The sequence below is a fragment of the Acidimicrobiia bacterium genome, assembly GCA_035948415.1.
In the GTDB taxonomy this organism is placed as follows: domain Bacteria; phylum Actinomycetota; class Acidimicrobiia; order IMCC26256; family PALSA-555; genus PALSA-555.
Genome location: DASZJD010000080.1, coordinates 1 through 57671, shown reverse-complemented (window position 1 = coordinate 57671; position 57671 = coordinate 1). Strand labels below are relative to the sequence as shown.

General features: G+C 71.1%; 52 protein-coding genes, 1 tRNA gene and 1 pseudogene (1 of these 54 running past the window's edge). 17 read left to right on the top strand and 37 right to left on the bottom strand.

Annotated features, from left to right (window positions below; all coding sequences use genetic code 11):
- Window positions 1-1183, bottom strand: the 5' portion of a protein-coding gene (locus VG869_11250; GenBank protein HEV3451770.1) for a CoA transferase. It extends 32 nt beyond the left edge of the window; only the first 1183 of its 1215 coding nucleotides appear in the window; its start codon is at window positions 1181-1183; the stop codon falls past the left edge of the window.
- 498 nt (window positions 1184-1681) lie between these two features.
- On the opposite strand from VG869_11250, the gene VG869_11245 reads away from it, so the two are divergent.
- The 4 genes from VG869_11245 to VG869_11230 all read left to right on the top strand — a co-directional run bounded on the left by VG869_11245 (window position 1682) and on the right by VG869_11230 (window position 5953).
- Window positions 1682-2734 (top strand): dihydrodipicolinate reductase, encoded by a 1053-nt coding sequence (locus tag VG869_11245; GenBank protein HEV3451769.1) that lies wholly within the window; start codon window positions 1682-1684, stop codon window positions 2732-2734.
- Between the two features lie 313 nt (window positions 2735-3047).
- On the top strand, window positions 3048-3764 hold the full coding sequence (locus VG869_11240; protein HEV3451768.1) for a DUF899 domain-containing protein: 717 nt from the start codon (window positions 3048-3050) through the stop codon (window positions 3762-3764).
- 286 nt (window positions 3765-4050) lie between these two features.
- Window positions 4051-4728: a DUF899 domain-containing protein gene (locus VG869_11235; GenBank protein ID HEV3451767.1), complete on the top strand. Its 678-nt coding sequence runs from the start codon at window positions 4051-4053 to the stop codon at window positions 4726-4728.
- 265 nt (window positions 4729-4993) lie between these two features.
- The gene (locus tag VG869_11230; GenBank protein HEV3451766.1) at window positions 4994-5953 is read left to right on the top strand and encodes a sodium:calcium antiporter; all 960 of its coding nucleotides are present in this window, start codon (window positions 4994-4996) and stop codon (window positions 5951-5953) included.
- Between the two features lie 221 nt (window positions 5954-6174).
- Here VG869_11230 and VG869_11225 read toward each other — a convergent pair whose 3' ends face one another.
- Entirely contained in the window at window positions 6175-6453 is a 279-nt protein-coding gene (locus tag VG869_11225) for a DUF1905 domain-containing protein (protein HEV3451765.1), read from the bottom strand.
- Between the two features lie 35 nt (window positions 6454-6488).
- Window positions 6489-6875: a VOC family protein gene (locus tag VG869_11220; GenBank protein HEV3451764.1), complete on the bottom strand. Its 387-nt coding sequence runs from the start codon at window positions 6873-6875 to the stop codon at window positions 6489-6491.
- A gap of 483 nt (window positions 6876-7358) precedes the next feature.
- Between VG869_11220 and VG869_11215 the strand changes: the two genes are divergently transcribed.
- Window positions 7359-7868: a DUF4254 domain-containing protein gene (locus VG869_11215; GenBank protein HEV3451763.1), complete on the top strand. Its 510-nt coding sequence runs from the start codon at window positions 7359-7361 to the stop codon at window positions 7866-7868.
- A gap of 23 nt (window positions 7869-7891) precedes the next feature.
- Here VG869_11215 and VG869_11210 read toward each other — a convergent pair whose 3' ends face one another.
- The 4 genes from VG869_11210 to queD all read right to left on the bottom strand — a co-directional run bounded on the left by VG869_11210 (window position 7892) and on the right by queD (window position 10997).
- A complete protein-coding gene (locus VG869_11210) occupies window positions 7892-8893 on the bottom strand; it encodes a hypothetical protein (protein ID HEV3451762.1) in 1002 nt (333 codons plus the stop codon).
- A 131-nt stretch (window positions 8894-9024) separates the two neighbouring features.
- Window positions 9025-9819 (bottom strand): glycosyltransferase family 9 protein, encoded by a 795-nt coding sequence (locus VG869_11205; protein ID HEV3451761.1) that lies wholly within the window; start codon window positions 9817-9819, stop codon window positions 9025-9027.
- A gap of 135 nt (window positions 9820-9954) precedes the next feature.
- Entirely contained in the window at window positions 9955-10641 is a 687-nt protein-coding gene (locus VG869_11200; protein HEV3451760.1) for a 7-cyano-7-deazaguanine synthase, read from the bottom strand.
- A complete protein-coding gene (queD, locus tag VG869_11195; GenBank protein HEV3451759.1) occupies window positions 10638-10997 on the bottom strand; it encodes a 6-carboxytetrahydropterin synthase QueD in 360 nt (119 codons plus the stop codon). The genes VG869_11200 and queD overlap by 4 nt, the downstream gene beginning before the upstream one ends.
- A gap of 409 nt (window positions 10998-11406) precedes the next feature.
- Between queD and VG869_11190 the strand changes: the two genes are divergently transcribed.
- From VG869_11190 to VG869_11180, 3 genes are all read left to right on the top strand, one after another.
- The gene (locus VG869_11190; protein ID HEV3451758.1) at window positions 11407-11802 is read left to right on the top strand and encodes a nuclear transport factor 2 family protein; all 396 of its coding nucleotides are present in this window, start codon (window positions 11407-11409) and stop codon (window positions 11800-11802) included.
- Between the two features lie 110 nt (window positions 11803-11912).
- Complete coding sequence (locus tag VG869_11185; protein HEV3451757.1) at window positions 11913-12932, top strand: hypothetical protein; 1020 nt, start codon at window positions 11913-11915, stop codon at window positions 12930-12932.
- A complete protein-coding gene (locus VG869_11180; GenBank protein HEV3451756.1) occupies window positions 12929-13780 on the top strand; it encodes a class I SAM-dependent methyltransferase in 852 nt (283 codons plus the stop codon). Before VG869_11185 ends, VG869_11180 begins: the two co-directional genes overlap by 4 nt.
- Before the next feature lie 161 nt (window positions 13781-13941).
- Here VG869_11180 and VG869_11175 read toward each other — a convergent pair whose 3' ends face one another.
- The 4 genes from VG869_11175 to VG869_11160 form a co-directional block, all read right to left on the bottom strand.
- Window positions 13942-16182, bottom strand: a complete 2241-nt coding sequence (locus VG869_11175; GenBank protein ID HEV3451755.1) for an FdhF/YdeP family oxidoreductase — start codon at window positions 16180-16182, stop codon at window positions 13942-13944.
- Complete coding sequence (gene fdhD, locus VG869_11170; protein HEV3451754.1) at window positions 16183-16989, bottom strand: formate dehydrogenase accessory sulfurtransferase FdhD; 807 nt, start codon at window positions 16987-16989, stop codon at window positions 16183-16185. It abuts the gene before it with no gap.
- Window positions 16990-17129: 140 nt separating this feature from the next.
- Window positions 17130-18227 carry an S-(hydroxymethyl)mycothiol dehydrogenase gene (locus VG869_11165; GenBank protein HEV3451753.1) on the bottom strand — a complete coding sequence of 366 codons (1098 nt, stop codon included), beginning with the start codon at window positions 18225-18227 and terminating at the stop codon, window positions 17130-17132.
- 138 nt (window positions 18228-18365) lie between these two features.
- On the bottom strand, window positions 18366-18845 hold the full coding sequence (locus tag VG869_11160) for a MarR family transcriptional regulator (protein HEV3451752.1): 480 nt from the start codon (window positions 18843-18845) through the stop codon (window positions 18366-18368).
- A gap of 107 nt (window positions 18846-18952) precedes the next feature.
- Here VG869_11160 and VG869_11155 point away from each other — a divergent pair, with 107 nt between their 5' ends.
- Both VG869_11155 and VG869_11150 read left to right on the top strand, forming a co-directional pair.
- Window positions 18953-19921 (top strand): ATP-binding cassette domain-containing protein, encoded by a 969-nt coding sequence (locus VG869_11155; GenBank protein HEV3451751.1) that lies wholly within the window; start codon window positions 18953-18955, stop codon window positions 19919-19921.
- A complete protein-coding gene (locus tag VG869_11150) occupies window positions 19918-20727 on the top strand; it encodes an ABC transporter permease (protein ID HEV3451750.1) in 810 nt (269 codons plus the stop codon). Before VG869_11155 ends, VG869_11150 begins: the two co-directional genes overlap by 4 nt.
- Window positions 20728-20865: 138 nt before the next feature.
- Here the strand turns inward: VG869_11150 and VG869_11145 are convergent, their stop codons facing one another.
- Window positions 20866-21348 carry a cyclic nucleotide-binding domain-containing protein gene (locus VG869_11145; GenBank protein ID HEV3451749.1) on the bottom strand — a complete coding sequence of 161 codons (483 nt, stop codon included), beginning with the start codon at window positions 21346-21348 and terminating at the stop codon, window positions 20866-20868.
- A 238-nt stretch (window positions 21349-21586) separates the two neighbouring features.
- Between VG869_11145 and VG869_11140 the strand changes: the two genes are divergently transcribed.
- Window positions 21587-22045, top strand: coding sequence for a helix-turn-helix domain-containing protein (locus tag VG869_11140; protein HEV3451748.1), 459 nt, complete (start codon window positions 21587-21589; stop codon window positions 22043-22045).
- A gap of 39 nt (window positions 22046-22084) precedes the next feature.
- On the opposite strand, the gene VG869_11135 is transcribed toward VG869_11140, so the two are convergent.
- Both VG869_11135 and VG869_11130 read right to left on the bottom strand, forming a co-directional pair.
- Window positions 22085-22552 (bottom strand): peroxiredoxin family protein, encoded by a 468-nt coding sequence (locus VG869_11135; GenBank protein HEV3451747.1) that lies wholly within the window; start codon window positions 22550-22552, stop codon window positions 22085-22087.
- Window positions 22553-22602: 50 nt separating this feature from the next.
- Window positions 22603-23817, bottom strand: a complete 1215-nt coding sequence (locus VG869_11130) for a beta-ketoacyl-[acyl-carrier-protein] synthase family protein (protein HEV3451746.1) — start codon at window positions 23815-23817, stop codon at window positions 22603-22605.
- Window positions 23818-24204: 387 nt separating this feature from the next.
- Here VG869_11130 and VG869_11125 point away from each other — a divergent pair, with 387 nt between their 5' ends.
- From VG869_11125 to VG869_11115, 3 genes are all read left to right on the top strand, one after another.
- Window positions 24205-24930, top strand: coding sequence for a lysophospholipid acyltransferase family protein (locus VG869_11125; GenBank protein HEV3451745.1), 726 nt, complete (start codon window positions 24205-24207; stop codon window positions 24928-24930).
- Window positions 24931-25076: 146 nt separating this feature from the next.
- Window positions 25077-25319, top strand: a complete 243-nt coding sequence (locus tag VG869_11120; GenBank protein HEV3451744.1) for a hypothetical protein — start codon at window positions 25077-25079, stop codon at window positions 25317-25319.
- Between the two features lie 725 nt (window positions 25320-26044).
- A complete protein-coding gene (locus tag VG869_11115; protein ID HEV3451743.1) occupies window positions 26045-27532 on the top strand; it encodes a sugar transferase in 1488 nt (495 codons plus the stop codon).
- 1633 nt (window positions 27533-29165) lie between these two features.
- Here VG869_11115 and VG869_11110 read toward each other — a convergent pair.
- The 7 genes from VG869_11110 to VG869_11080 form a co-directional block, all read right to left on the bottom strand.
- The gene (locus tag VG869_11110; protein ID HEV3451742.1) at window positions 29166-29777 is read right to left on the bottom strand and encodes a TetR/AcrR family transcriptional regulator; all 612 of its coding nucleotides are present in this window, start codon (window positions 29775-29777) and stop codon (window positions 29166-29168) included.
- Complete coding sequence (locus VG869_11105; protein ID HEV3451741.1) at window positions 29774-31006, bottom strand: cytochrome P450; 1233 nt, start codon at window positions 31004-31006, stop codon at window positions 29774-29776. The genes VG869_11110 and VG869_11105 overlap by 4 nt, the downstream gene beginning before the upstream one ends.
- A gap of 130 nt (window positions 31007-31136) precedes the next feature.
- Window positions 31137-32798 (bottom strand): SpoIIE family protein phosphatase, encoded by a 1662-nt coding sequence (locus tag VG869_11100; protein HEV3451740.1) that lies wholly within the window; start codon window positions 32796-32798, stop codon window positions 31137-31139.
- A gap of 175 nt (window positions 32799-32973) precedes the next feature.
- Entirely contained in the window at window positions 32974-34671 is a 1698-nt protein-coding gene (locus VG869_11095) for a GMC family oxidoreductase (protein ID HEV3451739.1), read from the bottom strand.
- Between the two features lie 30 nt (window positions 34672-34701).
- Window positions 34702-35280: a gluconate 2-dehydrogenase subunit 3 family protein gene (locus VG869_11090; GenBank protein ID HEV3451738.1), complete on the bottom strand. Its 579-nt coding sequence runs from the start codon at window positions 35278-35280 to the stop codon at window positions 34702-34704.
- A gap of 1 nt (window position 35281) precedes the next feature.
- Window positions 35282-37342 carry a hydantoinase/oxoprolinase family protein gene (locus tag VG869_11085; GenBank protein ID HEV3451737.1) on the bottom strand — a complete coding sequence of 687 codons (2061 nt, stop codon included), beginning with the start codon at window positions 37340-37342 and terminating at the stop codon, window positions 35282-35284.
- Window positions 37343-37365: 23 nt separating this feature from the next.
- Window positions 37366-39177: a hydantoinase B/oxoprolinase family protein gene (locus VG869_11080; GenBank protein ID HEV3451736.1), complete on the bottom strand. Its 1812-nt coding sequence runs from the start codon at window positions 39175-39177 to the stop codon at window positions 37366-37368.
- Window positions 39178-39275: 98 nt separating this feature from the next.
- Between VG869_11080 and VG869_11075 the strand changes: the two genes are divergently transcribed.
- Window positions 39276-40052, top strand: coding sequence for an iron-containing redox enzyme family protein (locus VG869_11075; protein HEV3451735.1), 777 nt, complete (start codon window positions 39276-39278; stop codon window positions 40050-40052).
- A 172-nt stretch (window positions 40053-40224) separates the two neighbouring features.
- On the top strand, window positions 40225-41736 hold the full coding sequence (locus tag VG869_11070) for an AMP-binding protein (protein ID HEV3451734.1): 1512 nt from the start codon (window positions 40225-40227) through the stop codon (window positions 41734-41736).
- A 72-nt stretch (window positions 41737-41808) separates the two neighbouring features.
- Here the strand turns inward: VG869_11070 and VG869_11065 are convergent, their stop codons facing one another.
- The 8 genes from VG869_11065 to VG869_11030 form a co-directional block, all read right to left on the bottom strand.
- Window positions 41809-42810 (bottom strand): acyl-CoA dehydrogenase family protein, encoded by a 1002-nt coding sequence (locus VG869_11065; GenBank protein HEV3451733.1) that lies wholly within the window; start codon window positions 42808-42810, stop codon window positions 41809-41811.
- Between the two features lie 3 nt (window positions 42811-42813).
- On the bottom strand, window positions 42814-43995 hold the full coding sequence (locus VG869_11060; GenBank protein HEV3451732.1) for an acyl-CoA dehydrogenase family protein: 1182 nt from the start codon (window positions 43993-43995) through the stop codon (window positions 42814-42816).
- A gap of 7 nt (window positions 43996-44002) precedes the next feature.
- Window positions 44003-44920 carry an SDR family oxidoreductase gene (locus tag VG869_11055; GenBank protein HEV3451731.1) on the bottom strand — a complete coding sequence of 306 codons (918 nt, stop codon included), beginning with the start codon at window positions 44918-44920 and terminating at the stop codon, window positions 44003-44005.
- 188 nt (window positions 44921-45108) lie between these two features.
- A complete protein-coding gene (locus VG869_11050; GenBank protein HEV3451730.1) occupies window positions 45109-45903 on the bottom strand; it encodes an enoyl-CoA hydratase-related protein in 795 nt (264 codons plus the stop codon).
- Window positions 45900-47078 carry a hypothetical protein gene (locus tag VG869_11045; protein HEV3451729.1) on the bottom strand — a complete coding sequence of 393 codons (1179 nt, stop codon included), beginning with the start codon at window positions 47076-47078 and terminating at the stop codon, window positions 45900-45902. Before VG869_11045 ends, VG869_11050 begins: the two co-directional genes overlap by 4 nt.
- Window positions 47075-48481 carry an OB-fold domain-containing protein gene (locus VG869_11040; protein HEV3451728.1) on the bottom strand — a complete coding sequence of 469 codons (1407 nt, stop codon included), beginning with the start codon at window positions 48479-48481 and terminating at the stop codon, window positions 47075-47077. Before VG869_11040 ends, VG869_11045 begins: the two co-directional genes overlap by 4 nt.
- A gap of 107 nt (window positions 48482-48588) precedes the next feature.
- Entirely contained in the window at window positions 48589-49416 is an 828-nt protein-coding gene (locus tag VG869_11035; GenBank protein ID HEV3451727.1) for an ABC transporter permease subunit, read from the bottom strand.
- Window positions 49413-50330 (bottom strand): ABC transporter ATP-binding protein, encoded by a 918-nt coding sequence (locus VG869_11030; protein HEV3451726.1) that lies wholly within the window; start codon window positions 50328-50330, stop codon window positions 49413-49415. Before VG869_11030 ends, VG869_11035 begins: the two co-directional genes overlap by 4 nt.
- A 95-nt stretch (window positions 50331-50425) precedes the next feature.
- Between VG869_11030 and VG869_11025 the strand changes: the two genes are divergently transcribed.
- Window positions 50426-50500: transfer RNA gene (locus tag VG869_11025), tRNA-Cys, on the top strand.
- A 446-nt stretch (window positions 50501-50946) separates the two neighbouring features.
- Here the strand turns inward: VG869_11025 and VG869_11020 are convergent.
- The 8 genes and pseudogenes from VG869_11020 to VG869_10985 form a co-directional block, all read right to left on the bottom strand.
- On the bottom strand, window positions 50947-51384 hold the full coding sequence (locus VG869_11020; GenBank protein HEV3451725.1) for a nuclear transport factor 2 family protein: 438 nt from the start codon (window positions 51382-51384) through the stop codon (window positions 50947-50949).
- Window positions 51385-51564: 180 nt separating this feature from the next.
- Window positions 51565-51727 (bottom strand): annotated as a pseudogene (locus tag VG869_11015) (alpha/beta hydrolase).
- 127 nt (window positions 51728-51854) lie between these two features.
- A complete protein-coding gene (locus VG869_11010) occupies window positions 51855-53396 on the bottom strand; it encodes an MFS transporter (protein ID HEV3451724.1) in 1542 nt (513 codons plus the stop codon).
- Window positions 53393-53626 carry a hypothetical protein gene (locus tag VG869_11005; GenBank protein ID HEV3451723.1) on the bottom strand — a complete coding sequence of 78 codons (234 nt, stop codon included), beginning with the start codon at window positions 53624-53626 and terminating at the stop codon, window positions 53393-53395. The genes VG869_11010 and VG869_11005 overlap by 4 nt, the downstream gene beginning before the upstream one ends.
- Window positions 53627-53766: 140 nt before the next feature.
- On the bottom strand, window positions 53767-54207 hold the full coding sequence (locus VG869_11000) for an ester cyclase (protein HEV3451722.1): 441 nt from the start codon (window positions 54205-54207) through the stop codon (window positions 53767-53769).
- A gap of 117 nt (window positions 54208-54324) precedes the next feature.
- On the bottom strand, window positions 54325-54573 hold the full coding sequence (locus VG869_10995; GenBank protein HEV3451721.1) for an NAD-dependent epimerase/dehydratase family protein: 249 nt from the start codon (window positions 54571-54573) through the stop codon (window positions 54325-54327).
- Between the two features lie 21 nt (window positions 54574-54594).
- Complete coding sequence (locus VG869_10990) at window positions 54595-55212, bottom strand: hydrolase (protein HEV3451720.1); 618 nt, start codon at window positions 55210-55212, stop codon at window positions 54595-54597.
- Window positions 55213-55472: 260 nt separating this feature from the next.
- Window positions 55473-57671, bottom strand: a 2199-nt coding sequence (locus VG869_10985) for a LuxR C-terminal-related transcriptional regulator (protein ID HEV3451719.1), incomplete at its 5' end; no start/stop codon positions are given.

Here is a 57671-nt window from a genome sequence, read left to right as displayed (position 1 = left end):
GGATCTCGTCGTAGGTGAGCCCGAGCTCGAGCAGCACCTCGTCGGTGTGCTCGCCGTGCCCGGGGGCGGCGCGCACCGAGGGGGGTGTCTCGTCGAACTGCACCGGGTTGGCGGGCAGCACGAACTCCTGGCCGCTGCCGGCCGTGATCGGCTCGAGGTAGCCGTTGGCGCCGGCCTGCGGGTCGTCGTGCACCTCGAGCGGCGTCTGGAGGGGGGCCCAGACGCCCTCGAGGGTCTGCAGCCGCTCCCGCCACTCGTCGTAGGTACGAGTCCGGAACACGTCGCGCAGAACCTGGATGCACTCACGGCGGTGCTCGTAGCGGGCCGGCGCGTCTTTGAAGCGTGGGTCCTCGAGCAGGTCGGGACGCCCGAGGTGCTGGCAGAGGTCGGGCCAGTAGCGGTCGGCCTGGAGGAGCACGAGGATGAGGAACCGGCCGTCCTTCGTCGGGTACGTGCCGACGAGCGGGTTCGGCAGGGAGTCGCGGTCGAACGTCGGGATCTCGGTGTGCTCGTACAGCTTCGCCGACGTGATTTCGGGCGCGAGGTTCCACATCCCGAGGTTCAGGAGGGACACGTCGACGACCGATGGGACGCCCATCCGTTGGCGTCGCAGCAGCGCAGCGGCGATGCCGCCGGCGATCGTCAGCCCGCCCATCACATCCCCGAACGCAGGCCGTTGGTCTACTGGCCACTCGGACGCCGAGTCCTTGAACGCCATGGCCAGCCCGGCCCGAGCCCAGAACGACGCGCCGTCGAACCCACCCTTCTCGGCGTCCGGACCGCGCGTGCCCTGTCCCGTGCCGCGGACGTAGATGATGCTCGGGTTGCGCGCCCGAATGTCCTCGACGTCGATCCCGAGACGCGAACGGACGCCGGGGAGGCAGTTCGTGACGAAGACGTCGGCGCTCTCCACGAGCCGGTAGAGGAGCTCCCGTCCGTCGTCGGTCGAGAGGTCGAGGCCGACCGAGCGTTTGCCCCGGTTCGGGATCTCGAACATGAAGTTGACGCCCGCCGCGCCCGGGACCAGCCCCGACGACACCAGCCCGCGCTGGGGGTCGCCGCTGGCCGGGTGCTCGACCTTGATGACGTCGGCGCCCCACTCCGACAGCACCGCGCCGGAGATGGGCACGAATGTCCAGCTCGCCACCTCGACCACTCGAATCCCGGCAAGGACGTCGTCCATCGAACCCCCGACGCATGTCGACGATTACTCCGTTCACAATCTAGGAGAGCGAGGTTTCCGCCGCAACGAGGCGGCCAGGACGCGCTCCCCAATCACTGGAGCTCGCTCGGGCTGACGCGGCTGCTGTTTCAACGTCAGCCCGGAGCGAGAGAGCTCGGTAGAAATGGTGCGGGATCTGACGCTGAGCGACACAGGTGTTAAATGACCCGCGTGCCGCGGCTGCAGCGCGGCGCGCGCAGTATCGCCTGTCGGAACGGGAACCACGTGCGCCACGACCCGGCGGTAATCAGCCCCTATCTCGGCACCGACGAGGGGGTCATTGAACGAAGCGACGGCGTGCGGCTGCGGGCGCCCAGCCGGAGGTCGTCCCCGAATGGCTCAAGACTTGACTTATCAGCCGTGGTCGGGCTCCCCCTGAGCTGAGGCGATGACGACACAGCGCCGCGAGGTGCTCGCGCCGGAAGCCCTCGAGGCTCAACCCCTCAGGGGCCGGGGTCGGTGAGCCCTTCGCGCTACCGAGTCGTGCAATGGGCCACCGGCAACATCGGCCTGCGCGCCTTACGCGAGGTGATCCGACACCCATCCCTTGAGCTAGTCGGGGTGCTGGTCTACGACCCGGCCAAGGACGGTGTCGACGCGGGAGTCCTCTGCGGCGAGGACCCAAGCGGGATTGCAGCGACCACCGACCGGGGCGCTATCCACGCCCTCGGCGCCGACTGTGCGCTGTACATGCCAAGTGCCCTTGAGCTCGATGATGTCGTCGCGCTGCTCGAGGCCGGTACGAACGTCGTCACCACCCGCGGTGAGCTCTTCGCCCGGGGGGAGCGGCTGGGTGAGGGGCGGCGCGCGGCCATCGAGCGTGCATGCTCCCGGGGCAGCTCGTCTATCTACGCAACTGGAAGCAGTCCCGGGTTCATCACCGACGCGCTTCCCTTGGCGCTGCTCTCCCTGCAGCGCCGGGTCGAGGCGATCGAGATCGACGAGTTCGCGAACCTCTCGCGACGGGACTCGCCAAATCTGCTGTTCGAGCTCATGGGATTCGGTCGGCCGCTCGAATCCTTCGACCCGAACCGCTCATCCTTCTTGCTTGGGGAGTTCGGACCAGCGCTCGGCATCCTTGCCGAAGCCGCCGGCTGCGCCGTCGACGAGTGGATCTGTACCGGAGAAGTCGCCGCGGCCCGGCGCACCACCTCCATCGTCGCCGGTCAGATCTCGGCCGGCTCCGTGGCCGCGCAGCGCACTCGGATCATCGGGCGCAGCGGCGGCACCGACCGCATCCGCTTCACACCGACCTGGTACTGCACCACGGAGATCGAGCCGGCCTGGGAGTTGCGCCCAACTGGGTGGCGTGTGCAGGTGAAGGGCGACGCTCCACTCGACGTCGAGCTGGCCTTCCCAATCCCGCTCGACGAGATCGGGTCCTTCACACCTGCGTACACCGCGAACCGGCCAGTCAACGCCATCCCCTACGTCTGCGCAGCGCCACCAGGGATCCTCTCAACCACGGACCTCCCGCCGGTCACACCGGCCGGCCCAGCGATCGGTGGATGAGCACGTGAACAGACCTCGGTCCCCCGCTCTGACTCGCGGGTCTTCCACGTGGTCTTCGCGCGTGACCCGGTTCCAGGACTCGATCGTGACCGTGACCTTCCAACCGTCATCGACCTCGACGGTGGCCGAGATCCATCAGTCCGGGCATCCGGATGACGAAGCGCGGGCCTCGGATGAGGCGGGATGGTCGGACGCCCCACGTGAGTTGGGCGGTACGACCCAGTCCAAGATGGGGACTGATTCGTGAGGATGTTGGACGAGAGTGGTGTCGGCGTAGGTCGCACGACCGCCACCGGAAGGAGACGAAGCGCCGATGGCATCCCACACACTCGGCACGCGCGACGAATGGCTTGCAGCTCGCCTCGAGCTGCTCGAAGCTGAGAAGGAATTAACGCGCCGCAGCGACGAGCTTGCGCGACGGCGGCGTGACCTGCCCTGGGTGCCGGTTGAGAAGGATTACCGGTTCGCGACCGAAGACGGCGACGCGTCGCTGCGCGATCTGTTCGGGGGGCGTTCGCAGATGCTCGTCTATCACTTCATGTTGGGGCCGGACTGGGACGAAGGCTGTCCGAGCTGCTCGGCGGTCGCGGACGGATTCGCCGGCAGCGTCCCGCACCTCGAGCACCACGATGTGGCGTTCGCCGTGGTGTCGCGCGCGCCGCTCGCCAACCTCGTCGCGTACAAGCGACGCATGGGATGGAACTTCCGTTGGATCTCGTCGTTCGGGAGCAGCTTCAACTACGACTTCCATGTGACGATCGATCCCGCGGTGGCACCGGTTGAGTACAACTACAAGGACCAGGCGCAGCTCGAGGAGGAGAACGTCGCCTGGCGCGACTGGTCGGGCGAGCAACCCGGCATGAGCGCGTTCGCGCGTGACGGCGACGACGTCTTCCACACCTACTCCGCGTATGCCCGCGGCCTCGACGTGCTGTGGACGATGTGGCAATGGCTCGATCGGGCGCCGCTCGGCCGCAACGAGGGCGACCTGTCGTGGTTTCATCGGCATGACCAGTACGAGGCCAGCTAGCGATGACGATTGCGCACGTCGCTGGGGTGCCGTTCGAAGAGTGGCTCGCACCGCTCGTCGGACGGCAGCGGAATCGCCATCGCGCTTCGAGCCGCGATCGGTCGCCTGGGACGACTGCCGCTCGGCCTGTCCGAGGCCCGCGTCCTTCATTCCAAACACGATGCCCAATCCACAACGAAGCCGAGAGCTATGGGCGATCCCGATATTTGAGCAGCCGCGCCGCCCGCTCCGAGGCACGGGCCGGGTCGTGACGATGTTGGAGACGAACACCCGATAGGAGTCTGCGATGAACACACCCCCGATCGTGTCGCCCGACGGGTGGGAGGCGGCGCGCCGGCAATTGCTCGTGAAGGAGAAGGAGTTGACCCGCGCCCGTGACGCGCTCGCCGCCGAGCGTCGGCGGATGCCGTGGCTGGCTGTGGAGAAGGAGTACGAGTTCGACGGACCCAAGGGCAGAGCGAGCCTCCTCGACCTGTTCGAAGGCCGCCGTCAGCTGATCGTCTACCGCGCCTTCTTCGAACCCGATGTGTACGGCTGGCCCGACCATGCCTGCATCGGCTGCTCCCTCGTTGCCGACCAGGTCGCCCATGTCGCCCATTTGAACGCCCGCGACACAACTCTCGTCTTCGTCTCGCCCGCGGCGCAGGCAGACATCGAGCGCGTTAAGGCGCGGATGAGCTGGACGATGCCCTGGTACACGATGACGGACGACTTCGCCACCGACTTCGGCGTGGACGAATGGCACGGCACGAACGCGTTCATCCGCGACGGCGACCGCGTGTTCCGGACTTACTTCATCAACAACCGCGGCGACGAAGCGATGGGGAGCACTTGGAGCTACCTCGACATTACGGCGCTCGGACGCCAGGAGGACTGGGAGGACTCGCCCGAGGACTACCCCCAAACCGAACCGTACAAGTGGTGGAACTGGCACGACGAATATGCCGATGCCAAGCCGTCCTAGTGCTGGAGTGATTCCGGCTAGGCGACCAGCTGCGCCGCGCGGTTGACGCCGGGCCGAAAATCCGTTACGAACCCCGCTTCCTTTCTTCATTGCGGACCCCGGACGCCTCAACAGCCACCGTGGTCATCACACCCTGGAGGCGAGCCCGACACTCGAGATATGGGTCCGTCGAAGGAGCCTGTAGTCGGTTCGCACCGACGCGGCTCTGGTCGCTTGCCAGCCTTGGGTCCCCCTCACACGACGACCCTCCGGGCAGGCTGATTGAGTGACCGGCTTGATACTTCTGGCGCTCTCAGCCGCGCTGCTGACGGTCGGCGCCGAGTTGTTCGCCGAGCACGCTGCACGAGCGGGCCGCCGGATCGGCGTCACCGCGCTGGCGGTCGGTCTCGTCGTGGCGGGCGCCGAGCCGGAGGAGTTGGTCACCGCCGTGTTCGCCTCGGCTCGTCATCGCGGTGGGATCGCCGTCGGCGACGCCATCGGTGCCAACATCACGATGCTGACCCTCGTGCTGGGCCTGATTGCGGTACTGGTCGGCCTCCCGATAGGAAAGCGGGTGCGCGGCTATGCCTTCGCGGCCGCCGGGGCTGGGACGGTGGCGGCCGTGCTGTTGTCGGTGGGCCGCCTGACCCGGGCCGGCGGCGCAGTGCTCGTGGCGGCCTACGTCGGCGGGCTCTTTGTTGTTTGGCGGATCGAGCGTCGGCCGCCCGCCATCGGTGAACTGACGGAGGCGTTCGTCCACGGAAGCGCCAAGGCTGCGTCACCCGCATCCGAGGACCCCGTCGAGGCAGGTGGCGCGGTCGCGGTTTTGCTGTTGCTGGTCGGCGTCGGGATCATGGCCCTCGGCGGACGACTCGCGGTCAGCGGCGCCGAGCAGATCGTCGACAGCCTCGGGCTGGCCGACAGCGCCGTCGGGCTGACCTTCGTCGCGTTGGCGACCACCGCCGAGCTGTTCGCGTTGGCCTGGTCGGCCGCCCGTCGTGGCATCACTGAATTGGCGGTCGCCGGGGTGATCGGTTCCGCGGCCTACAACGCCACGGCAACCCTCGGCGTCGCCGCCCTCATACACCCGCTGCCCAACGGCGGAGTGACGGGAGCCGCCTGGCTCGCGGCCGGACTGCCGCTGCTCATCGTCGCTCTAGGCGGACCTCGTGGCGAGCTCCGACGCCTGGCCGGCTTCGCGGTTCTTACGATCTACAGCGTTTATCTCGTGCTCGTGCTCATCTAACGGCCAGCGATGGTCGCGATGAAGCTGATCCGCATCGAGCTAGTGCACTCGCGGTTTGACGGCTGTGTCGACGCGTTCGCGGCGCATCCGGCCAACTCGCGCACCCGCCGCCTCTGTGAGGGGCGGCGGGACACGGAGGCTCTCTCGTCGAGAGCCGTTCTCGAGGCGCTGAAGGTCCCGGTGTGGCTGTCTCCGGGAAATGCGGCGAGCCATCGGCCGGCTCAGGAGTTGAGCCGTTCCTGCAGCCGGATGGTGACGTTGTCGCCTCGTTCCTTCCCGATGGCTCTGCGTACGTCGGCCTTGATCGGGAGCTTGTGGGTGCCGTCGCCCATCGCCATGAAGGAGCTCCGGAAGGGATATCCGTCAACGGTTCCTCGCACCTTGACCAGCCCCCGAGTGCCGAAGAACTCGACCGAGTCGGGCATGACCACGAAGGTCCAGCCACCCTTGTTGGGACTCCTCTGCAACGGTGCGGTGAAGCGCTTCCTCAACACGCTCATCTGAACCTCCTCATGCAGAATGGCCTCAGCCGGTCTCAGGCACTCTGAACGATCTCGAGCCCGTTGCCATCCTGGTCGCGGAAGGCGAACATGGCCGGCACGCCCGGCCAACGCAACACATCGTCGCTGTCGACGCCCCTGGCCTGCAGGTCGGCGTGCTCGGCGTCGGCGTCGGCCGTCGTAAAACGGATGCCGGTCTCGACGCCCGCAGGTATCCCATCGCGCGCACGGACGAGGGCGATCGTCGTCGTAGCTCCGGGCGGCGCCAGCTCGATCCACCGGCCGCCGTCGCCAAGCGGGGCGTCGAGGCGGATCTCGAATCCGAGCTTGCCGACATAGAACTCCACCGCCCGGTCCTGGTCGGTGACGGGCACGCCTACGGTGCGCACGTCGGTGATCCGGACCTTGGTCTTGTCACTCATCTGGTCCTCCTGGGCTTGTGAACCTTCGGGGAGACAGACGGCCGGGGGACATGAGACTAATCGGTCACCTTTCGATCTTGCGGGGCCTCTGGTATCCGATCGGATACCATCAGGATGTGGATGCCGCCGGCGTGATTCGTCTGGCTCGGGGCCGGGCCGGCCTCTCCCTCCGGCAGCTCGGCCGGCTCGCGGGTACCTCTCACTCGACGCTGTCGGCGTACGAGGCGGGCGTCAAAGTTCCGACGGTCGCGACCCTCGACCGGGTCGTCCGCGCAGCAGGATTCGCGCTGGATTTCGACCTCTCACCGGTTCCCTCCACGATCGACGACCGCGGAGTTGGTCGAGTGCTTGAACTCGCTGACCGGTTCCCCGCACATGAGCGACGGCCGCTCTGCACCGAGCCGGCCGTCCCACCTCGCCTGTAGACCGCGCCGGTTGCTCATGGATCCGCTCTCTGACCCGAGTCGCTTGTCCGCAAGCAGCGTGTCGGCGGAGTTCCGCCGAATCCTTCGTGAGGGCGAGGGTCAGCCGGCGGGCGGTGGGCACGCCGCCGGGCTGCTCGGGGAGCTGCACAGCACGAACATCGCTCAGTGGCAATTCGAGGACGATGGCCGCACGGTCGGCGCGGACGACGCGACCGTTGCCAGCGCGAAGCGAGCGATCGACCGGCTCAACGCGACGCGACACCGCCTGATCGAAGCGATCGACGCTGGAATCGATGCCGCCGTTTCCCAGGTCGCCGCGGCCCCGCTCGCCACCGAGAGCCCGGCGATGGTCTTCGATCGTCTCTCCGTGCTGGTGATCCGCATCCATCACACCGAACGCGCGGTCGCCTCCCGCGGTTCGGACACCAACTCGCTCGCAGGGCGCCTGCCGGTCCTTCGTCGCCATCTCGCTGCGCTTGAGGAGGCGCTTGACGGCCTCCTCCAGGACGTGCGCAAGGGAAGCCGACGGTTCATGCCTTACCAGCAGCTGAAGCTGTACGCGCCGTAGCCACCGACCCTGGGGTCGCCTCGTCACCCCCGGGCACCGGCAAGACGCGCGATGCTCGAAACTGCGACGCGGCGGAGGCGGTAGCCGCCTCGGTTGAAGCCGTAGAGGACGTGCTCACCGACGGCGGCCGTGTGCGCGATCCCGAGGGAGCGGTGAGCGAAGGGAGCGGTGTGTCCGAGCGGCTCCCCGTCCCGGGCGCGGAACAGGTGCAATTCGCCGGTCTGGCCGATCCCGCACACCGCGCCGCCAGCGATCGCGACGGCCATGCCCCCGTTCCCCCATCCCAGGTCGTCGGAGAAGTGGCCGTGAACGACCATGTCCCCATCGACGGGGTCCAGGCCCGCGAATCCGCCGCCGCGCAGCTTCTCCCACTCGTAGTCGCCGATCGCCGCGGTGTCCGACTCGTGACCCGCCGCCCACACGAGCGTGCCGTCCCACAGCAGCCCCGCGGGCTGAAACCCAACTTCGACCTCCCAGCGAACGTCGTCGACGCGGCCGTCCCGAGCTGAGACGAGCGCGACTCGCCCCTCCCCTCCGACGGCTACACGGTCGTCGCCACCGGCGGGCAGCCCCACGAGTGCGGTGACCGCTCCCCAAGTCTCGAGCTGGGTGTCGGCGTCCACCGGTGAGCGGCTCGGCATCCCCCCGATGGGTTCGGAGACCAGCAATCCGCCCGCGTCCGCCCCGCGTGGCCGGGACCCCACGAGTCGATCTCCGACGGCCACGAGGCGCTCCACGTCCGCGGCAAATGTTCGCGTCCACAGTGGATGGAGGCGCCGCGCCGGACCAGCGCGAATGTCTGATCGTCGGAAGGCCCGGATCAGACCCAGGTGGTTGAGAACCACGACGACGTCGATGCCCGGGAGATCAACGATGGCGTGGACATCGAGGTCGTATTGCGACAGCTCATCATCTTCGGGGAAACGCGTCTCCCCGAAGATCGCCACGGGCCGGAGGTCGCTGGACGCGAAGACCACGTTGCGGCCCAGGTTGTTCCACGCACAGATTTCGCCGATGGCAACCACACGCCCGATCCCTTCGGGCTGCGAGTTCCTGACGCCGTGTTGCGCGCACGAGTCCACGGGCACGCTGTTCGGTGCTTGCCGATCAGACGCTGACCACATCTGCCGGCCGCGTTGGCCGGGTTCGAGGTCGCCTACCACTCGAGCTCCCGGAGGGCGTCCATCACGCGGTCGGGGTGGATCGGATCCAGACAGCGCGCTCCAACCGGGCAGACGCGCGGCCGCCATTGAAATCCACGCAGACTCACCCGTGCGTTATACGCCTGGTCACGGTTGAGGGATGCGCACACGTCGTCGCAGCGCTGACCGACGACGGCGCGACAGTGGGGCCACGGCCGAAAGAAGGTCGGCGGCTGTCGACAGATCGTGACCGTCGGTGTCCGCTGTTGCACCGCGATATGCGTCAGGCCGGTGTCGACGCCGACCACCGCGCGACAGGCACCGAGGAGATCCACGGCGTCGCCGGGGCTCGGGGCTCGTAGCTGCTCAATGCCGGCTCCGTGCATGTCGCCGTCCGCAGCCGTTGGCGTGACGAGACGGACCTCGACGCCAAGCGCTTCGATCCTTTCCGCCAATGTCGCCCAACGCTCGGTGGCCCATCGCTTGGTCGCCCCATCGGTCTCGGCGACGAAGAGGACCTGCTCGCTGGCCTCTGGTCGAGGGTGCGAGAGCAAGGGAGCCGGGCGCCCGAAGTCCGCGCTGATCTCGAAGTCGGCGCTGATGCGGCCGAGGATCTCGTTGATCGACAACGGCCCGACCGCGTCCTCGAACTCCGGTGAGCCCCACCAGTAGTCACGCTGGAGGGGATGGTCGCGAAGATCGATGAAGCGACCTGGGCACTGGGTCGGATCGAATTCGTCCTCGGACACCGTCCCCGCGATGCCCTCGATGCGCTCGGCGAGCCGGGCCTGTCCGACCGAGCGCGCCACCACCCACGTCTCGTGACCCCCCGCACGGCCTTCGGCGACGAGGGCCTGGATGACCGGCAACGACACCACGAGGTCGCCCAACCCGAACGAGATCGGGGCCACGTAAACCCCGGTCACGAGGCCCTCCGGCCGGTCTCAGAGCGCCGCGTACCGGGTGCCGTCGTTGATCCCCAACGTTGCGAACGCGCGCCGGCGCTCGGCGCACTTGTTGCAGCGCCCACAGTGCTGGTCGCCCTGCGGGTCGATGCACGAGAAGGTGTGGTGAAGCTCGAGACCGCGCCCCCGTTCGAGGACCTCGGACTTGGTGAGCCCGGCGAACGGGGTGATCACCTCGAGGTCGAAGTTCAGCGCGGTATGAACCGCCGACTCGACGATCCTGAAAAAGGCACGGCTGCTGTCGGCGAACGGGTTGCCCTTCAGCGTCCCGAGCGCAAGGTTGCGAACGTCGTGGAGCGCGCACCAGATGCTCGACTTGGCGAGCAGCAGCAGGTTCCTGCCGGGTAGGTACACGGCGTCGTCGGTGGACGTCGCATCCGGCACGTCATCGCCGGACACGCTCCAGTGTGAGCCGTAGACATCGGTGATCGGGAAGTCGAGCGTGAGCACGGGATGAGCTCGGTGCCCAGGGAGCGTGCCGAGGAAGCGCCGGAGCTGCTCCTCCTCGACCTTCTCCCAGGCCAAGCCGAACCGCACGTAGATGGGTTGGACGACGTGACCCAGCTTCAGGAACTCCGCGATGAGCACCGCGCTGTCGAGGCCGCCGCTCGAGAGGACCGCGACGCGGTTCGCCGAGCCCGAATCCACCGATCGGGGCGCACTCACGGCTCGCCTCGGTACACGCATCCCGACGTGCAGGTCTCGCGCACCACGACTTGCGACAGTCCGGGCAGCGCGGGCAGCAACCGCTCCCAGATCCAACGAGCCAGCGTCTCGCTGGTGGGGTTGTCGAGTCCCTCGATGTCGTTCAGGTAGTAGTGGTCGAGCCGCCTCAGGACGGGCTCCATCGCGCAGCTCAGGTCCGCGAAGTCCCGTACCCACCCCGTCTCCGCGCCGGTCGGCCCCTCGATGTGCACGCTCACGCGGAACGAATGGCCGTGGAGGCGAGAACACTTGTGCCCGACCGGTACGTGCGGGAGACGGTGGGCGGCCTCGAAGGAGAACTCCTTGAAAATCTCCATGTGCTGTGTCAGGGGACCGGCCGATTCCCGGCCAGGTCACGTGTCCTGTACGACGCTTCCTCAAAGACACTCGAGCAGGACTGCCAGTTGACGAAGGGGGCGGTCGTCGTTTCCGTGGTTCCCTCCCAGGTAGGGCCCGGCCCCTCCAGGCTAGGGTGCGCGCCGTCGCACCGCCCGCGTTCGGGCCGGCCTCCGCCATCGCGAGTCCGGCCCGCGCCTCGCCCGGCGGTCAGGGATGACATGGCGAGACAGTGTGCTGACCCGTCTCGATCGTGTCGAGCGCCCGAGGAGGACCTCCCAGCGAGCCGAGATTCGTTCGACCGTCGAGGTCGTGCCGACAGGCGCCGGAACCGGCACTCCCTCTCGGTGTCTGACACCATCTCGAAGGCGAAGCGGCGGAGGCGGCTCGATGGATGAACGGCAGGCGGTGGGACGGGAGATCGTCGAACGCGTCCGCGCCGCGCTGGAGTCAGCGGAGTTGGCCGCAGTCAGCGACCTGCTCGACCCAAGCGTGCGCTGGGGCGCCCCGGACGACCCCGCGCCGGGCTGCACGAACCGGGACCAGGTGCTGGCCTGGTACCAACGCGGACGCACCGCCGGCGTCCGGGCCCGGGTCACCGAGATGACGGTGCACGGCGACCAGCTCCTCATCGGTCTTCGGGTCAGCGGCAACCCCGCGGCGCAGGCAGGGGGTGGCGAGGTGGATCGTTGGCAGGTCGTCAGGATCCGTTCCGGGCGCATCGTGGACATCCGCGGCTTCGACCAGCGTGCCGACGCGGCCGCCCGGGTCGCAGCATCGCCCTGAGCACCGAGTCCGACGAGACGGCGCACCGAGGCGGCGTTGGACGCCGGGCTCGACACGCTCGGCCGGGCTCGAGTTTGCGCCAGCCGGCGACGGGTCGCTAGTCCTTTGGCATGGCCCGCGACCTCGCGACGCACGCCGGGCGACGCGCCCGTGACGACGAGGTCGACGCGTGGCGCGAGCACGGGTGGGTGCTGGTCGACGGGTTGATCGGCACCGACGAGATCGACGCCGCGGCTGAGGACCTGCCGGACCTCTTCCCCACTCCGGCGGACTACCACGCCGATCCAGCCGGGGAGACCAAGAAGTGGCTCGGCGAGCCAGCCCCGCCGCGTCACTCGTTCACGTGGCCGCCCGACGGACCCGGGTTCCGGCCCGAGCAGCACACGTGGCGAGCGGAGTTCCCGTTCTCGGGGTCGGGCCGGCTCAACCGGTTGTGCGTCCACCCGGCGATCGTCGACCTTGCCGAGCGGCTCCTGGCGACGGACGACCTGCGCCTATACCAGGTGGGCGTGTCGGCCAAGTACACGGGTGAGACGAATTACGAGCAGCCGATGCACACCGACCGAAACCACTCGTGGCTGCCGCCTCGCGCTGAAACCCCGTGGTTGCACGTCGAGTCGTTCCTCTACCTCTCGGACGTGGACGCTGGAACCGCTCCGACACATCTCGTGTCGCTTCGCGACTCACCAGGTCGTTCGCCGACCGCGCCGTTGATCATGCCGGCCAATGACCCGGAGCTGTATTCCCGGGAGCGGCCGGCAGCCGGGATGCGCGGGTCCTTGCTCGCCTACCGCCCCGACGTCTTCCATCGCGCCGTGAACCTCACGGCGCCCGGAGGCGCACGCTTCCTCCTCAACGTCAGCTTCAAGGTCGCGGGCCAGGACTGGATCGGGTACACCTCGGTGCAGTCGCGAGCGACGTTTCCAGCGTGGACTCAGTTCGTTGAGGGGTCGACGCCGCGCCAGCTCGAACTCTTCGGGTTCCCCCCACCCGGGCACCCGATCTGGGACGCGGCGTTGCTCGACGAGACCGCGGCGCGCTACCCGAACCTCGACGTGGCGCCCTGGCGCGCCCAGCTGGGAGCGGCGTCGCCGGCGGTCGCGACGTCGCTCGAGGAAGACGAGCCGTGACGAGCAACGGCGCGAACGCGGAGCAGATCGAGTATTGGAACTCGGACGAGGCGCGCCACTGGATCGACCATCAGGCCCGCTACGACGCGATGCTGCGTCCGTTCACCGATCACTTGCTCACGGTGGCGGCAATCGGTCCGGGGGATCGGGTACTGGACGTGGGATGTGGGACCGGAACGACGACGTTCGCCGCCGCTGCGGCGGCCAGGGGCGGTGACGCGCTCGGCCTGGACGTCTCGCGTCCGATGATCGACCGTGCGCGCAGCAGGGCGAGCGACGAGGCGATTCAGAACGTCCGGTTCGAGGTCGCCGACGCGCAAGTCGCGGACGTTGGCCGCGGGAGCCGCGATGTCGTGATGAGCCGGTTCGGGGTCATGTTCTTCGACGATCCGGTCGCCGCGTTCGCCAATCTGGCCGGAGCGGCTGAGCCGGGCGGGCGCCTCGTGTTCGTGTGCTGGCAGGGCCTGCCGCAGAACGAGTGGGTGCTGGTGCCGGGCATGGCCGCCGCCACCCAGATCCCGCTGCCTGACCTCGGTCCCCCCGGCGCGCCCGGGCCCTTCGCGCTCGCCGACCCCGATCGCACCGCCGAGGTGCTGAGAACCGCCGGGTTTCGAGATGTCGACGTCGGGCCGGTCGAGGCCCCGATGCTGCTGGGCGGCGGCGGCAGCCTCGAGGAGACGCTGGAGTTCCTGCGGGGGACCGGCATGGCGCGAGCGATCTTCGCCGACGCTGCGGCGGACGCAGAAGCCCGCGCCACCGACGCGGTTCGGGACGCGCTCGCCGGCCACCAGACCCCCGAGGGTGTCTGCCTCGGCGCCGCGGCGTGGATCGTTCGAGCCTCTCGCTGACGGGCGTCGTCGCGCGCTCAGCGCCGGCGCGGAGCCGGCCACCGGATCGGGCCGCCGGGTCGTGATCCGTTCGATCGACCACTGACGGAGTGCCGATCGATCCGAAGGGGACGCCCGGAAGCGGCGACGAGCCCGACCGGAACCAGGTCCGAGTTGCCCGGTCAGCTCGCGGCGACGATCTCGACCCGATCCGTGTAGTCGGGGATTCCGGACTCGCCGCGCCGCCCCATCGGCAAGAGCACGTTGGCCTCAGGGAAGAACAGCTGCGCGTTGCCAGGCCTGACGTCGGAGACGTGGACGCGGGCACGCAGCTCTCCGTGGGGCGAGCGCACCACGACGGCGTCGCCGTCACCGACGCCGAGGCGCGACGCGTCGGCACGAGCGAGGAACACCGCGTCGCGTCGGGCACCAGTCAGGGGATCGCGCTCCGCCATCACCATCGTGTTGAACTGCTTGCCGCGGCGAGTCGCGAGACGCAGGCGGCCGTCGTCGGGGCTCGCTGACGCCGGGACCACCGGCGTGAAGCGGGCGCGACCGTCCGGGGTCGGGAACAGACCGTCCTCGCAGAGGCGTGCCCCGCCCCACTGGATCGAATCCCCGGTGCGGCGGAGCCGCTCGACGCCGGCGTAGGTGGGCACGACGCTGGCGATCTCCGCTCGGATGGCGTCGCCCGACGCGAACCGAACGAGCTCTGCGCGCTCGGGATCGACGCGGCGGCCCATCTCGACGAAGACCTCCCACTCGCTGCGCGCCTCACCGATCCGGGGCCCGGCGATCTCGGGGCTGAACACGATGCGACGCTCCGTCGTCGTCTCGGTGCCACCTCCGCGCTGCTCGTAACGGGTCGCGACGGGCAGCAGCAGGACGGCTTCGCCGTCGACGAGCATCTGGCTCGAGAGGACGATGTCCTGATGGACCCGGAGGGGCACACGGCCGAGGGCGCGCTCGACCCGGTTGGGGTCGGGCAGCACCTCGAGGAAGTTGCCGCCGCTGGTCCAGAGCACGTCGAGACCCCCGCCTTCGGCGGCTTCGAGCATGGCCTCGGCGGTGAGCCCGGGCTCGGACGGAACGCGAAAGCCGTAGCGCTCGCTCAGGGCGGCCGCGCTGGTGGGGTCAACGGGCGCCCCCCCGGGGAGCGCGGTGGCGTACGCCCCCATCTCGGCGCCGCCCTGCACGCCGGAGTGGCCGCGGATGGGCATGAGGCCGGCGCCGCGGCGCCCGACGTTGCCGCGCGCGAGGGCGAGATTGACGATCGCGGCCACGTTGTCGACCCCGGCGCAGTGCTGCGTGATGCCCATGGACCAGACCAGGACCGCCGATCGAACGGACGCGTACCGGCGGGCGAACGCTTCCATCGCGGCTCGGGACACCCCAGAGCGGGTCTCGAGCTCGTCGAAGGACTCACGATCCACCTCGGCGACCACGGCGTCGAAGCCGGTCGTGTGCTCGTCGACGAAGCCACGGTCGATTCCGCCCTCGGCGACGAGCACCTTGAGGACGCCGTTCAGGAACGCCACGTCCCCGCCGACATGCACGGGCACAAACTCGTCGGTCATCCGGGTGCCGAAGAGGGCGCTCTCGACGCTGCTGGGCACCCAGTAGCGGTCTAGGCCCGGCTCGCGGAGCGGATTCACGACGATCACCTGGGCGCCGCGCTTGCGGGCCAGGTACAGGTACTTCATGAACACGGGCTGGGCGTTGGCGACGTTGGCACCGAACAGCACGATGAGATCGGACTCGATGACGTCGGTGTACGAGCAGGTCGTCGCGCCCACGCCGATGGAGCGCTTGAGCGCCAGCGTCGACGGCGCGTGGCACAGTCGGGCCGCGTTGTCGATGTTGTTGGTGCCGAGGAACCGCATGACCTTCTGGGCGACGTAATACGTCTCGTTCGTGAGCCCTCGCGCCGTCAGGTACAGGGCGAGCCGATCGGGCGTCGAGGCTCGGATCCGCCCGGCGAGGAGATCCAGGGCCTCGTCCCAGGAGATCCGGGCGAAGCCGCGATCACCCCGGCGGCGCACCATCGGATGGGCGAGGCGCCCGAGTCCTCGGAGCACGGGACCAGCCTCGTCGCGCAGGCTGGCCACGTCGGCGAGCCTCGCGGGGTCCAGCGCTCCCATCGTGTTGACCCGCAGCAGGTTCAGGCGTGTCGTGCACAGGTGCACGCCCTCGAGCGTCCAGTCGTGGAACCCGGCGACCCCCAGCGCGCAGCCGTCGCACACGCCTCGGCGCAGGATCCGCCACGCGTACCGCAGGTTGTCGCGGTTGGTCCAGATGGTGCGCAGGATCTCCGCGTAGTGGTTGGGTTTGGTCTCCCCCAGGCCATACGGGCGGAAACCGACCCAGAGATCGGATCGTGTCCGATGGGGGCTCCGGACCCTCGCCGATCCTGGCCAGGCCACTCAGCGGTCCAGGTCGACGCGCTCGGAGCCCGTGTAGACGTTGAACCGGTCTCCCCGCAGGAAGCCCACCAAGGTCTGATCGACGCGTCGGGCCGCGTCGACGGCCAGGCTCGAGGGGGCCGACACGGCACAGAGGACCGAGATCCCCGCGACGGCGGACTTCTGCACGATCTCATAGCTCAGGCGTCCCGACACCGCCACGATCGTGTCGCGTGCCGGCAGGTCGCCGTGCAGGGCCAGGTGACCGACGACCTTGTCGAGGGCGTTGTGTCGACCCACATCCTCTCGGAGCACGATGACGTCGCCGCGAGCCGTGAAGAGCCCGGCGGCGTGCAGTCCGCCCGTGGCCGCGAACACGGCCTGGCGATCCCGGAGCCGATCCGGCAGCGTTACGAGGACCGACCGCGAGACGATCGGGCCCGGACCGACCGGGGAGGTGTCGCGGAGCGCGTCGTCGATGGTCGTCGCGCCGCAGAGGCCGCAGCTGGCGTTGACCGGGAACGTCCGACCGTGCACGGAGACCGGGTGCGTCAGCCCGACGTTCACGAGGTTGTACTCGGGCGCGCCGCCGTTGCCGACGCAGTAGGTGACGGATGCAACGTCGCCCGGCGTCGCCAGTTGCTCGGTGATGAGGAAGCCGACGGCGAGCTCGAAGTCATCGCCCGGCGTCCGCATCGTGACCGCGAGCGGCTGCGGCGCTTGCCCCGGGCCGTGGACACGGATCTCCAGCGGCTCCTCGGTGACGAGCCGGTCCGGGCGCTCCGCCACCACGGTGCCGTCGACGGCGCGCACCCGAACCGAGGTCACGCGACGGCGAGTGGGAGCGGGCACGCCCGAGGCTACTGCGGGGGTCCGCCGACCGCTCGAGGCAGACGCGCTCGTCCCTCGTTTCGACGCTTCGCCATCACGAACCGAACGATCGGGTCCGGCCTCGCCGAACGCGGCGCTCACGGCGCGTCGAGGACGACGACCGACCGCAGGACCTCGCCGCGGCGCATCTTGGCGAAGGCCTCCTCGATTCCTTCGAGGGGAATGGTCTCTGACACGAACCGATCCAGGTCGAAGCGGCCTTGGAGGTAGAGATCGATCAGCAGCGGGAAGTCGCGGCTCGGCAGGCAGTCGCCGTACCACGACGGCTTGAGCACGCCGCCTCGGCCGAAGAAGTCGATCATCGGGATGTCGGGCAGCGGCATCGATGGCGCGGGTACACCGACCTGGACGAGCGTGCCGGCCAAGTCCCGGGCGTAGAAGGCCTGACGGAGCACGTCGGGATGGCCGACCGCCTCGATGCTGACGTCGACCCCGTTCCCGTCGGTGAGCGAGCGGATGCGCTCGACGGGATCGACGCGGGACGAGTCGATGGTGTGGGTCGCGCCAAACGCCTGCGCCTGGTCGAGCTTCCTGGCGTCGGTGTCGACGGCGATGATCATCCCCGCGCCGACCAACCGAGCGCCGGCGATCGCGGCGTCGCCGACCCCACCGCACCCGAACACCGCGACGCTGTCGCCGCGTGTCACGGCACCGGTGTTGACGGCCGCCCCGAATCCGGCCATGACGCCGCAGCCGACCAGACCCGCGGCTTCGGGGCGTGCGGCCGGGTCGACCTTCGTCGCCTGGCCCGCGGCGACGAGCACCTTGTCGGCGAACGCGCCGATGCCGAGGGCGGGGGAGAGCGGGGCTCCGTCTGCGAGCGTCGTCTGCTGCTCGGCGTTGCGCGAGCCGAAGCAGTGCCACGGACGCCCGCGACGACAGGCTCGACACTGGCCGCAGACGGCCCGCCAGTTCAGGACGACGAAATCGCCCGGTGCGACGTCGGTGACGCCTTCGCCCACGACCTCGACGGTTCCTGCGGCCTCGTGCCCGAGCAGGTACGGGAAGTCGTCACCGATCGCGCCCTGGCGGTAGTGGAGGTCGGTGTGGCAGACGCCGCACGCCTGCACCCGCACCCGCGCCTCACCGGGGCCTGGGTCCGGGACCACGATGGTCTCGACCGTCACCGGCTCGCCGGGCGCCGAGGCGATGACACCGCGAACCGCTTCGCCCACGGGGGTCCGTCCCTTCTGCTGCTCCTGTTCTACGGGACCAGGAACGGGATTTCCAGGAGGACCACAACCGACCCGGTCACCGGCGTCGGGGACGGACCCTGCCGCCCGCCACCGCGGCCGAGCGGTCGCGAGCCCGGCCTACCCGGTCGGGGCGCCCGTCGCCGAGCGGTGCGCGGGCGACCAGAACGGTGGATGGGGTGGGAGACGCCCGAGCGCGTCGAGGAGGGCCTCGAGGTCGGCGCGGTCGAGCGTCGCGAGGTCCTCCGGTGGGGTCGCGAGCCGCTCGATGAGGAGGGCCCGCGTCTTCGCGCCCTCGGGCGTCAGCACGACAGACTTCACGCGCCGATCACCGGGATGCGGCTGACGTTCCACCAGGCCGCGCTCCTCGAGCCGATCCACGAGCCAGGTCGCGTTCGAGGCGTCACAGGCCAGCACCGTCGCGAGCTCCCCCATGGAGCGGCCCTCGTCCGGATCCAGCTCGAGGATGGTCTTCGTGTGCCCGGGCGTGAGACCGAGCTCGCGCGCGATGTCGGCGAGCGCCGATCGCTGCGAGAACGTGTAGGCGACCAGCAGCTCCCACGCGCTCCGGGCCAGCTGCTCCTTCGTGACCCTTGTCACACCCACGAGGTTACGCCTTCCTGGGCTTGCTTGGAGTGTTCAAGGCTCCAAATCTCCGAGGACTCGGATATTTGACTTACCTGAAGCATAGTGCGTAGGATCCGGTCATGGAAACCCCCGTGACCGCCAGCCTCGCCATCCGCGCCGTCGACCTCGGCAAGTCGTTCGGGGACGTCCACGCCCTCGCCGGCGTGTCCTTCGAGGTGCCGGTCGGCACCGTCCTCGGCCTGCTCGGCCCCAACGGGGCGGGCAAGACCACCGCGGTCCGGATCCTGACCACGCTGCTGAAGCCGGATCGGGGACGGGCCGAGGTCCTCGGCCAGGACGTGACCGAGGACCCGATGGGGACCCGGGCCGTCATCGGCCTGGCCGGCCAGTACGCCGCCGTCGACGAGAACCTCACCGCCAGGGAGAACCTGCGCCTCGTGGGCCGGCTCACCCACCTGCCCTGGGCCGACGTCGTCCGCCGCGCCGACACCCTCCTCGAGCGCTTCAACCTCGCCGACGCCTCCGACCGCCTCGTCCGCACGTTCTCGGGCGGGATGCGCCGACGGCTCGACCTGGCGGCCGCGCTCGTCCATGAGCCGCCGGTGCTCTTCCTCGACGAGCCGACGACCGGGCTCGACCCGCAGGGCCGCACCGAGCTGTGGGCGTTCATCGAGGAGCTCGTCGACGCCGGCACGACCCTGCTCCTGACGACCCAGTACCTGGAGGAGGCCGACCGCCTCGCCGACCGGATCGTCGTCATCGATCGCGGCACCCTGATCGCCGAAGGCACCGCCAGCGAGCTGAAGGCCCGACTCGGTGCCACGATCATCGAGGTCGCGTTCGACGACCCCGACACCGCCCGCAGCGCGGCGGCACGGCTCCATCGGGTCGGCGAGCTCGCCGTCGACGGCAAAGAGGTCCGTGTGAACGTCGCTGATGGCGCCCAGGCCATGCTCCAGGCGGTGCGCGTCCTCGACGCCGAGCGCCTCGAGCCCCGCGCCATGGCGCTTCGAGAGCCGACGCTGGACGACGTGTTCCTGACCCTCACCGGCCACGCCGCCGACGAGAAGGAGGCAGTCAACCGATGACCGCGCCCCCTGTGACCCTGACCGCCCCGTCAACTCGGACTGTCGGCCGACCCTCTGTGGTCGGTGACGCGCTGACCATCGCGTGGCGGAACGTCCTGAACATCCGACGGAACCCGCAGCTGCTCGTCTTCGCGACGATCCAGCCCGTCATCTTCGTGCTGATGTTCCGCTACGTCTTCGGCGGCGCGATCAACGTTCCGGGCGTTCCGTACGTCGACTACCTCATGCCGGGCATCTTCGTGCAGACGGTCGTGTTCGGCGCGCTCACCACCGGCGTCGGCCTCGCCGAGGACCTCCAGAAGGGCCTCGTCGACCGCTTCCGGTCGCTGCCGATGGCTCGCTCCGCGGTGCTCCTCGGGCGCACCCTCGCCGACCTGCTTCGCAACGTGTTCGTCGTCGGCCTGATGTGCGTGGTCGGGCTGGCCGTCGGGTGGAACCCGACCGGCGGCGCCTTGTCGATCGTCGCCGGGCTCGGCCTCGTGCTTGCCTTCGCGTACTCGTTGTCCTGGGTGTTCGCCATCGTGGGCCTGTCAGTCCGCGACAGCGAGACGGCGCAGGCCGCGTCATTCCCGATCCTCGCCCCGCTCGTGTTCGCGTCCTCCGCGTTCGTCCCGGTGGCGTCGATGCCTGGCTGGCTCCAGGTGTTCGCGAAGCACCAGCCGGTCTCCGTGGTCGTCAACGCGGTGCGCACCCTGACCCTCGGCGGCGCCGTCAGCTCCCACGTCCTCAGCGCGCTGGCGTGGATCGTCGGCATCGTCGCCGTCTGCGCGCCGCTCGCGGTCGCCCGCTACCGGCGCGCCACGTAGCGGCACGGCCCGGCTCCCCCCGGCCGGGCCGTGCCGTCCACTCGCGCCGGACCTGGCGGCCGCCTCGGGGGTGGCCGGCGGCTCGCGAGCAGCCGTGGGGGAGCCTGACCGGTCCGCCAGGCGGAACGCGCGGTGCGCTCAGGCGAACGTCGGTGCCGCGCCGGCTCGCACGGGGGGAGCGGGCGCGCTTCTGAGCGCGGCGGTCCCGTGCGGATCGGGCGCCGCCCGCAACCGAGTGGCAAGGGTGGCGGCGACCCGGCGGAGCAGGTCGGGGTCGCTGCCGAGCGCCCGGAAGCTCTCTCGACCGGCCACCAAGAGCCGCATCGGGGTCCGAGTGACCACGCTGGACCAGTGGGGCACCTCGCCGAGGATGGCGGTCTCGCCCACGAAGGCGCCCGGGCCGAGCACCTCGCTCGCCGCGCCGCGGCGCTCGAGGGTGGCCCGTCCCTCGACGATGACCACCAGCTCGCGGCCGACCTCGCCCTCGCGCGCCAGCACCACCCCCGCGGCGACCTTGACCTCGTCGAAGAGCGGTGCGTACCGGGCGAGCTGGCGCTCGCTCAGGTCGGCGAATCCGGGAACCGACCGCAGCAGGTCGATCTTCAGATCGGTCGTCTTCACCTGCTTCTTCCCCCGGCACGGTGAGCGCGGTGGTGGATCCGGGCCGGTCGGCCCGAGGGGGCCGGGCCGACGACCGAGGCCGTGCGTCGGTGTCGCCGGGCGCGCCATCGGCGGCCACTCCCGTGGCGGCGTTGACGACGCAGTCCCGGTTCCTCGCTCACGTGCGGCCTCCCCTTCGGTTCAACTTCAGAACCTAGTGGGTTTGCTTTTCGAACGCAAGGTGACTACGGTCACGAGGGTGCGTTGGAGCGAGATTGGTGACCAGCACTGCTCGATCGCCCGGGCCCTCTCGGTGGTCGGCGACCGCTGGACGATGCTGATCCTGCGCGAGGCGTTCATGCGCACGCGTCGCTTCGAGGATCTGCAGGCCCGGACCGGCGCGCCGCGCCCGGTGCTGGCCGAGCGGCTGAAGACCCTCGTGAAGCACGGGATCCTCGAGCGCCGCCGGTACTCGGAGCACCCCGACCGATACGAGTACCGACTCTCGCCGAAGGGCCTGGACCTCTACCCCGTGATCGTCTCGCTGCTGCGCTGGGGCGACCGGTGGATGGACGCCGGCGAGGAGCCGCCGGTTCAGCTCCGTCACCGAGAATGCGGGACGGTCATGCACCCCGAGCTGGCGTGTCCGGCCTGCGGCGAGTGGGTCGGCGCGAGGGACGTCGAGGCCGTGCCGGCCGGAGCGTCGCCCCGCGGCTGAGCGACCTCGAGGCTCGTCGGCGGGACCACCCGCCCCCGCTCAGAGGGATTCGAGGACCTGCAGCACCGTGCGGTTCGAGGGGATGTTCCACTGCTGCGCTCCGACCTCGTCGAAGCGCACGATCCCGTCACCGTCGATGACGAAGAGCGCGGGCCGCTGGCCGAGCGAGATCAGTCGGCTCGTGGCGTCGTAGGCGTCGAAGACGGTGTGGTCCTCGTCGATCAGCGTCGGGAACGGCAGCGGATGCGACTGGAGGTACGCCTCCGATGCACGCGCCGGCTCCGCCGACACGGCCAGGATCTCGGCTCCTGCGCCCTGGAACTGCTCGTAGTCGTCGCGCAACTGCGCGAGGTGCCGCCGGCAGAACGGTCAGGCGTAGCCCCGGAGGAAGGCGAGCACCACCGGGCGACCGCGGTAGGAGGAGAGGGTCACGTCGCCGCCCCCCGATCGCGGGAGCGTGAAGTCCGGAGCCTGCGATCCGACCGGCGCCTTCGTGCTGTCGCTCACGGGCGGACTCTAGGTCGCCGGACCCGGTCCGAGCCCGGGGACGCCGAGCGTCAGGGCGCTCCGAAGACGAGAACGGCGTTGTGGCCGCCGAAGGCGAAGGAGTTCGAGAGGACGGCCCCGTCGCCGAGCGGCCGGGGCTCGGTCACCACGTCGAGCGCGATCTGGGGGTCCGGGGTCGTGAAGTTGGCGGTGGGGGGGATGCAGCGCTCCGCGATCGTGAGCACGCTCGCCACGGCCTCGATCGCTCCCGCGGCCCCGATGGCGTGGCCGAGCACCCCCTTGATCGACGTGACCGGCGGCGCGTTGGGGCCGAACAGGGTCCGGATGGCCACCGCCTCAGCGGCGTCGTTGTGCGGGGTCGAGGTGCCGTGGGCGTCGACGTGGGCCACGTCCCTCGGCGTGAGCCCGGCGTCCTCCAGGGCCAGGCGCATGCAGTCCACGGCACCCCGCCCGTCGGGTGGTGGCGCCACGAGGTGGTAGGCGTCGGTGTTTCGCCCGTAGCCGAGGAGCTCGGCGCGGATCGGCGCCCGACGGGCGACGGCGTCCTCGTACCGCTCGAGGACGAGGGCGGCGCCGCCCTCGGCCAGCACGAAGCCATCGCGATCGGCGTCAAACGGACGTGACGCCGAGGCGGGGTCGGCCGACCGCTCCGAGAGCGCGTGCGCAGCCCCGAAGGCCACGAGCACCGACGGCGTCACCGGTGCCTCTGCGCCAGCCACGACGACGAGATCGGCGCTGCGGTCCCGGAGCAGGCGGAGCCCCTCGCCGACCGCGTGCGCGCCGGCCGCGCACGCAGTCGAGATCGTCAGACAGGGTCCCCGGAAGTCGCGCCGCATGCTGACGTGGGCGGCGCCCGCGTTCGGCATGACCGTCGGCACGAACAGCGGGTTCATGCGGCCCTTCAGGCCGGGCGCGAACATCCCGAGGAACTCGCGGGCACCGTGGTCGACCGTCTCCAGGCCGCCCAGGCCGTTGCCCACGATCGTGCCCACCCGCGCCCCGTCGACGTCCGGTTGCCCGGCGTCGGTGTAGGCGGCCTCGGCCGCGGCGATCGTGAACTGCGCGAAGCGATCGGTGCGGCGCGCTTCCTTCTCGGAGAGCACCGAGCGAGGGTCGAAGTCGCGGGCCTCGCACGCGAACTGGATCGACGCCTCCGAGACGTCGGTCCGCTGCACCGGTGCCGCGACGGAGCGTCCAGCGAGCAACGTGGTCCAGAAGCGCTCCACGGTCGAGCCCGCGGGCGAGATCACGCCGAGCCCGGTCACGGCGACGCGTGCCGGCCGCCGCCCGTCCCCCGGCGCGCTGTGACCATTCCCCACCATGTGATGTCCCTCAGGCACCGTGTCGACGTTCGTCTGGGCGGGTGTAGTTTCGCGCGCCCGCGTGGGCCGTCGTCACCGGAGGGACTCGAGCATGCCGCTGCGCTCACTCGGGCGCGCTCCGCGCCACCGACCGATGACGGCTCCCGGATGCAGCGAGCCGCCGCTCCAGGCCGTTGCGTGGGCCACGGGCTTCGCCCTGGCCGCGTGCGCCGCCGGTGAGGCCGACCCACCGGATCCCCTACGCCCTCGCGCACGCCGATTCGAGTCGGGGCGCGCGCCGGCGCGATCCGACCGCCGGTCGACCGGCCTCCCCGCGTAGGGGTGGGCGGGATGGAGCCGGTCTGGGGACTCGGTCGGGTCCTGCTCTATCCGATCCGCCCGATGTTCCGGCTGACGATGGTGGGCCAGGAACACGTTCCCCGCGCCGGCCCGGTGCTGCTGGCGAGCAACCACGTGTCCTTCCTCGATCCGCTCCTCCTGCTCTGGCTCGGTGAGCGGACCGGCCGCAAGGTGCGCTTCCTCGCCATGTCGGAGCTCTGGCGCCACCGCGGCGCGCGCTTCTTCCTCACCCATACCCACCAGATCCCGGTGCCGCGTGGCACCGTCGCGGCCGGGAGCTCGCTGGCGCCCGCGTTGGCCGCGCTGGAGCGCGGGGAGTGCCTCGGCATCTTCCCGGAAGGCGGTATCTCCGACGACCTCGACCCCATGCCCGGCAAGACCGGCATCACGTGGCTCGCCGGCCTGAGCCGGGCCCCGGTGGTGCCGGTCGGCGTCTGGGGCGCCCAGCGCCTCTACCCGAAGGGACGGAAGCGTCGGCTGCGCCCCGGCGTCTCCGTGAGCGTCGTCGTCGGGCGGCCGCTCTCGGTGGGGCCGGACGAGGACCTCTGCGCCGCGACGGACCGGATCATGGCCGCGGTCGCCGCCTCCGTCCGCACGGCACGCGAGATCTACCCGCAGCGACCGAAGCGGCGCGACGACGGGTGGTGGGTGCGACCCCCGGAAACCGCGGTCCCTCGGCCGACTCCCCGAGGACGCGTCGGCGGTCGGTCGTCGTGAGTCCGCCCGGTGCTCGCGGGCGGTCGTTCGAGGCCCCCCGCGACGTGCCCATCCGCACCGCGTCGGCGCGGCGTGGGGTCAGCGGCCTCACCGCTAGAGTCCGTGCCCAGCGCTGAGCTGCCCGCAGTGTTCGAGATCGGAGATCGGTGTTTCCCTCCCTTGACGAGGTGATCGGCGAGCTCCGCACGATCTCTGAGGACAGCACGGTCGAGCCCGGCTCCCGGCTCGCGACGATCGACGCCGACTCCCTCGACATCATGGAATGGGTGTACGAGATCGAAGAGCGCGCCGGCATCCAGTTCGACGAATCGCTCTATGACCCCGAGGCGCTCAGCGAGACAACCGTTGCGGAGCTCTACGACAAGTTCCGGGCCCAGGCCGAGGGCTAGAGCGAACGGACCCGCGGAAACGCAGGGAGCGCGCCACCTGGCTGGAGCCTGCCGGTCGACCGCGATTCACCGCCACGTCCACGGGACGTGCCGATTCGTTTCCGTCTTCGCGGGGTGCGACGCGCTGTCCGAGCGTGCGCCCGGCGGCGCGGTCTCCACGAGATCAATCGGCCGCCAACGCGCGACGAGTCCCGAGGGAGGGCACCGCTCGCCCGGCCCGAGTGGGGGTGGAGACCGGATCGCGACGTGTCGGTTCCTGCCTCGCTTCACCGCCACAGGTCGCCGGGGCGCCCGGGTGCTTCGGTCGGGACGGCCAAACCCCCGGCGCCCGGCCAGGCCGAACTCGGCCCTTGTCACTTTCAGTGTTTGAGCCTCCACGTAAAGTGGTAGGGCCCAAGCGTGGCGGTCTTGGGATGGGATGTCCGATTTGTCGGACCTCAGGCCGGCCGTGCCCCCGGAGCCCGACGGGCCCCGCGGCGGGCCTCGGCCGCAGCAACCCCAACGCCCCGGCTGAGCCCGGGATGTGCCACCCGCTCGAGCCGGCGGCGGCCCGAGACGCCGTGGTCACGGTCGAGGCGCGGACCGCCTGACTCGACCGCCAGTGCGTGGTCCGGGCCCGCCGGCTCCGCACCCTCGGGTCGCATCAGCCGACACTCCCGGCGTCCGTCGAGCCGAGCCACGGCCTCGTGTCCACTGCGGCGCGGACGCGACCCCGGCGGGTCGACGTGCTAGTCGGCGACGCCCGGACCTACGCCGGCGACGCCCGGACCCGCACCGAAGAGCCTCGGCCGCGCGCCGGCGATGGCGCCGCGTGGCCAAGCGCCGTCCGGCCGTACAACCCGGGGCTGCTGAAGGCATGCGCCGTGCTCGCCGACCTGGTTGCGATCGAGCTCGGCCTGATGGCGGCGTTCGTGCTGAGGAACAGGCCCGACGGCACGACCACCAGCCTCAGCGTGGTGATCGGGTCCGTGTCAATCCCGCTGTGGCTGGGCGTGTTCTCGTGGTACCGCCTGTACGAGGCCCGCCATATCACGTCGTGGCTCGACGAAACGGGTCGCCTGACCCACGCGGTGCTGACGAGCACGCTGCTGATGGCCGCCGTCAGCTTCATGGCGAAGCAACACGTTTCACGAGGTTGGCTGGTGCTGTGCTTCCCGACCACGGTGGCCACCTGCGTCGTCGAGCGAGGCGCCGCCCGCGCCTGGTTCAACAAGTTGCGGCGCTCGGGTCGGTCACTGCGTTTGGTCGTGGTCGTCGGCGCGAACGCCGAGGCGGAGTCGATCTGCGGCCTGCTGATCACACACCCGGTGCTCGGTTACCGGGTCGTCGGGGTCACCGACGACAGCGGAGTGACCGATCTCCTCGGCGTACCGGTCGCCGGTCGAGTCGCCGACACGCTGAGCGTGGTTCGCGCGACCGGCGCCGGCGGTGTGATCGTCGCCACCACTGCGGTGACTGCCGCGGCCTGTAATCGACTGGTCCGCGAGCTCGTCGACGCCCGCGTCCACGTGGAGATGTCGTCCTCGTTGCAGGGCATCGATGCCGAGCGACTCACCGTTCGACCACTCGGCACCACGCCGATCGTCTATGTCGAACGCGTGCACTACGGGGGGTGGCGCGCCGTCGCGAAGCGCAGCTTCGAGCTCGTCTGCTCAGCAATCGCGCTCATCGTCCTTGCCCCGCTCCTCGGCTTGGTCGCGCTGGTCATCAAGCTGGACAGCCCGGGCACAGTGCTGTTCTCGCAGGTCCGAGTGGGGAGGGACGGTCGGCCATTCCGGGTCCTCAAGTTCCGCACCATGGTCGCGAACGCCGAAGACCTGATCATCGACCTGCGCCACCGGAACGAGGCCGACGGTCCGCTCTTCAAGGTGCACGAAGACCCGCGGATCACCCGAGTTGGGCGCACGATTCGCCGATTCTCCATCGATGAGATCCCTCAACTGTGGAACGTGGTCCGAGGCGAGATGAGCCTGGTCGGTCCGAGGCCAGCGCTGTTCTCGGAGATGGACCAATGGACACTCGAGCTGCGCTCGAGGTTGCGAGTCAGGCCGGGGCTCACGGGCATGTGGCAGGTGAGCGGTCGCAGCAACCTGGACTTCTCCGAGTATGTGCGCCTCGACCTGTACTACGTCGACAACTGGTCGCTGTGGCGCGACCTCGCCATCATCGCCAAGACGGTGCCCGTGGTCCTCCGCAAGCGCGGCGCCTACTAGTCCGGTCGCTTGTGCGCCGGCTCTGCTCACGGAGTCCGCGCCGAGGTCGGCGGATCGGCCGGGAAGGCGGAGGACGCTCAACGACGGGCCCGCCACCCGACCCTCGTCGTCCCGTGGCTGGACGGGCTCCGTGCGTCGTGCACGGCCTGTCGTTACGTGCGCTGAGCGCCCGCCTCAGCTGCCGGGCCCAGGCTCGGGTCCGGCTTGGCTGACCGAGACCAGCTCCCCGGTGCCCTGGACAACCGGGGGCGTCCCGAAGGGCGACTCCGGCGTCGCAGGCCCGACGACCCCGACGAGCGCCGGGGGGGCCGGGGGAGCAGACCCCGGCGCGCCGGCGGGCACGACGTCCGGGGACGGGGGGATCAGGGTCGGGGATCCGCTGGGGGCGGGCTCGGGCGACGTGATCGCGGCGACCGGCGAGCCGGGGCCGGGCTGACCGGAGCCGAGCGGCGGGCCGGATCCGGGCGGGGACGGAGGAACGCCTGCTGCCCGGAACGGCGAGGCTGCCGGGGCCAGGACCGCCGCTGGGTTCGCAACCACCGGAGCGGTCGGTGAAGCCCCCGCTGCTGGCGCCGGGGCCGCGGGCGCCGGGCCCGTCGGTGCCGCCGCGGCCGCAGCCCCCGGAGCGGTCGTTGAAATCACGGAGCGCGCCGGAGTAGCAGGGGCCACGACCGCCCCTGCGGCCGCAACCACCGGAGCGGTCGGTGAAGCCACCGCTGCTGGCGCCGGGGCCGCGGGTGCCGGGCCCGTCGGTGCCGCCGCGGCCGCAGCCCCCGGAGCGGTCGGCGGACTCACGGTTGCGGGGGTCACCGGCACCGGGGCCGTCGCCGCAGGCGCCGGCGGTTGCGTGGATCTCAGCGGCGGGCCCTCCCGGACCCGGGCGCCGGCGGCCGCCCTCGACGGTGTGGTCCGACCTGGGTGTCCGGCGGGTCCCAGCACCACGCTGATCACCAGCGTGGCCGCGCTCAGGACCACGGCTCCCGAGACCAGCTTCCGCGTCAGGTCGCGAGAGCTGCGCTCGCCGTAGGCAGTCATCGTGGCGCCGAGCGCCGCGGCGATGGACGCCTGGGCCGAGCCGTTGCCCGTGATCGCGTCCTCCATCCGCGCCTGCAGCAGCGGGAGGCTGTGGGCGCGCACCGTGAGACGCCACCGCGACGGCGCCGGGGAAGGGAACTCGAGCGAGAGCCCGAGCAGGGTGGCGAACACCAGCGCGCGAACGCTGAGACGCCTCGACCACAGGAGGGCCACCATCGCGGAACCCGTCACCGCGAGGATCCACGCCAACACCCAGGCCAACGGCCTGTCGCCCCGGTATCGGTACACCCAACGGCTGGTGGCCAAGGCGGCTGCGAACGCCAGCCCCAAGGGCAGCAGCAGCGCGAGGGCGCGCACCCCCCGGGCGAGGGCCGCGTGACCCTCCCATCGATATCGGCTGCGCAAAGCCACTATCCCGGTACCAGCCGACGCCGCGTGGCGTGCCCCTCCAACCATCGAACTCGGTCGATGGCACGCTACCACCGGCGGTGAACAGTTGCTCACTCTCAGCAGCATCGAGTCGATGCGGTGGGCACCTGCGGCGGGGCGAGCCGATCGCGCCCGGTGGACGCCGCGCCGGGCGCTCAGCGAGGGCGGCTCAGCGGGCGGGCGGCCCGAGCACCCGTCGGGTCATGGTCTGCGCGGCGGCGATGACCTCGTCGGGCGTGGGACCCCCGCCGTTCAGGATGGCGTGGGTCGCGGTGCCCTGCACCGCGTACACGAGCAGGAGCGAGGTGGTCCGCGGGTCGGCGCAGTCGACGCGCCCGTCGGCGACGGCATCCCGGATACCCGCTTCGTAGGTGCTTGCCAGGAGGGCGATCCCGCGCGCGAACTCGTCGCCGCGCTCCGGCGCCGTGCCCTGGGACCACAGCTCGACGAGGTCGGCCTCCGCGAACAGCAGCCGGGTGGTGGCGTCGATCGCGGCGTCGGCCAGCTCGAAGAAGCCGGCGTCCGGCATCGCCGCGACCACGGCCGTGACCCGCTCCATCATGCGCTCGAAGAACCGGTCCTTCAGCGCGCTCAGGAGCGCCTCCTTGCTCTCGAAGTACCGGTAGACGCTGCCCTTGGCGACGCCCGCCTCGGCGGCGATGTCGGCGACGCTGGTCTGGGCCAGGCCGTGCCGGGTGAAGAGCCGCTGGGCGGCGTCGAGGAGCTCGTCCCGGCGCGCCTCGGGCCGGCGCTGCCAGCGCGGTGCCGCGACCTCGGTCACTCGGCCGACCGCGGGCCCGGCGTGAACCGGACCGGGAGGGCCTCGAGGCCGCGCAGGATGGCGTGGGCGCGGAAGCGGGGCCGGTCACCGGCGAGCTCGAGCTGCGGCAGGCGCCGGGCCATGGCCGCGAACGCGACCTCGGCCTCGAGCCGCGCCAGGGCGGCGCCGAGGCAGTGGTGCGGCCCGAGCGAGAAGGCCAGGTGCCCGGCGTCGGCGCGGTGCAGGTCGAAGCGGTCGGGATCGGCGAACCGGCGGGGGTCGCGGTTCGCCGCCGCGATCCCGACCACGACCGAATCGCCCGCCTCGACCTCGGCCTCGCCGACCCGCAGCGGCTCCAGCGCGACGCGAGGGACGAGCTGGGCCGGTCCCTCGTACCGGAGCGCCTCCTCGGTCGCCGGACGAGCGAGCGACGGGTCGGCCTGGAGCGCGGCCAGCTGGCCCGGGTGGTCGAGCAGCGCCAGCGTGCCGTTGCCGATGAGGTTCATCGTCGTCTCGTACCCGGCCACGAACAGCGTCACGACCGTCGTCAGCAGCTCCTCGGGCGTCAGCCGGTCGCCCTCCTCCTCCGCCGCCACGAGGCCGGACAGGAGATCGTCACCCGGGTGGCGCCGGCGGTCCTCGAGCAGCTCGGCGAAGTAGCCGAAGAGCTGCATCGTGGCCAGGACGCCGGCCTCCTGGGCCGCGGGCTCGAGGTTCCCGTCCAGGAGACGGGAGGCGGCCGCCGACCAGTCGCGGAACTGGTCGCGGTCGCGGAGCGGCACGTCGAGCAGCTGGCAGATGACCTCGGCCGGCAGCGGGTAGCCGAGGTCGGCGAGCACCTCGAGCTCGCCCTGCTCGACCCGCGCGTCGAGCAGCCGGTCGACCAGCCCCTCGAGCCAGGGGCGGAGCCGGCTCACGACCTTCGGCGTGAACGCCTTCGAGACGAGGGAGCGGATCCGGGTGTGGTCGGGCGGGTCGATGAAGAGGAGCACCGAGCTCCCCGGCTGGTACACGTCGTTGGCGCCGATCGCGGCGCGTCCGGTCTCGTTCAGGTTCGACGGGTCCGATCCGAAGCGACGGTCGCGGAGCACCTCGCTGCAGTCCTCGAACCGGGTCAGGAGCCACCCGCCCTGCGGGAACCGGTGGACCGGGGACTCGTCCTGGAACCGTCGGTACAGGGGCCACGGCGCTTGGCGCCACTCGAGCCCGAACGGGTCCACCTCGTCCAGGTCGACGTCGATCACGGACACGGCGCCTCCTCTCGTCCGCCCGATCTTACTGACCAATGGTCACTTATAAATGACCACCGGTCATCAGTCAAGGGGTCCGGGGCACTGGGGCCGGCCGGGGCCCGGGTTCGGGCCGCCGCCGCCCACGGGGCTACCGATCGAGGGCGGCGGACGCGGCCCCGACGCGCGCCATCAGGAGGGCCACGTCGTCCTCCGGCACGTCCCCGACGAGCTCGTGCGTGATGACGGCGCAGGCGGCGTCCAGGTCGGAGCCGACGTCGCGCAGCCGGCTGCGGAGGCGCTCGATGCCGACGTCGAGGACCTCGCCGCGTCGCTCGACCAGCCCGTCGGTGTAGAGGACGACCATGGAGCCGGGCCCGATCTCGTGCTCCTCCTGGTGGTAATGGGCGTCGGCGAGCACCCCGAGCGGGACCCCGGGCTTCGAATCGAGCACCCGAGCGTCCGATCCCGCCGGGCGCAGCAGCGTCGGCATGTGCCCGGCCCGGGCCTCGGTCCAGCGACGCTGCCCGAGGTCGAGGATCCCGTAGACGACGGTGAGGATGTCGGAGGCCTCGACCGCGAAGAGCAGCTGGTTCAGCTCCGTGAGCACGCGCTCGGGCTCGGCCCCGCGATGCGCGAGCGCGAGCAGCGCGTACCGGGCCCGCGCCATCGCCGCCGTCGCGATCGGCCCGTTCCCCACCATGTCGCCCACGGCCAGGCCGACGCGATCGGCGCTGATCGGCACGATTCCGTACCAGTCGCCGCCGACCTCGCTGGCGGCGCCGGCGGGCACGTAGCGAGCCCCGAGCTCCACCCCGTCGATGGCCGGGAGCCGTCGGGGCAGGAGCTGGCGCTGGATGTCGACGAACGAGTCGCGCACCTGCGCGTGCGCGAACGCGTTCTGCAGCGCGCTCCCGGCCCGGATGCCGAGCTCGACCGCCACCGGGATGTCGTGCTTCGAGAACCGGCGGCGAGACGCGGCTCGTTGGGCCAGCGTGAGCGCGCCGATCGGACGTCCCTCGCCTGGGATCGGCACGATCAGGAGGGACTGGCGGTTCAGCATCCGAATGATCTCGAGGTGCTCCGGCGACTGCGTGACGGCGACCCGGACGGCGTCGTCGACCGAGCTGACGAGCATGGGCTTGCCCGTCCGCACCACCTGCCAGGACGGGTGGTCGTCGCGGCCGGGTTCGGGTGGGTAGCGCTCGAGGTTGGCCGCGTACTCGGCGGTCAGGGGGTCGAGGTCGGCGGCGACGATCCGGCGGAACCCGCCGTGGTCGTCCAGGAGGTCGATCACCGAGTGGTCGGCGAACGCCGGCACGGCGGCGGCGGCGATCTGGCGGAGGGCCGCGTCGGGGTCGAGGTCGTCGTCGAAGTGCGAGGACACCCGCAGGAGCACGTCCAAGCGGGCCTGGCCGAGCCGAGCGAGGCGGGCGCTGCGACGCAGGGTCCCGACGGCGACGATGAGCACAAACCCGACGGCGGCGATGGTGCCAATCGCGGCCCAGTCGACGAAGCTGTGCCGAGCGAACTGGTCGTGGGGCGACTCGAAGACGTAGAGGAACGCTCCGAGGCTGGCCACGAGCACGATCCAGCCCGCGGCGACGCCGCCGACGATGGCGGCGAGCACGACCGCCAGCAGCATGAGACCGGCCGGGATGCTCGGCTGCGCGATCGTGTCGGGTACCGCGGCCGCGATGACCACGACCGCGGCCAGCCCGGCCACGGTGCCCACGGCGAAGCGCGGCACCGGGAGCGGCCGCTGCGGGTCCCACGGGCTTCGACCCGGTGGCTGCAGGGAGGTGCGGTCCATCGGCTCCTCGGACGCGGTGCTAGGACCGTGCTGATTCGATCCGTGCGACGAGCCCAGCGCGCCGGAGCTCTCGGCTGGCGCCATTGTGGGCGGCGCGGCGGGTGAGTTCAAAACCCGCCGTGGCGCCGCGGCGCCGGCCGGAGCGTGCAGGCGACGCGCGCGGCTGGAACCGGTCCTAGGTCGGGGGCGGCGTGGAGCGGAGCGGGTCCAGCCCGGCCAGGGCCCGAGCGGCCCGGATGGCCAAGGCCACGATCGTGAGCGTCGGGCCGTAGCCGGCCGAGGTCGGGAACACCGAGGAGTCGGTGATCACGACATTGTCGACGTCGTGCAGCCGCTGCCACGCGTCGCAGACGCTGGTCCGCGGATCCGCGCCCAGCCGCGCCGTTCCCATGACGTGGCGCGAGATCGGCGTCGGGTCGCGCGCCACCCGGCCGCGCGCGTCCTCGAGCGGCGGGGAGGTGACCCAGAACGTGGCCTCGGCGCCCGCTCGGCGCATGACCTCCTCGAGCCGGGGGGCCCAGTGCTCGGCGCACGCGACCTCGTGGCGGTGCGCGGCGTACGTGACTCGGCCCGCCGGCGCGCCCCAGACGTCCTTGACGACCGGGTCGAGGTCCACGCGGTTCGCCGCCTGGGGGAGGTCCTCGCCTTGCATCGTGAACGCGGCCAGGCGCTCGCGCATCGGCGACTCGAGCATGAGGCGAGTGTGCACCGCACCCGGGTGGAGGTAGATCGCCTCGAGGATCGGGTGCCCGCCCGCGCCGTGCTCGACGATCCCGCCCCGGAAGTAGGGGAGGCCCGCGTCCCGGGCCGCGTGCTCGGCGGCTCGATCCGGGACGATCGGGTCGTCCATGAGGTGCGTCACGGACCGACCCCGGTGGCCGTGGAGCCCGAACGGGAACACGCCGAGCACGTAGGTCTGGAAGTGGAACATCAGGTACCGGCCCACCACGTCGGGGTTGCCGAGCTCGGAGCGCAGGAGCAGTCGGGGCGTCTCGAACGCGCCCGCGGCCACGACCACGTGGTCGGAAGCGACCTCCCGGTCGACCCCGTCGGCGTCGAGGTACCGCACGCCGCGAGCCCGCCGTCCGGTGCGGTCGACGACGACCTCGGTGACGTAGGACTCGGGTCGCACCTCGCAGCGGCCGGTGCGCAGGGCGCGGCGCAGCGGCGCCACCGGGTCGCCCTTCGCCTCGATCGGGCACCCGAAGAACCCGCAGAAGCCGCAGTTGACGCAGGCCGGGCGACCGTCGTACTCGACGCTGTTGACCCCCGTGGGGGCCCGGTAGGGGTGGTACCCGAGGCCGGTCGCGGCCTCCGACGTCAGCGCGGCGCAGAACATGTCGGGTCCCGGCGGCATCGGATACGGCCCCGACCGCCACGACGCGAACGGGTTGGCGGTGTGGTCGCCGGCCACCCCGACCACCCGCTCCGCGGCGGCGTAGTAGGCCTCGAGCTCGTCGTAGCCGAACGGCCAGTCGACGACGTCGGCGCCGTCGACGGGACCCAGCTCGGAGCGGGCGCGGAAGTCCACGTCGCGGAAGCGCGGCAGCTTCCCGTCGGCGTGGAAGCCGCCGCCGCCGACCGTCGACGGCAGGTTGTTCACCGCCCCGGCGACGAGCCGGTCGCCCTCGGCCTCGCGGCGGCGGAAGGTGCGCGGCTCGAGGAACGGGTCCGGCCCGAGGAAGTGCCGGAACAGCAGCTTCAGCTCGTCGTTGCTGACGTGACCGAGGGGCTCGAACGGCGGGTCGAGCGCCAGCAGGTGGTTGCGGCCCTTCTCGAGCATGATCACCGACCAGCCCGCGGCGGTCAGCACGTCGGCCGTCGTGGCACCCGCCGGTCCGGAGCCGATGATGACCGCGTCGGCGTCGGTCACACGCCGGCCGTCGCCCCGAAGGCTCGAGGCCTACGCACGGCCGGTGACCTCGTCGTCGGTGTAGCCGCGCGGCAGGACGTCGCCGGGGAAGCCGATCGCGTGCCAGCCCGCGAGGTCGCGGTTCCCGCCGTACTCCGGGGCGGCGTAGGCGCCCTCGCAGGCGTGGGTGTAGAGGAGCGCCTTGAAGCCTGGCGCCGCGTCGAGGCGCGCGTCCTGGTCGGCGAGGCTGAGCGCCGCGAAGTCGGCCCCGAGCGCGGCCAGCCCGTCGCGGTACTCCTGCTGCCAGCCCGGCACGGGGCCGTTGAACTCGCGCTCCGGGATCCCGCGTGACCCCTCGACGCGCGTCCGCCAGGCCAGCGCCTCGACCCGGGACAGCGGGAGGAAGGCGGCGAAGCCCGCCTCGCCGCCGGCGCGGCCCGAGAACGGCCCCCCGGCCCAGACCCGCGGCGGGTCGACCGCGAAGGCGCTGAGCAGGCCGTCGATGTAGTCGGCGCAGCCGAGCGCCCGGCCACCCGGGTGTCGGTCCAACGCCGGGATCAGCCGGTCGCAGGCCGCGGCGACCACGGCGTGCTGCCCGGCGCTGAAGAAGCCGGGCGCAGCGGCGGTCACCTCACAGCTCGAGCTCGTAGTTGCCCTGCTCGTCGACGCGGGCGCGAGCGCCGGGGGGCACGACGAGGACGGTGAACGGCTCCTCGACGAGCGCGGGCCCGCGGACCTCGGCGCCGACGCCGAGCACGGCCCCGTCGTAGACCGGCGTATCGACGAACCCGTCGCCGAAGTGGACCGGGCGGCCGTCGCGGCGAGCCGACTCCGACCGGGCGATCGACCCCACCTCGGCCAGGTGGTCGGGCTTCGGGGTGCGGCCCCGGGCCACCAGCCGGACGCCGCGCAGCACCGGCTGCTGGTTTCGGAACGAGAAGCCGCGGTCGCGCTCGTGCTCGTCGTGGAACCGCTCGGCGAGATCGAGGAGGCCGGCCTCGCCGAGGGCCTCGGCCTCGGGCACCGGCACGCTCATGTCGAAGTTCTGGCCCGGGTACGCCATCTGCGCGAACAGGCCGAGCTCGACGTCGTCACCGGCCAGCCCGGTCGGCTCCAGCTCCTTGGCCGCCTCGTCGCGCAGCTCCGACATGGCGGAGCGGACCCGTTCGAGCTCGACCTGCGACAGCGGCACGACGTACGCGCGGACCAGGTCGACCACGTAGTCGGCGACGAGCACGCCGAGGGCCGAGAACGCGGGAGCGGCGCGGGGGATCAGCACGTGGTCGATGCCGAGCTCGCGCGCCACGGCCCAGGCGTGGACGGGCCCGTTGCCGCCGTAGGCGATCATCCGCAGCGTCCGGGCGTCGGCGCCGTGCGAGGCCAGCACCCGACGAGTCGCGTTCGCCATGTTGGCGTTCACGATGCGCTGGACCCCCCACGCCGCCTCGACCGGGTCGATGCCGAGCGGATGGGCGACCTCCCGCCCGAGGGCGGCGCGGGCGCCGTCGACGTCGAGGCGCATGCGGCCCCCGGCGAACCCGGCGACCGGCAGGTACCCGAGCAGGGCGTCGGCGTCGGTCACCGTGGGCCGGGTCCCGCCGCGCCCGTAGCAGACCGGCCCGGGCGACGAGCCCGCGCTCTCGGGCCCGACGAGCAGCGCGCCTTGGCGCACCCGGGCGATCGAGCCGCCACCGGCGCCGACGCTCTGCACGTCCACCATCGGCAGCCCGATGTAGTAGCGGTACCGCCAGTTCCAGTCGGTCTTGATCTCCGGCTGGCCGTCGCGGACCAGGCACACGTCGAAGCTCGTCCCGCCCATGTCGACGGCCACGAAGTCGTGGACGCCGACGTGCGACGCCGCGAGCGCCGCGCCCATGACCCCGCCGGTCGGGCCGGAGGCGAGCAGCGTCACGGCCCGCTTCGACACGTACTCGGGGGGCATGACCCCACCCGTCGACTGCATGATGAGCAAGGCGCCGCCGTACCCGGCGGCCCGCAGCTTGTCCTGGAGGCTCGCCACGTAGCTGGCGATCCGGGGCGCGACGTACGCGTTGACGAGCGTCGTCGACACGCGTTCGAACTCGGGGCCGCGCGCCATCACCTCGTGGGACAGCGAGAGGTGCTCGACGTCAGGGAACTCCTCTCGCACGATCTCGGCCGCCCGGCGCTCGTGGGCCGGGTTCACGAAGGAGAACAGGAACATGACTGCCACCGAGCGGACCCCGAGTGCGCGCAGGCGCCGAACCCCCCGCCGGACCGCCTCCTCGTCGAGCGGCCGGATCACCTCGCCCCGGAAGTTCAGCCGCTCGGGGATCGGGATCCGCGCCCGCCGCCGGGCGATCGGGGGCGGCGCCGGGTAGGAGGGGTCCCAGATCTCCTCCTTGTGGACGCGCCGCATCTCGATCTCGTCGCGGTGGCCCTCGGTGACGAGCAGACCCGTCGGAGCGCCGTTCATCTCGATCATGGTGTTGTCGGCGGTCGTCGTGCCGTGCACGAGGATGTCCAGCTCGCCGCACAGCTGCGACAGCGTCATCCCGAATCGCTCCGCGAGCTGGCGCAGCCCGTTCATCACCCCCGTCGACTGGTCGTCGGGCGTGGTGGGCGTCTTGTCGAAGACGACCTCACCCTGGGGGGTGACGCAGAGCAGGTCGGTGAACGTCCCGCCGACGTCGACGCCGAGCCGGTAACCCATCGTGCTGGTGAGGTCCGGACGACTCAGGCGCGAACCGAGGCTCGGAGCGCCCGGGTGGCGTCGGCGTCGACGGCCAGCGTCAGGTCCTCGAGCGAGCCGCACAGGGCCACGCCGTAGTCGCGGGCGGCGCCCTCGACGCTGACGTACTCGTCGAGCACGTCGTCGAGCACGGCCGCCGGGTCGCGGTCGAGGGGATCGCCCCATCCGCCGCCGCCGCCGTAGTCGTACATGACCCGCTGGCCGGCGCCGATCGGAACCCACTCGGCGGTGTGCTGCACCCGGAACGGATCGTCGCTGCCGTACCGGATCACCATCTCGTTCGGCGCGCCCGGCCGGCCCCCGCAGATCCCCGGCATCGGGTACTTCATCCCGACGACGTACGTGTACACCTTGGCGTCGACGAGCACTTCCTTCTCGTAGTGGCTGCCGCACAGCCCCCGCCACTCGCCGGCGCCGCCGGAGTCGGTGCGGTAGTCACGGGACCACTGGACGTGCGGGTAGAGGCTCTCGTTGATCTCGGCCGTCGCCTTCCAGAGGTTCCCGAACGACGCGTTCTGGGCGCCCCACGCGTCCATGCCCTTCGCCGCGTTGCACCAGCCCGCGTAGACCTCGGCGGAGTGGTCCGTGAAGGGCTGGCCGGTGCGGGGGTCGACGCCGACGATGATGGTCGGGATGCCGGTCTTGTAGGTCTGCGGCACCGCCTTGTCCGGCAGGACGTCCTGCATCGCGACCGCGATCACCTCGCCGACGTCGGCGCCGGGATGGTGGGTGCCGGCGCTGACCGGCTTGCCGGGGTGCGGGTTCAGCACGCAGCCGGCGGGGACCACGAGGCGGATCTGGTCGAAGAAGCCCTCGTTCTTGGGGATCTCCGGGTCCATCATCGAGGCGATCTGGGCCACCGTGTAGCCGCGCGTGTTCCCGTACGTCGACCAGGCCTGGATCTCCTGACGGGTGTCGCTTCCCGTGTAGTCGATCGTGAGGTGGTCGCCGTCCACGGTGATCTTGACGTGGAGACGGATGTCGGGGTGACCGAGCGGGTCGTGGTCGACGTAGGCGTCGGCCTCGTAGACCCCGTCGGGCCACGTCGCGACCTCCTCGCGGAAGCGCTTCGCCGCGTAGTCGATCATCACGTCGACGCTGCCCTCGACCGCGCCGAGCCCGAACCGCGTGATCACGTCGCTCAGCCGGGCCGCCCCGAGCTGCGCGGCGCCGATCTGAGCTCGCAGGTCACCGATGTAGTCCGGGATGCGGTTGTTGGCCTGCAGCGCGTACAGGACGTCGCGCCGCTCGACGCCCCGGTCGAGCACCTTCACGACCGGCCAGCGGACGCCCTCACCCCAGATGTCGCCGGCGGTGACGTTGTAGCCGCCCGGCACGCCGCCGCCGGTGTCGCCGTGGTGGCACTGGATGCTGGCGATGAGGACCATGCGGCGCCCACCGTGGCCGTCATCGGCGAACACGGGCGCAAAGACGTTGTAGTCGGGCAGGTGGCCGCCGCCGTGGTAGGGGTCGTTGGCCACGAACACGTCGTCCTCGTGGAACTCGTCGACGCCGAGGAACTCGAGGGCGAAGCGGACCGGCAGCGTCGAGGTGAGCATGAACTGCGGGATGCCGACCGACAGCGCGGCGAGACGGCCTCGGTAGTCGAGCACGGTCGCGTTCCGCTCGTTGCTCTGGTTCAGGATCGGCGTGGTGGCGGTACGTGAGACGTACGTCGCCATCTCGAAGCAGATGGTCTCCATCGCGCCGCGCACGACCTCGGCGGTGACGGGATCGACCGTCGCCCCGCTGAGCCGGCCGCGGCTCCCCGCCAGCTGGACCAGGTCGACGTTCATGCCGCTCCTCCCCGCTCGGCCAGAACCTGACGCCGTTGTCACGTCTATCCTAAACCCTCGGCCGGAACCGGCCGCCGAGCGGCAGGGGGAGGAGCGGCGTGACCGAGCAGCGCGAGTTCCGAGACATTAGGGGTGTCGGCGCCGAGGACGGGCCCGCCCTGCCCGTCGACGAGTTCATGGCCTCGCTCGAGGCGCTGCAGGCCGAGGTGGCCACCGAGAAGAACCTGGTGTGGGAGCGCGTCGCCGACGGATCGCTGTCCGAGGAGCTCCTCCGGCGCCTGTCCAAGGAGTACTACTTCCTCGGCAAGTGGTACACGACCGAGTTCGGCACCATCGTGAGCCTGGCCCCGGACGTCGACGCCCTCAACCTGGGCTCGAGCCAGCACTTCGCGCACTGGCTCCAGAACCTCGCCGACGAGACCGGCTACACCGGCGACCACAACCACGTCGACATGAAGGTCACCTGGGCCGGGCAGCTGGGGATCTCGGGCGAAGAGCTGCTCTCGTACCGGGCCATGCCCGAGAGCATCGGGTCGGTGTTCACCACCCTCTACTACATGCGGCGCTCGTACGAGGAGGGTCTCGCCGCCTTCGGCTGGGCCGGCGAGCGGTTCGCGGCCTCCACGAACTACGCCAAGATGCTCTACGAGGGGATGCGTCAGCACTACGACCTCGAGGTCGAGAACTTCAAGGTTCACGCCTACGCCGAGGAGGACCACGGCCGCATGGCCGACTTCCTCCTCCGCCAGGTCGCGGTCACGGCCGGACAGCAGCGCCGCATCCGCCGGGCCGTCGAGCACGTCCTGATCTGTCGGAACGCCCGCACGGCGGCGCTGAACCGGTGGCTCGAGGAGCCCGGCGCGCTGCGCGCGTAGCGTCCCGTCCCGGCGGAGGCCGGGTTGGACCGCCGGTCCGGACCGCTCTCGCCGCGGCGATCGCAGGGCGATCGCGACGGGGGACCGGCGCCGTGCAGCGCGACGACCTCGACGGGCACGATGCCGGCGTGACGGACGGCCGCGCCGACCACCGTCAGATGGGGCGCTAGCGGTGAGCGACGAGCTGGGGATCACCGCGCACGCGCGGGCGACGCCCGACAAGCCCGCGCTCGTGATCGGCGACGAGGTGCGCACCTTCGCGGCGTTCGACGAGCGGACGACCCGGCTCGCGCGCGGGCTCGAGCGCGCCGGGGTCGGACCGGGCGACCGCGTCGCGGTGATGCTCCCGAACGGCCTCGAGTTCTTCGAGACCTGGGCCGCGGCGACGAAGCTCGGCGCGCCCGTCGTGCTCGTGAACTGGCATCTCACCGCGGGCGAGCTCGGCTACATCCTCGCCGACTCGGGGGCCCGCCTCCTCGTCGCCCACCGGGACCTGCTCGAGTCGTGCCGCGCCGCGCTGGCGGCCGCGAGCGGGTGCGAGCTGCTGGTGGTGCCCGACGAGTACGAGGCCGCCATCGCGGGTGACGGCAGCGGCCCGCCCCTGCCGATCGAGGCCCTCGACGCGCCGATCTTCTACACCTCGGGGACCACGGGTCGCCCGAAGGGCGTGGTCCACGGCCGCCCGGACCGCGCCCGCGGCGGCTCGAACATGCGGGGCCAGCTCGCGCTCTGGGGCTGGTCGGCCGACGACGTGCACCTCGTCTCCGGTCCCGCCTACCACGCCGGCCCCGGGGGCTGGACCATGGCCGCTCTGTACGTTGGCGCGACGACGGTGATCCTCGAGCGCTTCGACGCCCAGGAGTGGCTGCGCCTCGTCGAGCGCCATCGGGTGACGCGCACGTTCATGGTGCCGGCCCACTTCATCCGCGTCCTCGAGGTGCCGGAGCGGGAGCGCCGGCAGCGTGACCTCTCGTCGCTGCGGCTCATCGTCCACGCCGGCGCGCCGTGCCCGGTCCCGGTCAAGCGCCGCATCATCGAGGCGCTCGCGCCCTGCGAGGTCGCCGAGCTGTACGGGATGAGCGAGGGGGGCGCGACGCGCATCTCGATGGCGGAGTGGCTGGCGCGGCCCGGCAGCGTCGGCCGGCCCTGGCCCGGCGTCGAGGTGCGGATCCTGGATCTCGAGGGGCGTGAGGTCCCCGTCGGCGAGACCGGGCTGATCTACGTCCGCCCGCCCGGCGGCGCCCGCTTCGAGTACCACGCCGACCTCGAGAAGACGGCGGGGGCGTGGCGCGACGACGCCTTCACCGTCGGCGACGTCGGGCACGTCGACCCCGACGGGTACCTCTACCTGACCGACCGGGCGGTCGACATGGTCATCCGCGGCGGCGTCAACGTGTACCCGCGCGAGATCGAAGACGTCCTGTACCAGCATCCCGCGGTGGTCGACTGCGCCGTGTTCGGCGTCCCGGACGAGCGCCTCGGCGAGCAGCTCGCGGCCGTGGTCGAGGCACGTGCGCCGGTCACCGGCGAGGAGCTCCGGGTCTTCTGCCGCGAGCACCTCGCCGACTTCAAGGTCCCGTCCTCGTTCGAGCTCGTCGCCGAGCTGCCCCGCCAGCCGAACGGCAAGGTGCTGAAGCGGGTGCTGCGCGAGCAGCACTGGTCGGGCCGGGCGGCTCGCATCTAGCGGCCCCGCCGCCGGTCGGGGACGGCGCGCTCGCTCCGTCGCGTCGGGATCCGGTGCGCGGTGGGGCGCGGCTCAGCGATCGAGCAGGAGACCGGCGAGCTGGTCGTGGTGCCAGGCGGTGGTGCCGAGCCACGACTCGGCGCCGTAGGCGCGGCGGATGAAGAGATGGAGGTCGTGCTCCCACGTGTACCCGATCCCGCCGTGCACCTGCATGCTGTCCTTGGCGGCGCCGGTGGCGGCCGCGCCGGCCGCGGCCTTGGCGACGTGCGCGGCCCGTCGAGCCTCGGGGTCGTCGGCGTCGAAGGTCATGGCCGCGTACTGCACCGCGGCGTCGGCCCGCTCGACCGCCAGCGACAGGTCCGCCATCCGGTGCTGGATGGCCTGGAACGACCCGATGGGATGGTCGAACTGGACCCGCTGCTTGGCGTACTCGAGCGCCATGTCGAGCATGCGCCGGGCCGTGCCGACGAGCTCGGCCGCCAGGGCCACCGTGGCTCGGCGGACGGCCGCGTCGAGCGCGCCCGGGTCGACCGCGACGGGCGACGCCCCGAGCTGGCGCGTGTCGAGCTCGAAGAGTCGACGGGACCAGTCGACCGTGGTCAGGAGCCGGGTCGGCAGCCCGGTGGTCGGCACGACCGTGACCGTCGGCCCGGGCGCGACGACGGCGACCCACTCGACCCGGTCGAGCTCGGGGACGAAGCACTTCACCGGCTCGGCGTTGACCCGCCACACGCCGTCGGCGCCCGCCAGCGCCACCGTGCCGGTGGCCTCGCCGGCCAGCGCGGCGTCCTGCCGCGGGTCCGCGGTGGCGGCCAGCACGGGGGCGAAGAGCGCAGTGGTGGCGAAGAACGGCCCGGGTGCGGCCACGAAGCCGGTCTCCTCGACGAAGAGGCACAGGTCGGTGAGCGGCCCCCGCCCGAGCGGCGCGAAGTCGCGGAGCCGCTCCCAGAGGGGATCGGCGACCGACGGGTCCTCGATGTGGGCGCGCACGAGCGTCGTCGGGCACTCCTTGGCCAGCAGCGTGCGGGCCGTGTCACGGAGCAGCTGCTGCTCGTCCGAGAGGGTGAAGTCCACGCGCTAGGACCTCGGGAGCCCGAGCACCCGCTGGGCGATGATGTTGCGCTGGATCTCGCTGCTCCCGCCGGCGATCGTGTTCGCGAAGCTCATGAAGAACAGGTTCACCCAGCGTCCGTCCTCCTCCCCGCGCTCGCGGTCGCGAGTGGCGCCGTGTGCGCCCTGGAGCTGCATCCCGAGCTCGTACGCGGCCTTGCCGAGCTCGGAGGTCGCCATCTTCAGGTAGGAGTGCTCGGGGGCCGAGGAGCCCTGCGCGTAGCTGGCGAACCCCTTGTACCCGAGGGCGCGGAGCGAGGCCGCCTGCTCGTAGAGGGCGGCGAGCTGGCGGCGCACGCCGGCGTCACCGGTCAGGCCGCGCCGGGTCGCGAGGTCGACGAGCGCCTGCACCGTGGCCTCGAGCCGAGAGACGCCTTCGACCCACAGCCCGGCCCGCTCGTGGGCGAGCGAGCCCTGGGTGATGCGCCACCCGTCGTTGAGCGCCCCGACCAGGTTCGCGGCCGGGACCTCGACGTCGGTGAAGAACACCTCGGCGAAGTTGGCGGCCCCGCTGAGGTGGCGGAGGGGGCGCACCTCGATGCCGGGCGTGTCCATGTCGACGATCAGGAGGCTGATGCCCTGGTGCTTCGGCACGGTCGGGTCGGTGCGGACGTAGACGAAGCACTTCTCGGCCACCATCGCGTAGCTCGTCCACACCTTCTGGCCGTTGACGACGAAGCGATCCCCGTCGAGCTCGGCCCGGGTCTGGAGGCCGGCGAGGTCGGAGCCGGCGTTCGGCTCGCTCATGCCGATGCACCAGATCGTGTCGCCGCGGATGGCGGGGGCCACGAGCGCCTGCTGCTGGACGTCGCCGAACTCGAGGAGGCTGGGGGCGACGATCGCGTAGCCCGGGAAGTGGAGGGAGCGGGGGATCCGCCGGCGCGCCATCTCCTCGAGGTACACGAGGGTCTGCACCGGGGTGGCGTTGCGCCCGCCGAGCTCGGGCGGGTAGCCGGGGATCATCCACCCGGCGTCGAAGAGCGTCGCCTGCCAGGTCCGGGACCACGCGGGGATCAGCTCGTCGCGCTCCTCGGCGCCGCTGTCCGCCACGTCGAAGCCGACGAGCGCCTCGGCGGGAGCGTGCTCGTCGAGGAACGTCACGAGCTCGGCGCGGAAGGCCTCGACGTCGGGCCCGAACGTGAGGCGCACGGCCCGGTCAGCCCTCGACCGGCGGGAAGAACGGCGGCAGGCCCGGGTCGGACCGGGCGAAGAGGGCGTCGCGGCTGGCCGCGAGGCCGGCGAGGGTCCACGGCTTGTCGTCGCGGACCTCGGTGATCGGGCGCCAGCCCCGCACGATCTGGGCCAGCCCCCCCTGGATCTTCAGCACCTGGCCGGTGATGCCGTCCGCCATCGGGGAGGCGAGCCAGACCGCGCCGGCGGCCGCGTTCTCCGGCGCGAAGGCGTCGAAGCCGCCCTCCTTGGCCTCGAACGCGCCGCCGGCCAGGTCCTCGGTGAGACGCGTGCGCGCCACCGGGGCGATGGCGTTCACCCGGACCCCGAACCGGTCGAGCTCGCGGGCGAGCACGATCGTCATCGCCGCGATGCCGGCCTTCGCGGCGGCGTAGTTCAGCTGCCCGGCGTTGCCGTACAGGCCCGATTCGGAGGCGGTGTTGACGATGGCGGCGCCGACGGGCTCGCCGGTCTCCTTGCTCTTGGACCGCCAGTACGCGGCGGCGTGGCGGCTGGGCACGAAGTGGCCCTTGAGGTGGACGCGGATCACCGCGTCCCACTCCTCCTCGGACATGTTGAAGCTCATCTTGTCCCGGAGGATCCCGGCGTTGTTGACGACGACGTCGAGGCCGCCGAAGCCGTCGACGGCCTGCTCGACCAGCGCGGCGCCGCCGTCCCAGCTCGAGATGTCGTCGTAGTTCGGCGCGGCCCGGCCCCCGTTGGCGACGATCTCGTCGACGACGAGCTGGGCCGGTCGCTGGTCGGCGCCCTCCCCGCTGCGCTCGCCGCCCAGGTCGTTCACCACCACCGCGGCGCCCTCGGCGGCGAGGAGCAGCGCCTCGGCCCGGCCGATGCCGCGCCCCGCCCCGGTGACGACCGCAACCTTCCCGTCGAAGGCGCCCATCCCTAACCCTCCCGCTCGTGTCGGCGCGTCGCTCGGGTCGGCGATCGCGGCCCCGGCCGGTCCGTGGCGGCGTCGTTCGACGCTGGCCCGGCCGCACGTCGTCGGCTCCGGTCGCGGCCGCGTGCCGGGCACCTGACGGAGGCGTCAGGATCGTAGCCGGGCCGTCGGCGGCGTCGACCGAGGTCGGGTTAGCGGCCCTCGAAGTCGGGGTCGCGACGTTCACGGAATGCGGTCATGCCCTCGGCGAGGTCCCGTGAGGTCGCGGCGAGCGACTGGTAGGCGCCCTCGAGCTCGAGCGACCGCTCGAGCGGCGTCTCGAAGCTGGTGTTCAGGAGCCGCTTCGAGAGGCCCAGCGAGCGGGTCGGTCCGCGGGCGAGGCGGCCGGCGAGCTCGCGCGCGGCCGCGTCGAGCTCGTCGGCCGGCACGCACCGGTACGCGAGCCCGAGCTCGACCGCCTCGGCGCCACGCGCGCCGTCGCCGAGCATCACCATGGCCTTGGCGCGGGGCAGGCCGACGAGGCGCGGGAGCAGGTAGGCGCCGCCGGCGTCGACCACGAGGCCCCACCGGGCGAACGACCAGAGGAAGCGGGTGTCCGCGTGCACGAGCACGAAGTCGCACGCGAGGGCCAGGTGGGCGCCGGGGCCCACGGCGGCGCCGTTGACGGCGGCGACCGTCGGCTTGTCGAGGTCCCAGAGCTCGCGGATGAAGGTCTGCACGCCCACCCGCAGCGCCTCGGCGGTGCTGCGGGTCTCGAAGTCGGGTGACGCCGCGTGGGCGACGGTGGACGCGGTGAGGTCCATGCCGGCGCAGAAGGCGTCGCCGGCCCCGCTGACGAGGAGCGCCCGCACCGCGGGATCGGCCCGGGCGGAGCGGACGGCGGCGACGATGTCGTCGCGCATCTCGATCGTGAGCGCGTTCTTGGCCTCGGGCCGGTCCAGGGTGATCCGCGCGACGTGGTCGTCGCCCACGTCGTAACGGATCACGGCTGGTTCGTGGTGAGGATGTTGATGACCGAGACGCCGGAGCCGCGCCCGCCGACGTTGTGCTGGAGCGCGTTGCCGTGGCGGAGCTCGACCTGGCGGTCACCGGCCTCGCCGCGCAGCTGCCACCAGCACTCGGTGAGCTGGGCCACGCCGGTGGCGCCGATGGGGTGGCCCTTGGCGAGCAGCCCCCCCGAGGTGTTGATCGGGATGCGGCCGGTGAGGGCGGTCTCGCCGGCGAGGGACGACACCCCGCCCTTGCCCTTGTCGACGAAGCCGAGGTCTTCGATGTCGAGGATCTCGGTGATCGTGAAGCAGTCGTGGACCTCGGCGCAGTCGATGTCGGCCGGTCCGAGGTCCGACATCCCGTAGGCGCGCTCCGCGGCGAGCTGGGTCGCCTTGAGCCCGACGAAGCTGGACTTCTCGTGGAGGTACGGGTGGTCGGTGGCCGACCCGAAGCCGGCCACGTACACGGGCCGATCGGTGAACCGGTCGGCGAGGTCGGCGCGCACGAGGAGCGTCGCGGCGGCGCCGTCGGTCTGGGGGCAGCAGTCCAGGAGGTGCAAGGGGTGGCAGACCGGCGGTGAGGCGAGCACGTCCTCAGCCGTGATCTCGTTCTGGAAGTGCGCGTACGGGTCCCGGGCGCCGTTGGCGTGGTTCTTGACCGCCACGGCGGCGAGCATCTCTCGGGTGGTGCCGAACTCGTGCATGTGCCGGGTCGCGAACGGAGCGAACAGCACCGGTGCCGTCTCGCCCCGGGTGAAGATCGGGTGCCCGGCCGCGGCCCGAGCGAGGAGCCCCTCCTCGCTCGACTTGTCGCGCATCTTCTCGACGCCGATCACGAGGACGACGTCAAGGACCCCGCTGGCGACCGCCATCGCGCCCACCCGGAAGGCGTCGGCGCCGGAGGGGCAGGCGTTCTCGATCCGGGTGCAGGGGATCCCTGCGAGGCCGATCGCGGAGGGGACGGTGTTGCCGCCGATGCCCTCCTGGCCCCAGAGCGTGCCGCGCTGGGTGGCGACGAACGCGGCCTCGACCTGGTCGGGCTCGAAGCCGTGGTCGACGGATTCAACCGCGGCGGCGAACGCGCCCGCAGCCATCTGCTCGTAGCTCTGGTCGAACAGCTCACCGAACTTGATGAGCCCGGCGCCGACGACGGCGACGCGGTTCCAGCTCATGATGCCTCCGTGCTCACCGGGCGGGCCTTGTAGCCGTAGACCGGGGCGCCGCGCTCGTGCGCGTAGCGCCGGACGAGCAGCTCGACCGAGCTCCCGAGCGCCAGGGTCTCGGCGGGCTCGGTGACCTGCAGCATGACCCGAGCCCCGTCGTCGAGGTCGATCACGGCCAGGGGGAGGGGGGCGACGAACGGGGCGGGCATGGTGTGGTTCACGACGAAGGTGTGGACGCGGCCGCGCCGGGCGAGCGGCTCGAGGACGAACTTCGCGCTCCCGCAGCTGATGCAGTGGGGATGGATCGACGGCGGCGTGTTGATCGTCCCGCAGTCGACGCAGCGGGCGCCGAGCAGCCCGAGCATCTCGTCGGCGCCGCGCACGAACTGGGCGCTCTCGGGTGGGACGCCCATCGGGACCGTCTCGCCCGAGGACACCAGCTGCCCGCGGGCGCGCAGGACCTCGGCGTAGGTGACGGTGCGCCCCCCGCTGATGGCGGCGGGGACGCGAGCGGCGCCCCGGACCGGCTCCCGGGCGGTGATCGCCACCCCGGTGGCGCGACCTCCGCCCCAGCCGATCAGCCCGACGGTCCCGGCGGCGTCGAGGGCGGCGAGCCCACCGAGGAGCGCGGCGGCGGCGCCGCTGTCGCCGACGGCCGCGTACACCCCCGCCGAGGCCGGTGTGCCCGCCCCGACCTGGCGGGCCAGGGTGGCGCCGAGACGCCCGTCCGGGTCGGGCAGCGACCAGCGGTCGACCGCCAGGGCGCCGAGCTGGGCGCCGAGCTCCCGCATCGTGGGGAGGAAGATCTCCTCGCGGAACAGCCGGCTGTCGTAGAGGTCCCGGGTCGCGGGCTCGCCGTCGCCCCGGTACCGGTCGAGGTACGGGTGGGTGCGCGTGACCCGCGGGCCGAGCGTGGCGGCGCCGCCGTGGGAGACGAGGACCAGGGCGGCGGCGCCGGCGCCGGACCGGGCCTCGAACGGCGTCCCGAGGCCGGGGACGATGGCGTCCGAGACCACGACGAGCGCCACCCGAGCCGTCCCGGCGCCGACCGCGTCGGCGGCGCCGAGCAGCGCCTCGAGGCCGGCGTGGGACGACCCCGAGCACAGGGCGCCGCCGGAGCGGTGGGAGAGCCCGACGGCCCGGGCGAGCACGGCGTGGCTGGGCCCCTCCGCGAACGGCGGACGGGTCGTGCCCCACCACAGGCCGTCGACGATGTCGGTCTGCAGGCCCGACACGGCCAGGGCTCGGCCGGCGGCCTCGGCGGCCAGGGTCAGGGTGTCCTCGTCGGGGGCGCAGACGGCGGTGTGGCCCGAGCCGCCCGCCCGGCCCCACGCGGCGGCGACGTCGGCGGCCGGCAGGCGCCAGCTCGGCGCGGCGGCACCCACTGCCAACAGCTGCACGCCCCCGGTCACGGTCTCGATGCTACGCGGAGGTTCAGGTCATCGACCCGGCCCGGGGCCGCGGACCGCGGCCCTTGCCCGGTCCGAGGAGGCGGCCGAGCCCGGGCGTCCCGGACCGGCTACCCGCCCATCCCCAGCAGGCGCTCCCGCTGGACCGCGCGCGACCCCCGCCACAGCGCCACGAACGCGGCGATCCACGCCAGCGCGCCGACCACCAACGCCACCGCCTCGGCGCGGAAGAGCGTGCCGCTGGCCACGGTGTAGGCGACGAGGATCAGCGGCAGCGTCACGAGCGCGGAGGCCTGCTGCGCGGCGGCGGCGCTGGACACCTTCGCCGAGATCGCCAGGATCACCGCCAACGCGAGGGCGATGAAGGGGGGCAGCACCCACAGGACGAGGATCCACCAGTTCCGGGTCGGGAAGAACCAGCCGCCGACCTTGGGACCCACGGTCAGGTTGACGACGAGCGAGTAGCAGGCGAAGCCCACCGCGGCGGCGAGGTAGCCGGGAACGAGGCTGGCGATGAGCTTGCCCACGTAGATCTCGCGCTCGTGGGCGGGGGAGTGGGCGAGGAACTCGCCGCTGCCGCGCTCGCGCTCGCCGATCACGGTGTTGGCCCCGACGGCCGACGACACGGTCAACGGGACGATGATGGCGAGCGGCGCGAACAGGTAGACCGCGAGGGCGTAGGAAGCCTGAGCGGGTCCGGGCGCGCCCTTGACGCGGGCACGGAGCTGCTTCGGCAGGCTGCCGACGATGTCACTGAGCTGCTTCACGAGGTGCACGTCGGACACATGGGTGATGAGCAGGAGGAGCACGGCCGGCAGCACGACGAAGAAGAGGCCCGCGATGATCGCCAGGGGGACCCAGAAGTCGCGAGACTGCCGGAGCTGGCGGAGGTCGGTGCGGGCGATCACGAGCGCCCGAGAGGGGGCGCGGCTGGTCATGGCTGAGACTCCCGTCGGATCGCGAAGTAGAGCTGCTCGAGCGTCGGCGTCTGCGGCTCCACCCGGCGCAGGCGGGCGCCCGCCGCGACGAGCGCGTCCACGAGGTCGGGGACGTGGCCCAGGTCGGTCAGCTCGACGGTCGCAGCCCCGTTGCGGTCGTAGGAGCGGACGAACGGCAGGTTCCGTGCGCCATCGAGGACGGTGGGATCGTCGGCGTCGACGAGCACGCGGGCGGCGGGCCAGTAGCGGCGCGTCAGCTGCTCCGGGGAGCCGGAGACGAGCGCCCGACCGTGGTCGAGCACGACGACCTCATCGGCGAGGCCCTCGGCCTCGAGGAGGAGGTGCGTGCACATCAACACGGCCTTGCCACGCGTGGCGAGATCGTCGATGAGGCCGAGGACGGCCCGAGCCGATTCCGGATCCAGCCCTGCGGTCGGCTCGTCGAGCAGCAGGAGGTCGGGCTCGTGGAGCACCGCCCGAGCGAGCGCGAGTCGTGCGCGCATGCCGGTCGAGTACGCGCCGACTCGCGTGTCGAGGGCCGCCTCGATCCCGAAGCGCTCGGCGGAATCGCTGATGCGCTCGTCGATGCGGTCCTTCGGAACCTCGAACAGCTGCGCGCTGTAGCGGAGGTTGTCGTAGCCGGTCAGCCGGTCGTAGAGGGCGGGCCGTGCCGGGACCACGCCGCACCGCCGGCGCACGGTGGAGCCGTCGCGGCTGGCTGGGTCCAACCCGAGGACGCGGATGCTCCCGCCGTGCGACGCCAGCGCCCCGGTCACTAGGCGCACGACCGTCGTCTTGCCGGCGCCGTTGGGTCCCAGGAGCACGGTGACCGACCCTGCCGGCACCCGCAAGCTGAGCGCCTCGACGGCGACCACGGCGCCAAAAGTCCGCCGGACGTCCGCGAGCTCAACCATCGCGACGGGACCGGCCACGTCCTTGGATCGGCAGCCGAGCCGGCGCAGTAAAGCGCTAGCCTCGGCGGTCCGCCGCTCGTCTCAGGCGGCGCGTCGGCGGCGTAGCCGAGTGGCCCAGGCAAGGGTCTGCAAAACCCTGGACGTGGGTTCAATTCCCACCGCCGCCTCCAAGACGGGTTCCCTGCTCAGGGGCCATTTCGGTTCCTGGCTTGGGCGTGTCGGCGGGCCGAATGATGGGGGCTTGCCCATCATGTGCCCATCAATTGCCGGGACCATCCGGGTGATGTCTGCGAGCTGAGCGTGTCTGGGCTCTCGTCGATCTACACCCATAGTCGTCGCGAAGTTGACCGCGAGGCTGCAGAGGCTATTTGGGGCTGGTGGGCGTCCGCTCACCGGTGCGACTGGAGCCCGGGCCCCTGCCGACCACAAGTTCGCCGCGGTCGGATCGTTGCGGCGAGCAGCTCGACAGAGCGACGCTTCTGAGGCGGCGCGAGGCCGGGTTGGACCGTCCCCCAACGCGCAGACATGTTGACGATGGCCATCGCCCCGAGGTGCCCTTCCATGGCGCCTCGAAAGACCCGACTCGAGTTGCGGCACGGAGGCGAAGCCGGTGTGTTCAGCGTCTGCCCTCGGGATCGATCTCGACCGTCATGAGACCGTCACCGTGACGGTGGATGACCTTCCAGGCGCCTTCCTCTCTACGGTAGACGGACGTCGCTCTCAGTGACATCTCCTCCATCTCATTGTCGATCTGCCGAGTGAGCCGCTCGAGTTCGACGGTGAAACCGAGCGGATCGCCGAAGTAGGCGACGAGGGTCTCTGCGCTCCACGTCGTGTAGTTGAGCGTCTTGGCCGTCGCCGTCAGAAGCTCACGCACCGCGGCAATCCCGACCTGGTGACCGCCCACCCCTCCCATGAGCGAAACGTCTTCAGCTTGAGACCAAAGCGCGAGGTATGGCCGCGGGTCACCGCCCGTGTGCTGCCTTAGGGCGTCATGACACCGCTCGAGGAACTCGACAGCGTCCGCCTCCGGTGTACCTGTCGCGGGCTCCATAACCTCTCCTCTCTTGCGAGTAACCCCGTTGGCCTTTGACCTCCGAGGCCATGGCGGACAAATTGCTACACCTCGCTGCGACGATGTCGCGGTGCAAGCACCGACTCGACTCTGCTTAGTCGGCGACTGCCTCTGAGAAGACGACGGAAAAGCCCGATCGCGCCGTGGATCGCCGGACAGTTAGACGAACCGCTTGACGAACTTGAGGGCGGTCTCGGCGACCTCCTGCCAGCCGCTGTCGATCGTCAGGGAGTGGCCCCGCCCCCTTCATTTTGACGATCTCGGTCATGTCCTTGTTGCGTCGCTGCTTCTTGTAGGACGCGTTGGCGATAGCCCAGGTCAGCCCGCGAGTCCTGAAGGGCCCAGAGCACCGACGCGCATTCTCGTCGCCAAGTCGAATCTCAGCCTCGGTGACTCCCCTTGTCCGACCAGAGCTCAGGCTCGATGATGTGCGCCAACCTGAGGGAAGCTCAGACGGAAGTAGCGGTCTGCTGTTCGCCGACGCCGATCAGCACGGGCGCGCACTGTGCGCATCCGACCGCTCGGGCGGCGGCATCAGGCGCCACCTCGACCGGTCCGGGCGCACGGGCCCGGGCGGTTCTCAGGCCCAGCGCCACGACGGTCCAGGCCGCGCCGAGCAGTACGGCGGCGGCGGTGAACGCGACGTGGAAGCCGGAAACTCGCGCGGCCGGAACAGAGCCGAGACCCACGGGGCTGTGGAGCAGGCTCGAGGTCCGGCTCGCGGCGAGGGTCGCGAGCACCGCCAACCCGATTGACCCCCCGACCTGCTGGGCGGTGTTGAGCAACCCGGATGCGAGCCCGGCATCTTGAGGGCTCACTTCACTCGTCTCGGCCAAGGTGATGGGAACAAATGTGAGTCCCAAGCCGAGGCCGATGGGAAGCAGGCCGGTGAGGAGATCGGACGCGTAGCTTCCGTGCACGGGGAGCTGGGTGAGGACAATCATGCCGCCGGTCGCGAGCGCGAGTCCGATCAGGGGCACGACGCGAACGCCGAGGCGGGGGACCACCTTGCGCGCCACGACGGCGCCCGTTGCGATTCCTGCCGAGAGCGGAAGGAACGCGACGCCCGCGCGCAGCGGGCTGTACCGGAGGATCTGCTGCAGGTAGAGCGAGACGAAGAAGAACGTCGAGAACACTGCGGCTGAAGCGAGCAGGAGCGTGAGGTCCGCGGCCGCGAGGCTGCGTAGCCGGAAGATGCCGAGTCGCACGAGTGGCGCCGGGCTCCGCGACTCGATCGCCAGGAATGCCGCGAGCAACGCGACGGCCACCGCCAAGGACACCGTTGTGCGGGTCGAGCCCCATCCGTACGTGTTCGATTCCACGATCCCGAACACGAGCGCGAGCAGACCGCCGGTGACCGCTGCCGCTCCGGGCAGATCGAACGTCCGGTGTCCCAGCTGGGCTCGGGATTCGGGGACGTACCGTGCCGTCGCGATCGCAAGAGCGGCGCCGACGGGCACGTTGACGAAGAAGACCCATCGCCACGAAGCGAGATCGGTCAGGATGCCGCCCAGCAGGAGACCCACGGCGCCGCCGCCGGCGGCGATCCCGCTCCAAATCGCCAGCGCCGTGGCGCGATCCTTGGCGTCGGCGAAGGTCGTCGTGATGATCGCCAGCACGGCCGGCGCGAGCAATGCGCCCCCGAGCCCTTGTAGCCCCCGACCGGCGATCAAGATCCCCGATGACTGGGCAAGGCCGTTCAACAGCGAGGCCCCCGAGAACAGCAGGATCCCGGCGCCGAACACCCGCTTCCGCCCGATCAGGTCACCGGCGCGCCCGCCCAACAAAATGAAGCCGCCGAAAATCAGCGTGTACATGGTGATCACCCATTGCAGACTCGACGGGCTCATACGCAGGCCACGCTGGATCGACGGCAACGCCACGTTCACGATCGTCGCGTCCAAGACGACCATGAACTGCGCCACGCACACGATGACGACCACCAGCCAGGGATTGGTGGTGGCCGTCGCGCGCTCACTGGTGCCGCTCACGGGTTCGCGTCCTCCGTTCCAAGGCGGTGCCACCCTCCGTACGAGTCCTCTTGGAACTGGAGATAGGTCACCTGCCCGTCGACCACCTTCACGAGGATCGAGAAGGGAGAGCTCACGACCTTGCCCAGCAAGTGCGACTTGTAGCGGAAGTCGCCGAACACAGCAACGTCCTCCTTCGAGCCGAACATCGTGGTGACGTTGAAGGCCTGCTTCTCCCAGCGAGTGAACATCATTCCAAGGTTGTCGAGGAACGCCTGCGGGCCCTCGGCGATGGCCCTGTCGGAGCTTCGGTTGGATCGTTCAGTGCCGAGCTGGCGCGGCGGGTTAACTCGTTCGGATCGGCGAACCCGACGGCTGGCACAGCCGGCTGTCAGGCCAGCCAGGGCGGCTTGAAAGCGCCGATCTGCGTCATGATCGTCGCGATGTCGTCCGCGGCCCATTCTTCGCTGATCTTGCCGTCACTCACGCGGTAGATGTCCACGGCGCTCCACTCAACCGGCTTTCCGTCAGCGGGCACGCCGAGGAGTGTTCCCTTGACGGTGGCGGTGACGATCAGTCGAATGACGACTAGGTCATTTTCCGCGACGATGTCTTGCTCAGCCGCATGTAAGTCTGGCAACGCTCCAATGAATGAGTTCAATAACCCCGCAAGATTGTCCGCGCCGGCGATGTCGCCGAGACTGTTGCCGTGCCAGATGACGTCGTCTGTAACAAAGTCGACCGCCTTTCCGGGGTTGTGCTGATTGAATACTTGGTCGATGTAGTCGCGGGCGATCTTCTTGTGAGCCTCGAGTTGCTCAGCGCTGGCCATTGAACACTCCCTTCGGGTCGTCCACAGTCGGCAGTGACTGTCGTGTAGGGCACACACGGGAGCACACGGCACTCGCGCTCGCGAATGCCAACTCCACCCTCGTGGCTGCTGTCTGCTCTAGTCGCGACGGCTACTCCAGTCACCTGGGCTTGCCGTGTGGACGGCGCCGTGCGCGTCGGTGAACAGCTTGACGACCGCGGGTCGGTCGTAGAGGTCGACCACGGCCGGACTAGTGCCCCGGGCCGCGACACCCGCTGCTTCAGCGTCGTCGCGGACAAGGGCAACGACCTCGTGCCCGTGCGAAAGCAGCTCCGCGAGGACGTGGGACCCCATGAACCCGGTTGCACCGGTCAATGCGATCTTCATGCCTGTTACCTTCCGTCTCGGTCACGCGTTGGCGAGCAGGCGGGTGGTCAGCACGATGTCGACAACGTCGGCGACAGTCTCGGTGCGCGCCCAGTCCCGTTGGAGTTCGCCTGCGAGACCGACCCAACTGATGGGGTGCGCGCCCGCCTGGACGATGCGATCAATTCCGGCACGGTGGGCCTCCGTCGACGTCCCGCCCACGGCGTCGACCACCGGGTAGACCTCGAAGCCGTCGCGCAGGGCGTCGAGCGTCGGGAAGGCAAGGCAGATCTCGGTCCACAGCGCCGTCATGATCAGCCTCCGCCGGCCCGTTGCCTCGACGGCCTGGCGGAACTCGGTGTCCTCCCAGGAGTTCATCATCGTACGGTCGATCTCGGGGCAGTCAGAGAGGACCGCCTTCAGCTCGGGGATCGTTGGCGCCTCGCGGCCGCTGGCCACCTGGACGGTCGAGAGCACCACGGGTAGGTCGAAGGTCCGCGCCAGGCGCGCCACCGAGACAATGTTGTCGACCAATAGCTCTTGGTCGACCGACTTGACCGCTTGGACTTGGGTCGGCTGGTAGTCGATCACGACGAGGGCCGCATTCTTTGGCGTCAGAAGATGGTCCGTGATCGGGTCCCGGCGTGTGTCGCTCGTCATGCGGATCCTCCGGTTTGGGGCTCAGACTTCGCACGCCTGTTGCGTGCGTCCACGCCCATCGTGAGCGACCAGCTCGATGGATGTCATCCAGGAAATCCATAGTTGTGGGCGGCGAGCACGCCGGCCTTCCACTGCGCGGGTCGTGCAGGGCCGACGTTGGTCGTGGGCGCTGCCACCCGTGTCCGTGCGGCCGGGTCGCACAACGACGGACTGCTCAAGCGACGGCGGCTACTCCGTCCGGGATCGCGCCGCTCCCATGCTCACGCGGGCGGGTCCTGCTCCAGCACGCGGCGGGCCAGTTGGGTCCGCGATTTCACGCCTAACTTACGGAAGACCTTGTTGAGGTGGTACTCCACGGTGGCCTCGCTGATGAAGAGTTGCGCCGCGATCTCACGGTTGGTTGCCCCCTGACCCACGAGCCGTGAGACCTGTGCCTCTCGGGGCGTCAGATCGTTCCTGGTCTCAGCAGTCCTTTTCGGCGCGCGTTCCCCGGTGGCGAGCAACTCGACCCGTGCCCGTTCAGCGAAGCCTTCGGCGCCCATGGTGGCGAACATCTCGTGGGCGCGGCGCAGGTGGTCGCGCGCGTCGACGTGGCGCCTCGCCCGCCGCAGCCACTCGCCGTAGATGAGGTGAGCGCGCCCTCGCTCGAGTTCGATAGAGGTGGCGCCGAGCAGTTCGAGTGCCGACTTGTATTGCTCTTCGGCACTCGCGCCGGCGCCGGCCATGAGGGCTCTCGAGCGGGCTAGCAATCCCAGTGCCCAGGGAGTGCCAGCGGCGCTCGCGCGCTCCGCAAGCCGGGCCAACGCCTCTTCGGCGGCGGTTCTGTCGCCCACCCGCACGGCGGCCTCGATCATGTCAGGTAGCCGGTGCGGAACGGCGAGCATCGGGTCGGCATCGAACAGAACCCGCGCGTGGTGCAGTGCGTCCTCATACCGGGCGCGGCCGATCTCGAAGTTGAGCATGGCGGTATGGCACGTGTACGCGATGCCCCACTGGCCCGTGCCCATGCCTTCGAGCGCGGGAGAGACCTTGGACAGAAGTTCTGCCCCTCGACCAGTGGCCGCATCGAGGTTGACGTCAATCCCTGGCGGCGCGAAATGTTGCGCAGCCGACAGCACGTCCGACGCCTCGGCGTACAGCGCCGAGGACAGCTGGAGCTGGCCACGCCAGATCGCGGCGCCCGCCTGGCTCAGCAGAGCCACGCAGAGCGGCCGCAGGGCGCCGTTGGAACGGCTCCAGTCGATGACTCGCTGTATCACGAGGTCGCAGGCCCCGTCGTCCCAGACGGAACCCCTTACGGCGGCAATGAGGGTGATCCATGGGGCAAACTCACGCGGCTGGGCATCTCGGCAGGCCTCGATGGCCTTGCGGTACTGGGGGACGGCGGCCGCGTAGCCGGCCCGGGCGCGCGTCGAGAAGGCGTGCAGGAGCCAATCCACGACCGACGACCGCGCCGTCGGCGGATGGGGATCGGTCGCCGAGACCGATCGCATGAACTCGCCCTCAGCGGCATCGCCGCCGGTCGCGGCGATGCTCACCGCCTCCAGCAGGGTCCGCCGCCCCAGCACGGGGTCGGTTGGCAGCAGGCCCTCGGCGGCAAGACGCAGACGGGACGCGGCGCCGATCAGGTTCCCATCCGTGAGGTCGCAGAGCCCGCGCACCCGCTCTACCCGCGCCCGCCATGCCGAGTCGCGCAACGCGGGCGCCCCTTGCTGGACGAGCGTGCGGGCCTGGCCAGACGAGCCGCGCTCGACGGCCGCCTCGGCGGCCGCCACCCGGCGTTCCGCGGCCTGCTCCCTGTCCGGGGTCAGCTCGGCCGATCTACTGAGGAGCGCCACAGCGGCGCTGGTGGCGCCGCTCGAGCTGGCCCGCTCCGCGCAGCTCTCGAGGAGGGAGGCGATCTCCTCGTCCGGGCCGATCGCCGCTCCCGCCCGGTGCCATGTCCACCGCTCGACATCAGCCTCGTCGCTCGCCGCGGCCAGCGCGCCGTGGACTGCTCGCCTGTCCGCGGGACGTGCGGGCCCGTACACCGCGGACCGGATCAGCGGGTGCCGGTACGTAATCGGAGAAGCCAACGAGACGAGGTCCGCCGCCTCCGCGGCTTCGGCCGCCTCTCTCCCAAAACCGAGGCGCCCAGCCGCCTCCCACACCAAAGCCGCGTCGCCCGAGGTATCCGCGGCGACGAGGAGCAAGAACATCCGGGTGTCGGTTGGCAGCGTTCGCACCTCCTCGGCGAAGCGCTCCTCCAACCGCCGACTCAGCGGGAGCGGATGGGGCGCGGCGGCCAAGCCGACCAGCTTTTGCGGAGTGAGGCTCTTGGCCACTTCGATGATGGCCAGGGGGTTGCCTTCGGTTTCGGCCAGGACCCGGTCAGCGACGTCACGGTCGAGTTCGAAGCCGGCTGCCCAGGCCAGCAGCGCCCGCGCCTCGTCATGCTCAAGCCCATTGAGTTCGAGTAC

Bases quoted from the DNA above. Each gene is read 5' to 3' on its own strand.
- VG869_11045 (HEV3451729.1), bottom strand. From the start codon at position 47,078: ATGAGCTGGAACCGCGTCGCCGTCGTCGGCGCCGGGCTCATCAAGTTC.
- VG869_11155 (HEV3451751.1), top strand. From the start codon at position 18,953: ATGGAAACCCCCGTGACCGCCAGCCTCGCCATCCGCGCCGTCGACCTC.
- queD (HEV3451759.1), bottom strand. From the start codon at position 10,997: ATGGAGATTTTCAAGGAGTTCTCCTTCGAGGCCGCCCACCGTCTCCCG.
- VG869_11000 (HEV3451722.1), bottom strand. From the start codon at position 54,207: ATGGCCAGCGCTGAGCAACTCGAGGCTCACAAGAAGATCGCCCGCGAC.
- VG869_11005 (HEV3451723.1), bottom strand. From the start codon at position 53,626: ATGTTCACTCGCTGGGAGAAGCAGGCCTTCAACGTCACCACGATGTTC.
- VG869_11190 (HEV3451758.1), top strand. From the start codon at position 11,407: ATGGATGAACGGCAGGCGGTGGGACGGGAGATCGTCGAACGCGTCCGC.
- VG869_10990 (HEV3451720.1), bottom strand. From the start codon at position 55,212: ATGACGAGCGACACACGCCGGGACCCGATCACGGACCATCTTCTGACG.
- VG869_11240 (HEV3451768.1), top strand. From the start codon at position 3,048: ATGGCATCCCACACACTCGGCACGCGCGACGAATGGCTTGCAGCTCGC.
- VG869_11055 (HEV3451731.1), bottom strand. From the start codon at position 44,920: ATGGGCGCCTTCGACGGGAAGGTTGCGGTCGTCACCGGGGCGGGGCGC.
- VG869_11225 (HEV3451765.1), bottom strand. From the start codon at position 6,453: ATGAGCGTGTTGAGGAAGCGCTTCACCGCACCGTTGCAGAGGAGTCCC.
- VG869_10995 (HEV3451721.1), bottom strand. From the start codon at position 54,573: ATGAAGATCGCATTGACCGGTGCAACCGGGTTCATGGGGTCCCACGTC.
- VG869_11185 (HEV3451757.1), top strand. From the start codon at position 11,913: ATGGCCCGCGACCTCGCGACGCACGCCGGGCGACGCGCCCGTGACGAC.
- VG869_11030 (HEV3451726.1), bottom strand. From the start codon at position 50,330: ATGGTTGAGCTCGCGGACGTCCGGCGGACTTTTGGCGCCGTGGTCGCC.
- VG869_11235 (HEV3451767.1), top strand. From the start codon at position 4,051: ATGAACACACCCCCGATCGTGTCGCCCGACGGGTGGGAGGCGGCGCGC.
- VG869_11080 (HEV3451736.1), bottom strand. From the start codon at position 39,177: ATGAACGTCGACCTGGTCCAGCTGGCGGGGAGCCGCGGCCGGCTCAGC.
- VG869_11220 (HEV3451764.1), bottom strand. From the start codon at position 6,875: ATGAGTGACAAGACCAAGGTCCGGATCACCGACGTGCGCACCGTAGGC.
- VG869_11020 (HEV3451725.1), bottom strand. From the start codon at position 51,384: ATGGAGCCCGCGACAGGTACACCGGAGGCGGACGCTGTCGAGTTCCTC.
- VG869_11100 (HEV3451740.1), bottom strand. From the start codon at position 32,798: ATGGACCGCACCTCCCTGCAGCCACCGGGTCGAAGCCCGTGGGACCCG.
- VG869_11150 (HEV3451750.1), top strand. From the start codon at position 19,918: ATGACCGCGCCCCCTGTGACCCTGACCGCCCCGTCAACTCGGACTGTC.
- VG869_11125 (HEV3451745.1), top strand. From the start codon at position 24,205: ATGGAGCCGGTCTGGGGACTCGGTCGGGTCCTGCTCTATCCGATCCGC.
- VG869_11085 (HEV3451737.1), bottom strand. From the start codon at position 37,342: ATGGGTTACCGGCTCGGCGTCGACGTCGGCGGGACGTTCACCGACCTG.
- VG869_11035 (HEV3451727.1), bottom strand. From the start codon at position 49,416: ATGACCAGCCGCGCCCCCTCTCGGGCGCTCGTGATCGCCCGCACCGAC.